Genomic DNA, 57,671 nt, shown 5'->3' with positions numbered 1-57,671 from the left:
TAGAAAATCTCTCTTCTTCTCTTTGTTTTTTATACTCTAATTGTTCATTATATGTTTTATCATATAAAGTACATGAACCACATGTACCAAAATATTCGCAATTCATCGTTTATCCTCTTTTATTTAATACGATATTATATACAATCTACTATAATACGCACATGAAAGAAAATTGGCAAGAACAACTACACTCACTATTAAATTGTGATTTAAAAGAGCTTTATCCCCTAGCAAGAAGTTTAAACAGAAAATTAGAGTTTTACGTAGGACCTACAAACTCAGGAAAAACTTATAATGCTATGAAACAGTTAAAGCAAGGAAATTCAGGTTTATATCTAGCACCATTAAGACTATTGGCTCTTGAAGGTTATGAGGATTTAAAAGCATCAAATATTGATGCAAGTTTAGTTACAGGAGAAGAGCAAATCTTTGATGAAGAGGCAGCTCATGTTTGTTCAACTATTGAAATGCTTGATTTTGATTTAGATGTTGATGTTGCTGTAATTGATGAAGTTCAAATGCTTGATGATATAGATAGAGGATGGGCTTGGGTAAATGCAATTATAGGAGTTCCTGCAAAAAAAGTAATTATGACAGGAAGTGTAAATGCCTTAGAAGCAGTTAAAAAAATTGCAGATTATTTAGGCGAAGAATTAGAAATTGTAAAACATAAAAGAAAAACACCTTTAGAATTAATGCAAAGACATACCTCTTTGGATAACTTAAGTAGTGGTACTGCACTTATAGCATTTTCAAGAGCAGATGTTTTAAAACTTAAACAAAAACTTCAAAAAAAGTATAGAGTTTCTGTAATTTATGGAAACTTATCTCCTGAAGTAAGACGTGATGAAGCAAGAAGATTTAGAGAAGGGGAAAGTGATGTTCTTATTGCAACAGATGCGATTGCAATGGGTCTTAATTTGCCAATTCATACAATTTTATTTACAACGGATACAAAATTTGATGGTATTAGCCGAAGAAAACTAACAGTTAATGAAATAGTTCAAATTGCTGGAAGAGCAGGAAGATATGGTCACTTTGAAGCAGGTTTATTGGGTGCAACAAGAAGAGATGTTTTAAAGCATATTCAAGTTGAATTTAAAAAACCAATAAAAACTATTAAACCTCCTTTTAAAGTAAAAATTAATGCTGCACAATTAGAAGGTTTAGCTAGTCATATAAAAACAAAGTCTTTAACAAAGACTTTAATGTATTTTGCAAAAAATATGTATTTTAGTGGTCCTTTTGTAGCTTCAAATATTTCTTCAATGCTTGAAGCTTCAAAAATTGTTGATTCAAGACATAATTTAAAGCTTGAAGAAAAATATTTATTAGCACAAGCGCCAATAACAACAAAATCAGCGATAATTCTACAAGCATATGAAGCCTATATTGCCGCAGTAATTAAAAAAAGAGTTTGTAGATATAAGCCTTCAATTACTCTTCCTAAAAAAAGTGAAATCACGCAAAGAGATTTACTTTTAGTAGAAGATGAAGTGAAAAAAATATCTTTATATTTATGGCTTTCTTACAAGTTACCAGAGATTTTTCCAGACCATGATAAAGCTTATATTTTAAGAAACTCTTTTAATTCTTTTATTGAGCAAACATTAAAGTCAAATTTATCTCATGAGAAATCAAATAATTTTAAAAAGCCCAAAAGAAATAATTTTTCAAATGAAAATAATAAAAAAAGAGTCTACCCAAGAAGAAGAAATAAAAACAGTTTTAAGTAGAAAAAATACGAGAATTAGATAAAATATACACTAAAAGAATAGACTACTTGTATAAAAGGAAAATATGCCATGATAAAGTTGTTTAAAGGTAGTGATTACGATACTTTTCTAAAAGAACTACTAAAAAGCAATATTGATGCTAGCAAAATACAAAAGCTAATAGATGATGGCATAGATATAAACAAAGTAGATGAAAAAGGTAGAACAATTCTTTTTTCCCTTGTGGCAAAAAGAAAAATTGATGCTATAAAAATACTTCTTCAAAATAATATTGATATTTCAATAGAAGATGAATATGGCAAAACTGTTTTAGCTGAAGCTGTTTCAAGAGGCGATGGAATGATGATTCGATTTCTTCTTGATAATGGTTGCAATGTAAATGACAAAAACTCTTCAAATAGAACTATTTTACAAGATGTTGCTTTAGAAGGCGACTATAAAACTTTCAGAGTTCTGATGAATTACAATCCTGAATATAATTTAAAAGACAATTATAATAAAACTGTTTTATATGATGCTGTTGAAGGTGGAAATGTAAATATTGTAAAAGATGTTATTAACAATATTGATGATATCAATCTTTTAGACGAAAATGAACAAACAGTTTTATATACAGCAGTTTTAAAAGAAGATAGTGAAATCGCTAAAACTTTAATCTTAAATGGTATAGACATTAACAAAAAAGATATTGACGGTCAAACAGTTTTATTTAATACTGTTCTTCAAGGTGAGAAAAGTTTAGATTTAATAATGCTATTAGTAAAAAAAGGAATAAATCTAAATACGGTTGATAAAAATCATAGAACAATTTTAGATGAGATTTTGCATATATTAGAGTTGCAAAAATTAAAACCAGCAGAGCTTGAAGGTAAGTATGTAACTATCAAAGGTGATAAAAACTATTTAGCTTTAGCTTCACTTTTAATTAAAAATGGATTACTTGTAGATAGATTTGATGATGAAGGTAATACTACTTTATGGAAAGAAATCCAAAAGCAAAATTATGAAAATATAGAGTTTTTACTTAAAAGTGGAGCTAATATTAATACTAGAAATGAAATGGGTCAAACTATATTCTTCAAAGAAGTTTTAAAAGGTTACCCTAATTTTAAAATGATTAGTTATCTAGTAAAACATGGTGTTGATATAAATATTAGAGATCATGAAGAGAAAAGTGCTTTTGATTATTTAATTGAAAAGGTTTACAAAACAGAAAATTTAATTCAAGCAGAAGAAGCAGAACCAAAAGGTTACATGATTTTATTGAAAAAGTTATTGCCTTTAAAACCAAAACTTGATGAAGTAAGAAGTGATGGTAGAAATGTTTTATTTGATGTGGTAAAGTATAATCATTTTGAATTAATTAAAACTCTTTTAAATTATGGTATGGATGCCAACATAAAAGATAAAGAAGGAAATACTCCTTTATCAATAATGATTGAAGCAGGTACAAAACTTAAGATTAAAGAAGCTAGAGAAAGATTCTTAGAGAGACTTGTGTTCTTTTTAAAATTTAGAGTAAATTTAGAAGCTCAAGATAAAGATGGAAGAACAGTTTATCATAAGGCTGTAATAGCTGATGATTTGGAACTTGTAGAAAAACTTTTAACAAAAAAAGTAAATTTAGATATAAAAGATAAACAAGGAAGAACAGCACTTCATCATACTCAATGGACTGGAAACTACAAAATTGCAAGATGGTTAATAGCAGCAGGTGCTAATATGAATGAACCTGATAATGCAGGGTTTACTCTTTTAAACTATGCAGCGATTTTTGGACATGTAAAACTTGTAATTGCACTTGTAGCTTCAGGTGTTTTAATGTATAACAGAAATCCTAAAAGTAAAAAAGTTGCACAATTTTTCAAAGATAAGGAAAAAAATCTTCTGAAATTATTAAAAAGTAATATTAGTGATGATAAAATGCGATATTCATTAAAAGAAGTTGCTGAGAATTTAATAAAAGAAGTAAATGAAGTTTTAGAAGGATAAAAATGAACAATAAGTCAATCATTATATTAGCTGCAGGTGCTGGTACAAGAATGAAATCTCAAAAACCAAAGGTTTTACATGAGATTTCAGGTAAACCAATGTTATATTACTCAATCAAAGAAGCATTAGAATTAAGTGATGATGTAACTGTTGTTTTATATCACCAAGCCTCTAGAGTTCAAAGTGAAATGGAAAAATACTTTGACAATATCAATTATGTAATACAAGACCATGAAAACTATCCAGGAACTGGTGGGGCTGTTATGGGAATAACTCCTAAATATGAGCAAACATTAGTTTTAAATGGTGATATGCCTTTAATTCAAGCAGAAGAGTTAAAAAAGTTTGATATTGACGCAACTATTGTAATGTCAGTATTAGAACTTGATAGTGCTGATGGATATGGAAGAGTTATTGTTGAAAATGGAAATGTAAAAAAAATAGTTGAACAAAAAGATGCATCTTTAGAAGAATTAGCAGTAACAACTGCAAATGCAGGGATTTATCAGTTTGAGACTAAGTTTTTATTACATAATCTTCCAAAACTTTCAAATGATAATGCTCAAAAAGAGTATTATATAACTGATTTAATTGAGATGGCTATAAACGAAGGTAAAACATTAAAACCTTTAGCTGTAAATGAAGAAAACTTCAAAGGAGTTAATTCGAAAGTTGAATTAGCTGATGCAGAAGTTATTCATCAAAATAGAATAAAAAAAGAGTTTTTAAAAGCTGGTGTTATTATGAGACTGCCTGATACTATATATATAGAAGAGGGTGTTCAAATAGAGGGTGAGTCTATTTTAGAAAATGGAGTTACACTTTTAGGAAATACAAAAATTGTTAATTCTCATATTAAGACAAACACAGTGGTTGAAGACTCTATTTTAATTGATAGTGATGCAGGACCAATGGCAAGAATTAGACCAGGAAGTGAACTAAACTCTACTCATATTGGTAACTTTGTAGAAACTAAAAAAGCAAAACTAAATGGTGTAAAAGCAGGGCATTTAACATACCTTGGAGATTGTGAGATTGATGAGGGAACAAATATTGGTTGTGGTACGATTACTTGTAATTATGATGGTATTTCTAAATACAAAACAATTATTGGTAAAAATGTATTTGTAGGTTCAGATACACAACTAATAGCACCCGTAACACTTGAAGATGATACGATGATTGGTGCAGGTTCAACTGTAACACAAGATGTAAAAAGTGGTCAACTTTATACAACAAGAGCTAAGAAAAGAGCGGTAGAGGGCTACTTTTATAAACATTTTGAAAACAAAAAGTAAAAGAAGATAGATGTTATTAAAAGATAAAAAAATTTTAGTTGCAGTAACAGGTTCTATTGCAATTTATAAAACACTTGATTTAATAAGACTTTATATAAAAGCTGGTGCAAAAGTTAGAGTTATTATGACGCAGAGTGCAAAAAAGTTTATTTCACCTATAACTTTTGAGGCTATTTCACAAAATAAAGTTTTAGAAGAGTCAAACGAGAGTTGGGATAAAAATCAAGACTATAATCATATTGATATAGGAAAGTGGTCTGATATTTTTGTAATAGCTCCTTGTAGTGCAAATACTATAAATAAGCTTTCAAATGGGCTTGCAGATAATTTACTAACACAAGTTGCTCTTGCATATCCAAGAATGAAGCTTTTAGCACCTGCTGCTAATACAAATATGTTAAGAAATCCAATAACTCAAGCAAGTATCAAAATGCTTAAACTTTGTAATTTTGAAATAGTTCAAACACAAACAAAAGAGCTTGTTTGTAAAGATGTTGGTGATGGGGCTATGGCAGATCCTGAAACAATATTTTGGGCAACTGCAAAAGAGCTTTTAAAAGATGAGTATTGGGTAAATAGAAAAGTTGTGCTAAGTGGTGGTGGAACTGTAGAGAAGATTGATGATGTAAGATATTTATCAAATTTCTCTTCTGGGAAAATGGCTTCTTCTTTAGCAATGGCACTTTATTTAAAAGGTGCGGAGGTTTGTTTAGTTAGTTCAAGAGGTCATGAGAATTTACCTAGTGATATTCATATTATTCCTGTGCAAAGTTCACAAGAGATGTATGAGTATTTAGTTGATTCTATTAGAGTAGCTAAAAAAGGCGTTTTAACAAAAACTACTTTAATGGATGATTCAAGGCCTGAACTTATTCAAAAAACTCCATTTTTATTTATGGTAGCAGCTGTTAGTGATTATGTTCCTAAGTTTCCACAAGAAGGGAAAATGAAAAAAGAGATGATTGGTGATTCTTGGAACTTAGAGCTTAAAAAAAATATTGATATTTTAAGTTCCCTTGACAAAAGTGAAATGATTAGCATTGGTTTTAAAGCTGAAATGGATGAAGTTACAGCTTTAAATTCAGCTTCTTCAATGCTTCAAAATAAAAATCTTGATGCAGTTTGTTTAAATATTTTAAATGATGAAAATAGTTTTGGCTCTAATACAAATGAAATCGAACTTATTCTAAAAAATAATTCATACTCATTTAAAGGTGAAAAACTTGATGTATCAATGGGTATTTTAAATAGACTACAAAATGAGTTCATAGATAATGAGTAGTGAGCATAGAGTACCTATTCATATAGCCATGATAATGGATGGCAATGGAAGATGGGCTAAAGAGAGAGGTTTAAAAAGAACAGCAGGACATGAAGAGGGTGCTAAAGTAGTAAGAAATATTACTAAATACTGTATGAGTATAGGAGTTAAATATCTTACTTTATACGCCTTTTCAACTGAAAACTGGAAAAGACCTAAACTTGAAGTTGAGTTTTTAATGAAGCTTTTAGATAAGCACTTAAAGGTAGAATTGGAAATATATCTAAAAAATAATGTTAGATTTAAAGCTATTGGCGATTTAAGTAAATTTTCTAAAAAGCTTCAAGAAACTATTAAAAATACAGAAGAAAAAACATCAAAATGTGATGGCTTGACACAAGTTTTAGCACTAAATTATGGTTCTAAAGATGAAATTGTAAGAGCAGTAAAAAAGCTAAATGACAAAGGTTTAGAAGTTACTGAAGAAAACTTAGAGTCTTGTTTAGATACAGCAGGAATTCCTGCTGTTGATATTATGATTAGAACAAGTGGAGAGGTTAGACTTTCAAACTATTTATTATGGCAAAATGCCTATGCTGAAATGTTTTTCACTCAAACATATTGGCCTGATTTTAACACTCATGAATTAGATGATATTATAAGTGATTTTAACTCTAGAGAGAGAAGATTTGGAGCTGTTTAGTTTTATATTTGGGGCAGTTATTGGTTCATTTTTAAATGTACTAATTTCAAGATTGCCTCAAGGTCTTTCAATAGTAACTCCTAGAAGTTTTTGTCCTTCATGCAAAAAAACAATCCCTTGGTATTATAATATTCCTTTAATCTCTTATATTTTTTTAAAAGCAAAGTGTGGTTTCTGTAAAGAAAAAATACCAGCAAGCTATTTTATAGTTGAATTATTAAGTGCTTGTTTGACTTTAGTTTTTTTTATAAAGTTTTCACTGTCTTATGAATTTTTTATCTCAATCACTCTTTTTTATATATTATTAACACTATCTTTTATTGATTTTAAGTACAAAGCTGTTCCTGATTATCTTTTACTTATGGTTTTGGTTCTATCTTTTTTTGTAACAACTCAATCTTTATTTGAGGCATTTAAAAGTGCATTTATATTTTCAGGAGCTTTTGTTTTATTAAATTTTGTATTAACTTTTTACGTTCAAAATATAAAATCAAGAATTACAAAAAATGAGAGTCTAAAAACTCAAGAAGCCCTAGGTGAGGGAGATATACCGATTTTAGCGATGATGGCAGTAGTCCTTGGAGTAAAAGCAGCTATTATAGCTGTATTTTTAGCCTCTATTTTTGCTATAATACCATCAATTTATTCAAGTTTTATAAAAAAAGATGTTCAAACTCCATTTATTCCATATTTAGTTTTAGGTTTTTATGTTGAATATTTTTTTGTATTAGAAGATTTTTTAAAGGTTAGTATTTGAAATTAAAACACTATTTATATTCTCAATTAGCAATTACATTTTTCCCAATATTTTTTGGTTTATATTTTATTACTTCGGTTGTTTTTTTAGTAAAAATTGCTTCATTAACATCAATTATTACAATAAACTTTTTTGAGTTATTTCAACTATATTCATATGTAATACCTCAAATCATATTTTATACAGTTCCTATTTCTTTTTTCATTTCATTGGTGATAACTTTATCTAAATTAGCAAGTGAATATGAGCTTACAGTTATTACTTCTTTTGGATTAAATCCTTTAAAGGTTATGAAAGTATTTTTGCCTTTAACACTTCTTTTATCAATTGCTTTAGTAGTAGTTTCTATTGGTCTTATACCAAAAACAAAGTTTTTAACTAAGCAGTTTTTAGATGTGAAAAAGAAAGAAGCCAATTTTAATATTAAAGCTTCAGAGTTTGGACAAAAGTTTGGTGACTGGTTAATATACATCCAAGATAAAGATGATAAAACTTATAATAATATCAAGCTTTTTAAAACACAAAATGAGAAAGATCAATTTATCATTAGTGATTCAGCAGTTCTAAATAATGATAAAGGAGATTTAACATTTAAGTTAGATTCTGGAAAAGCATTTTTTATAGATGAAAATGAGATAAATCAAATCAATTTTAAATCAATGCTTATAAATGATTCTATTGCAAATAGTAGAATGGGTGAGTTTACTACTACTTATGATTATTGGCAGGAGAAAATAAAAAAAGGTCACGATATTGATGATTTTACTTTCTTTATTTTAACATCAATGTTTCCTGTATTTTCTCTTTTCTTAGTAGTTTCTTTTGGTTATTTTAATCCTAGATATGAAAAAAATAGAGCAGTTATGTATTCTATTTTAGCCGCAGTAATTTATTATGTAGTTGCAAAATCTTTAGGAAAAAATTTAGAACTTCATAGTTTATATGTATTACCAACAATTTGGCTTTTAGGTAGTTACTTTATTTTTAGTAAAACTGTAAAAAAAGAGTATTAATATGAATATTAAGTTTAATATCTCATATGATGGGTCTATTTATAAAGGTTCTCAAAGACAACCTGAGGGTGGAACTGTTGAAGATGAACTTTTAAAAGTTTTTAAAAGAATCAATATTGATACAAAAATTGTATTAAGTGGAAGAACAGATAAAGAAGTGCATGCAACAGGACAAGTTTTTAACTGTCAAATTCCAGAGTATTGGAGTAATTTATCTAAGTTAAAAGAGGTTTTAAATAGACAATTACCAAGCTCAATTAAAGTAAATAGTGCTATAAAAGTTCATAATGAGTTTCACTCACGTTTTCATGGAAAAAAAAGAGTTTATCGATATTTAGTTACTACAAAACCTACAACGCCTTTTAATGACAAGTTTGTTAGCTATGAACCTTATATAAATGAAAAGCTAATTAGCGAAGCTATAAAAGAGTTTATAGGTGAGCATGATTTTAGATATTTCCACAAGATGGGAAGTGATAAGGATATTACTGTAAGAGAAGTGTTTAATGCTTCATTTTATAAATATAAAGATATCTATGTTTTTAGATTTGAAGCAAACTCATATCTTAGATCTCAAATTAGATTAATGGTTGGTTTTTTACTTCAAATTTCAAGGGGAAATTTAACAAAGAAGGATTTAGTAGAACAGCTAAATCTAAAAAAACATATCTATAAAGTACCTGCCTTACCAAATGGTTTGTATCTAGCAAAAATTAAATATTAGAAAGGAAAAATATGGTTTTTAAAAAAAAGAAGTTTTATTCTCTCTCTGATATTAAAAACCAAGTTGTTTATACTCCTTTAATTTTTGTAATAATTCTTGCTGTATTCTCATCTTTAGTTGTTTACTTTTTTTATAAACATCAAGAAGCAAATAAAGTAAAGCTTTTAGAACAGAGTGAAAACTTTTATAATCAAAATATTTTAAGTGAATATATTAGTTTAATAAATATAAAAAGAAGTGAAAAGATTGATTCTCAAGAAAACAATTTGATAAAACTTGTTTATGAATTAAAAGGTTATACAAGATCATTTCTTTTAAGTAATAAAGCTATTGATTATGAAGTATTAGAAAATTATATTTATAATTTAGAACAGACTCAAAATGTTGAGTTTATTCTTTTTGATGCCATCAGATATAAAGTAATTCATGGAGATAATATCTTAGAGTATTTACGAAAGCAAACAAATTCTAAAATAGTCTCTAAAAAATTCAACCATTTTATGCTTAAAAATATTCAATATAATAGTAATGATAATATGACTTATTGGATAGATAGTCATAAAAAAGATGTTAGATTATCTTACTTTAATTTTATTAATCCAAATGGTTTAATGTTAGGTGTTTTTTCAAAGGTTGATGATTTAAAAGCACTTACTAAACAATCTATTTTAAATACAATTGAAAACTCAAGTAAACTTGAAGATAAGGCTCACTTTGTATTTTATGATATAAATGAAAAAGTCGTTTATAACTATAATGGAAAGAATAAAAAGATATTAGTAAAAGATATAAATAGATTTGATTTACTTGATAATAATAGTTTTGTATATACTTTCCCAAAGTATAACTATAAGATTATTGTAAAAAACAATTTTGTTGAAAAAAGAAAAAAACAGATTAAACTTGACCAAGAAAATAGAATGTTAATTGGTATTTTCTTAGTTTTATTTGTAGCTCTTTTACTTATAACTACTGCAAATATTTTTGGAAGATTTATTAATACTATTTTCAATAGATACAACACAAGACTTGAAAGAAAAAATCTTTTACTTACAAAATGGAAAGATAGATATGAGCTTGCAATTATTGCTTCAAATGATGGATTATGGGATATAAATCTTAAAACAAATAAAATCTTTTTCTCAAATAAATGGCTGAATATGTTTGGTTATAAAAGAGATGAAATTCAAAACTTTAAAGAGTGGTTAACTTTAGTTCATGAAGAAGATAAAGCAGAAGTTCTAAAGAAATTTAGTGAACATGTAGAAGGGAAAAGTGAACATTTTATCTGTGAATATAGACTAAAAGATAAAAGAGGTGATTTCAAATGGGTTTTAGTAAGAGGAAAAGCTTTTATTGATGAAAATACTAGTCGTATGCTTATGATGTCTATGGACATCGATGATAGGATGACTTTAACTAAAGAGTTAAGAGATGTAGAACTTCTAACAGAGTTTGGAAGAATCGTAATTTTTAGATGGCATAATAATGAAGATTTAACAGTTAAATTTGTTTCAAAAAGTATTGAGACTTATGGATATTCTCCTTTAGAGTTTATAGAAACAAATAATGCCTTCTTTAGTTTTGTATATGAAAAAGATATTGTTAAATTAAAAAATAGAATTACAAAAGCTATTAATAATGATGAATCTTCATTTACTAGTATTCATAGAGTTATTGATAAGCAAAAAAATATTAAGTGGGTATATAACAGAACTATTTTAGTTAAAGATGATTATGGTCAGGTAACTTCTTTATATGGTTACTTAAATGATATTACAAAAATAAAAATGAATGAAGAGGATTTAAAAGTAAGAGTAAAAGAAGAGGTTGAGAAAAACATTGAAAAAGATAGAATGTTAATTCAGCAAAATAAGATGGCTTCAATGGGAGAAATGCTTGGTAATATCGCCCATCAATGGAGACAGCCTTTAAATAATATAAATCTTTTACTTCATTTTATTAGAGATAATTTCAAAAATTTCACAAAAGAAGATTTACATGAATCAGTTGCTAGTGCGAAACTTCAAATTGATTATATGAGTCAAACTATTGATGATTTTAGAAACTTCTATCAGCCAACAAAAGATAAAAAACTATTTGATATTAAGCAGTCTTTAGTACAAAGTTCAAAGATTGTTGCTACATCTTTTGAACAAAATGGTGTGGACTTAGAAATTCTTGGGGATAGTGTAGAAATAGAAAGTTATGAAAATGAGTTTGAGCAAGTTATTGTTAATATTTTAAATAATGCAGTTGATGCTGCTATCATAAAAAAGAAAGAAGAGAAGTTCTCTCCTAAAGTATTAATTAATATAAAAAAGGCTGAAGATATAATTATTTCTATTTCTAATAATTGTGGAAATGTGGAAAAAGAAGTACTTGATAGAATGTTTGAACCTTATTTTACTACAAAGTTTGAGAATCAAGGTACAGGAATTGGTCTTTATATGGCAAAAATAATTATTGAAAAGAATATGAAAGGCAAAATTGAAGCATTCAATAAAGATGAGGGTGTTGAGTTTATAATAAAACTATGCGCTTAATAAAAAATTTGTTATAATGCTAGTTATTTATAACATAAGATAGGTAGAAAGAAAAGATATGAGTGAGTATAAAACAAGAGTATTATTAGTTGAAGATGAAGATGTAGCAAGAAAAACTCTTGCTTTTTATCTGAATACTATATTTGATGAAGTAGTTGTTGCAACTGACGGAGATGAAGGTTTTAATACAATAAAAGAGAATCTTCAAAGTAATAAAGAGTTTGATTTAGTATTAACAGATCTTAAAATGCCAAATAAAAATGGTATGGATATGATTGAAGAGATTTTAAAACTTGTTCCAGAACAAAGATTTATTATAGTAAGTGCCCATAAAAATGAAGAGGATTTACTAAAATTAATCAACTTAAGAGTTTTAGGTTATTTTGTTAAACCATTAAATATTGATAATATGATGGAAATGCTTCAAAAAGCAAAAAAAGAAGTATTAGAAGATAAAAAAGATAGCTCTAAAAATAGTGATTTAATTGAACTTAATAAAACTTATACATACAATTTAGCAAATGATAAATTATATAATCAAGAAAATATTGTAAAGCTTTCAAAAAAAGAGTCTGATATTTTAACTGTATTAATCAAAAATCTAGGAGAAGTAGTATCTGTTGAAACTTTTAAAGAACAAGTTTGGGGTGATATTGATACGAATGATTCTGCATTTAGAACAGTAATGAAAAGGTTAAAAGATAAAATTATTGAAGATGATTTCGTAATTTCTCATAAGGGTTATGGATATATTATTGAGAAACCATTTGTAAAATAGATTTATTTTATTTAGCTATTAAAAAAGGGGAAAGAGTTTAAGTCTTTCCCCTTTTTTTTGCTTTAAAGTTCAGCTTCGTGAACTGAAACTTTTGAAGCTTTATCTTTTGCTTTTTGCAATACATAAAGTACTGCAAAAATACCAATACCTATAGCATAAGAGATATAGTGAGTTGGTAAGTTTAAGAATGACTCTACAATCTTAGGTAAGAACATAAATGGAACTATACTTAAGAATATAAATCTTTCAATTACATTTGCTTTTGTAATGAAGTATCCTTGTGAGAAACAAGAGAATGCTAACATTCCAACAAGTGCTGTTGCAAATATTACAACAATATCAACTGGGTTTGTTATCCATACCCATCCTGCTGGATTAGAAGGATTAAGTTCATCAACACTAGCAATTAATAATAACTCGGGGTTAAAGAAGAACATAAACGGTAAAATAGCCGTTCTAATATCATATTTAAACCCTTGGATACCTGTTTTAATTGGGTCTGCTTTTGCAATACCCGCTGCTGCATAGGCGGCAAGTCCTACTGGTGGGGTATCATCTGCTAAAATACCAAAGTAGAATACAAATAAGTGAGCCGCAATTGCAGGAATTAAGAATCCATTATCTTGTGCTAATACTAAAATAACTGGCGCAGTTAATGAAGCCATTACGATATAGTTAGCAGTAGTTGGTAATCCCATACCTAAAATAAGTGAGATAACAGCTGCTAAGATAAGAATTAAGAAGATGTTTCCACCTGATAATGTCTCAATAACTTCTAATAATACTTGACCAAGTCCTGTTAATGTAATAGAACCAACTACAATACCAGCTAAGGCTGTAGCAATTGCAATAGGAACCATGTTTTTAGCACCACTAATCATACCCGCTAAGATATCAACAAATCCAGATAACCAAATCTCTCTAGTTAATTTTTGTCCTGTAATAATAGCTTTAAGTGGGTGTTGAACAACCATTAACATCATAAGTAACATAATTGCATTAAATGCAGCACTTGCAGCTGATTCTCTTAAAATCATAAGTGTATATAATAAGAAGAAAATAGGAACTAAATAGTGAATACCTTGAGCAAATGTTTTCCATTTTGGAGGTAAATCCTCATCATCCATACCTTTAAGACCTAATTTTAATGCCTCTAAGTGAACAATATAAAATAGTGCAAAGTATGAAACAAATGCAGGAATAAACGCAGCAAAAATTACATCTGTATATGCCATACCTAAGAACTCTGCAATAATAAATGCAGCAGCACCCATAACAGGAGGCATTAATTGACCATTTGTAGATGAGGCAACTTCAACCGCTCCTGCTTGTTCTGGCCTAAATCCAGTTTTTTTCATTAATGGAATTGTAAATGTACCAGTTGTAACAGTATTTGCAATAGAAGATCCAGACATAATACCTGTAAATCCAGATGCAACAACAGAAGCTTTTGCAGGACCACCTCTATATTTTCCAAGCATAGCAAATGCTAAGTTAATGAAATATTCACCAGCCCCAGCTTTATCTAAAAGTGAACCAAATAGTACAAAAAGAAAAACAAATCCAGCAGATACTCCAAGAGGAACACCAAAAATACCTTCAGTTGTTAAGTACATATGTCCAGCTAGTTTATTTAAACTTGCACCCTTGTGAATAATAAGCTCAGGCATATAAGGACCAAGTAAATCATATGCAATAAAGACAATAGCAATTAAACTTAAGGCAAAACCTAAAACTCTTCTACCTGCTTCAATTAAAATAACAATTGCAAATAAAGCAATAAATATATCAAGTGCTGTATAGTCACCTGGTCTTAAAGCAAGTTCATCATACATAAAAGCTATATATCCAGCACTTATTAATCCAAGTGTTGCAAACATATAACCAAACCATCTAATTTTTCTTAAAAAGTACTCTTTTTTAAACATTGGATAGATTAAAAAAGCTAAAATCATGGCAAAACTTAAGTGAACAGATCTAGTAATTGTTGAATTAACAGGTTCAATTACTATATAAAGCTGAAATAAAGACCAAGCTAATGCAATTGATGAAATCAGCCAAAACTCATAGTGTTCTCTTCCGAAAACTCTTTGACCTTCTAGTTCATTAACAACAGCTTCAGTTTCATTAGCTTGTTCTTCTTCTAATTCACTAAGTTTATGAGGTTTTTCTTCATAAATAGCCATAGTAAATCCTTTGTGTGAGATTTTTTAGATAAGCATTTAAAAATGCTTATCTAAATGTGGAGTTTCTAAGGGAAAATCCCTTAAGAAAGAAACAATTATTTTAAAATTCCTGCTTCTTTGAAGTATTTTTTTGCACCTTCATGCATAGGAGCAGAAAGACCGTCTAATAAAGACTCTTTTGTAATGTTAGCGTATGCTGGGTGTAGTTTTTTGAATGCATCAAAGTTTTCTAAGATTGCTTTAACTACAGTGTACACTGCTTTGTCGCTTACATCTGTACTAGTAACAAGTACTGCTTTAACACCAAATGTTGGAGTTCCTTCAGCATTTCCTTTATAGATTCCACCTGGAACATCAGATTGTGCAAAGTAAGGGTTAGCTTTAACTAATGCATCAACTTTATCACCTTTAATTGGAGTGATTTTCACGTCAACAGAGTTTGAAGCATCTTTAATATTTGCAGTTGGGTGTCCTACCATGTAGAAGTAACCATCAATCTTGTTATCTCTTAATGCATCTGGCATTTCTGCTGCTTTTAAAGCACCTGCAAATGCTAAATCATCTTTTTTAATTCCTACTGCTTTAAATAATGCTAAAGCTGTAGCTTCGTTACCTGAACCTGGGTTTCCTAAGTTAATTCTTTTACCCTTAACATCCATGATATCATTAATGTTAGCATCTTTTCTAGTAACTAATGTAAATAACTCTGGGTAAATAGCCATTACAGATCTTAATTTTTTAACAGGCTCTCCGTCAAACTTTTTTGTTCCTTGTGCTGCTTGGTAAACAACATCAGATTGAGCAATACCAAAGTCTAACTCACCATTTTTGATAGTATTAATATTGTAAACAGAACCACCAGTTGATTCAACAGAACATCTGATTTTAGTCTCTTTTTTATACTTATTAACTAATCTACAAACAGCACCACCTGTTGGATAGTAAGTTCCTGTAACACCACCAGTACCAATAGTAATAAATTCAGCAGCGAATGCTGGAATCGTAAGTGCTCCTAATAAAGCAGCTGTAGCAATTTTCTTCATTTCTTCTCCTTTGATTTTTTATGTAAATTAGATGTATCATATGTACACTCAATAATTATATCACATATAATAAAATATTCAAGTAGTAGCAATTACAAATAATTTCATAAAAATTGCATAAAAATTACAATTAATCATAAATTTATCATATTAAAATTGAAATTTTTCTTAAAAGTGGTTACTAATGTGTATAAAAAGTGTCCTATTTTAAAATTTATACAAGTTCAAATTAGAAATTAAAATTTTAAAAATTTTTATAAATTCGTTTCAATATTACTTGACAAAGATACACTCAATAAGTTATAATTCTTTAGCAGTTTGAGAGAACGAGTGCTAAAAAATTGAAAAATGGTAAAGAAATATGATTGATAAAAAAGAGTTTTTATTACAGTCTATTATAAAAGCATATATTGAGCATTTAGAGCCAATTGGTTCTACACAGCTAAAATCAATGTATGATATTACATACTCTCCTGCAACGATTAGAGGATACTTTAAAAAGTTAGGAGATGAAGGTTTTTTAGCTCAAGAGCATATTAGTAGTGGAAGAACTCCAACTATTGAAGCTTTAAAACAATATTGGAAAAGTAAGTTAGATTTCAAATTAAATGAGATTAACTTAAAAGCTTTACAATATTATGCATCTCAAGTGGGAGTTACAGTATTCTTAAAAAAAGAGGACTCTGATTTACTGCAAAATATTATAAATGTTGAAGATAAATATATGATATTAGAGTTTACTTCATTTGCAATAAATGTTAAGTATTCTAGTGCACTTTATAGATTTTTAGGTGATATGATTAGTTTGTCATTAAAAGATATACTGAAAATCTCAAAAGATGTAGGCGCTTATGAAGTATATAATGCAATTATTTATACATTGCAAAACTCTAATTTTGAAGTTTTTAATTACAAAGAGTTTTTAAATTTAGCATTAAGCTATAACTTTGATGAAATGACGATTGATAGTTTTTTAAAAGGTGAAGTATTGAATAGAGTTGAAGAAGGTTTATATTTTGAAAATCTTTTACCTCAAAACTATATTGGTATTTGCCACTCTTGTCAGGTTGAAGGAAATGATGTAAAAATGCTTGTAATTGGTGAACTAGCAAAAGATTATGAGTTCTTTTATAAAAAAATTAGAAGCTTTTAATAATAGGAGAAAAAATTGAGTGAAGAAAAAAAAGACGAAGTTTTAAACGAAGAAGTTGCACAAGAAAAAGAAACACAAGAGACTTGTGAAGAGTCATGTGAAGAAAAAGAGTTAAGTGCAGAAGAGCAAATAGCTCAATTAGAAGATAAGTTAAAAGAAGCTGAAGATAAGTACTTAAGAGTACACGCAGATTTCGAAAATATTAAGAAAAGACTTGAGAGAGAAAAGTATGCAGCTATCGACTATGCAAGTGAAAAGTTTGCAAAAGATTTATTAGCTCCAATTGATACTTTAGAAATGGCTTTAGCTGCAGAAGAAGCAGCTAAAGATATGCCAGCAGAAGAGTTATTAGGTAAATTAAAAGAAGGTGTTGAATTAACAATTAAAAACTTCTATACTGCATTTGAAAAACATGATATTTCAGTTGTAGAAACAGATGGTGAGTTTGATCCAAACTTCCACGATGCAGTAATGCAAATAGATAGCCCAGATCATGAAGATGGACAAATAGTTGCACAGCTTCAAAAGGGTTATAAATTAAAAGAGAGATTACTAAGACCAGCAATGGTAAGTATCTGTAAGAAATAGATAAAAGTCCTCTTTTGGAATATTTCGGCGTTGGTCTGCAAAATTTAAGAGACTCACTTACTGAAAGTAAGCTCCTCCCTTAAATTTTTTGCCCGCCTTGAACTATCCTCAAAATAGAACTTTTATATTTTGAGGATTGACCGGAATGTCATAAAACTAATAGATTTTAAAATGTATATTTGAAAATAAAAATAAAAATTTGATAAGGAAAAAAAATGAGCAAAGTAATTGGAATTGACTTAGGTACAACAAACTCTTGTATGGCAGTTTACGAAGGTGGAGAAGCTAAAGTAATCCCTAATAAAGAAGGTAAAAACACTACTCCTTCAATTGTAGCATTTACTGATAAAGGTGAAGTTTTAGTTGGTGATCCAGCAAAAAGACAAGCTATTACAAACCCTGAAAAGACTATTTACTCTATTAAGAGAATTATGGGTCTTATGATGGACGAAAAAAATGCACAAGAAGCACAAGATAAAGTAGGATACAAAATCGTTGATAGAAGCGGTGCAGCTGCTGTTGAGATTGCTGATAAAGTATATACTCCTCAAGAAATTTCTGCAAAAATTTTAGGAAAATTAAAAGCTGATGCAGAAGAGTTTTTAGGTGCTCCTGTAACTGATGCAGTTATTACAGTTCCTGCATACTTCAATGATGCACAAAGAAAAGCTACTCAAGAAGCTGGAACAATTGCAGGTTTAAATGTATTAAGAATTATCAATGAGCCAACAGCTGCTTCATTAGCATATGGTTTAGATAAAAAAGGTGAAGAAAAAGTATTAGTATATGATTTAGGTGGTGGTACTTTTGACGTTACTGTATTAGAAATTGGTGATGGAACTTTTGAAGTATTATCTACTGATGGTAATGCATTCTTAGGTGGAGATGACTTTGATAACGCTATTATTGATTGGTTAGCAAAAGAGTTCGAATCTGAAAATGGTTTTGATATCAAAAATGACAAAATGGCATTACAAAGATTAAAAGATGCTGCTGAAAATGCAAAGAAAGAGTTATCTTCTGCTGATTCAACAGAAATCAACTTACCATTTATTTCTATGGGTAACGCTGGACCAGTTCACTTAGTTAAATCTTTAACTAGAGCTAAATTTGAGTCTATGACTGAGCACTTAATTAACGAAACTTTAGATCACATCAAAGTTGCTTTAGATGATGCTGGATTAGATAAAGGTGAAATTGAAGAAGTAATCATGGTTGGTGGATCAACTAGATTACCAAAAGCTAACTCTGTAGTTAAAGAGTACTTTGGAAAAGACTTAAATAAAGGTGTTAACCCTGATGAAGTTGTTGCTGCTGGTGCTGCTGTTCAAGCTGGTGTATTAAAAGGTGATGTAAAAGACGTATTATTATTAGACGTAACTCCTTTATCATTAGGTATTGAAACTTTAGGTGGAGTATTAACTAAGTTAATTGAGAAAGGTACTACTATTCCTGTTAAAAAATCTCAAGTATTCTCTACTGCTGAAGATAATCAACCAGCTGTATCTATTCACGTTGCTCAAGGTGAAAGAGAGTTTGCTAAAGATAATAAATCTTTAGGTATGTTCGAATTATCTGATATTCCTGCAGCTCCAAGAGGTGTACCTCAAATTGAAGTAACATTTGATATTGATGCAAATGGTGTTTTAAATGTATCTGCTAAAGACAAAGGTACTGGAAAAGAGAATAAAATTACTATTTCTGGTTCATCTGGATTATCTGATGAAGAAATCGAAAAAATGGTAAATGAAGCTGAAGCAAACAAAGAAGCTGATGCAAAAAGAAAAGAAGTAATTGAAGTTAGAAACCAAGCTGATGCATTACTTCACTCAACAAGAAAAACTTTAGAAGAGAATGAAAATGCTGTTTCTGAAGAAGAGAAAAAAGCTATTATTGATGCAGCAGCTGAATTAGAAGAGATTCTAAAAGATGAAAATGCAACAAAAGAGCAAATTGAAGAGAAAGTTAAAGCATTAACTGAAAAATCTCACAAGTTAGCTGAAGCTATGTATGCTAAAGAGCAACAAGCAGGTGGTGCACAAGGTGCTCAACCAAACCAAAAAGCTAAAAAAGACGATGACGATGTTATCGATGCAGAAGTAGAGTAATCTCTACTTCATGCAAACACTAATTTTTTTACTATTAGTTTTTTTAATAGTAATATTCTCAGTTTTATTATACTTCAAAAACAAACACTCTCGTGTTGATAAATTAAACAAAGGTATTTGCCCAGATTGTGGGGAAACTACTAGAACTTTTTATGATGAAAATACAAAAACTACATTTAAATCAGAAGCTATAAGTGCAAGAATGCTTAAAAGTGGAGGTTGCTCTGGAGTAAATGATATAGAGTATAGATGTAAACACTGTGGATTAAAAGAGGTTTATTCTCAAGTTTAAAATATCTTTTACGAATCATTAACCTTTTATGTTTATAATCACAAAAACTAAAGATTATAAAATGAAATTATTAATTAAATCTATTTTAATTCTATTTACAATTTTTACTAGTATGTTACTAATTATTAAATTTAGTGGTGTATTAAGTATTGATGATATTAAGCAGACTTTTACTACTTTAAAAGAACAACCTTCTTATATCATTGGTTCACTTGTTATTTTACTTTTATTTATTGATTTATTTATTGCTATTCCTACGATGACTGTTATTCTTTTAGCTGGATATTTTTTAGGTTTGCAAGGGGCAATATTTTATACTTTAATAGGTTTATTATGTGCTTCTTTAACAGGTTATTTTTTATCGAAAAGATATGGAGAAAAGGTTTTAAATAAACTTTCATCAAATGAACCACAAAAACAAGAAATGAAAGATATTTTTAATAACCATGGTTTCTTAGTTATTATTTTATCAAGGGCAGTACCTTTACTTCCTGAGATATCTTCTTGTTTATCAGGAACTTGTAAAATGCCATTAAAAAAATATTTGTTAGCATGGAGTTTAGGAACTATTCCTTATGTAAGTGCAATCTCTTATGCAGGTTCAATTAGTAACTTTGATAATCCAATGCCAGCATTAATCGCTGCACTTGGTATAACAGTTTTATTTTGGTTTTTATGGTTGGTTTTTACAAAAGTTAATAAGATAAAAACTCAAAAATGTTAGAATTTATAATCACTATATCACAAGGCTAATCATGAAGTATATTTTATTTCCAATTATTGCTATTTTTTTATTTACTGCATGTTCTACAAAACAAGAGTCACATACTCCTACTTTAAAACAATCTACTTATGATTATATGCATGGATTTTTTGATGATGATTTAGATGAAGCCTTAGTGGCATTTAAAAAAGCATGTGTTAATGCATCTAAAAAAGAGATGTTTAAAAATGTTTGTGAAAACTCATTATATTATGAAAATGGAGAAGAGTTTTTTACTAAATATTTTACACCAAGGGTATTAGTTTCAAATAAGGGTGATTTAGGTTTAATCACTGGCTATTATGAGCCATTGTTAAATGGGAGTTTGACAAAAACTGATAAATATAAATATCCAATTTATAAAACGCCAAAAGATTTAGTAAATCTAAGAGATAAAAATAAATATCAAAATTTTAAAAGATTTAAATATAAAGCAAAAGAGTTAAATGGATATTTATATCCTTATGATACAAGAGAAGAGATTGAAAAAAGAGATGATTTAGAAGTAATTGTTTATGTGGATAATAAAGTAGATTTATTTTTCCTACATATTCAAGGTTCAGGTAGAGTAAAACTTGAGAATGGAGAGATTTTAAATATTGGATATGCAAACCAAAATGGAAGAAAATATGTTGCTATTGGAAAAACAATGCTTGATAAAGGTTATTTACAAAAAGAGAATATCTCTTTACAAACAATTAAAAAGTTTTTAGATGAAAATCCAAGTAAAGTTGATGAAATTTTAAATTCAAATCCAAGTTATATCTTTTTTACAAAAAAAGAACAAACAGCAACAGGAAGTTTAGGTGTTCCTTTATTAGCAAAAAGAAATATAGCAGTTGATAAAAGACATATTCCTTTAGGTATGCCTGTATTTATACAAACAAAAAACCCTAAAACAAAAGAGCCTATAAATAGATTAGTGGTTGCAGCTGATACAGGTGGTGCTATAAAAGGTGAAATTAGAGCTGATTTTTTCTTTGGTTATGGAAATAGTGCTGAAGAGTTAGCTGGTCTTATGAAAGAGAAAGGAAGACTTTTTATTTTAGTCCCTAAGATATAGATGTTGTTCTTAAGAACAACATCCATTACCACAGCAATTATCTCTAGCATCACTGTAAAATGAGATTACAAAATTGTTGTACATCTCTTGAACTTCAAATTCATGTTTATTACAGAACTCTTTATTCATATGATTTTTCATTTCTATTGCTTTTAAAAGAGCGTCATCTTTAGATTGAAATGTTAAGTTGTTTTTTAAATCGCTTCTTTTAAAGCAACCACATTGATTGGCTACTATAATTTTATACATTAATATAATCCTTAATATTTATTAAATGAAATGAAACTCTATCAAAACTTTTCAAAGAAAAAGTTTATCTAATAATAGTTTCATTAACTAATTATACTTAATTAAAGCAGTTTAAGAAGTAAATCTTGATAAAATTCGCCTATTAATTTACAAAAGGAAAACCATGCACATTACAAATGTAATTTCTCAATATTTTGGAAAGTTTGCAAAAACTCAATTCCCTTCACCTATTCAAAGTATTATTAATAGAGGATATGTGAAGTTTTTAGGCTTAAATATGAGTGAGTTTAAACATCCAAAACATTATAAATCTTTAAATGCTTTATTTACAAGAGAGCTTGAGATAGATAGAGAAGTTAAAAGTGCTGATGATGAGTTCATTTCTCCAACAGATAGTTTAATTACTCAATGTGGTAAAATTCAAGGTGACTTAGCTTTACAAATAAAAGGAATGGAATACTCTTATGAAGATTTATTAACTTTCTATTGTAAAGATAATTTTGAAAAGTTAAAAGATGGAGATTTTATGAATTTTTATTTATCTCCAAAAGATTACCACAGATATCACTCGCCTTGTGATTTTGAATTAAAAAAATTAATTCATGTTCCAGGTAAACTTTATCCAGTTAACTTAAAATACCTAAATAAAGAAATTGAATTATTTGTTCAAAATGAAAGAGTAATTTTAGAGTGTGTTGCTAATGGAAAAGTTTTCTATATGGTATTTGTAGGAGCACTTAACGTTGGTCAAATGGTATTTGAATTTGAGCCAAGGGTTGAAACAAATCTTGACACATCAGAAATCAAAGTTTATGAGTATGAAAACATCAAAATAAACAAAGCAGATTGTTTAGGATATTTTAAAATGGGTTCTACAGTTGTAATGCTTTGGGAAAAAGATTTTGTAGAGTTAGAAAATTTATTAAACAAAGATATTAAATTTACTGATAAAATAGCAAGTAATAAATAAGCTTATTTTTTATTTTAATGTAAAACTTTTACGATATAATTTCCCTAAAATTATAAATAATTAGGGAAATTATGGCAAATCGAATATTTTTTAAAGTAGCATGGATGCTAATACTGCTACTTCTTGCATATTTATTTTTCGTAGTATTTTTTCTTTCACCAAAAATAAATGAGTATATTGCGAATACTCAAAAAACTCAAATTGAAGATAAATTTGAAAAAATTGTATCAACTATAAATCAAAAATCTAAGAATTTTAAAAATTTTGAAGAATTTTCTCAAGATATAAATTTTTTATTAAAAAGTATTAATCTTGGAAAAAGTGGATATGTTTATATTTTTGATAAAACTGGAAAAATCATTGTAAATCCATCATCAGAGTTTAGTAAAAAAAATATCAAAGATGTGATTATTTTTAATGAAGATATCTCTATGTATGATAAGGTTATTAATTCATATAAAACAACTAGAAACTTTACTTATAAATGGAATAGAGTTTATGATCCAAACAATTTTACTTATGAAAAACTATCTTGGATTAGTTATAACAAAAAACTTGATTGGTATATTGTCTCATCTATATATACAGAAGAGTTTTCTATCTTTTTAGCAGGTATAAACTCTTTACTTTTAAATATATCTTTACTTCTTTTTTCTGTTCTTACAATAATAGGTGTTTTTATTACTATAAAGGTTATTGTTCCTTTAAATAGAATGTTAAATGAATTTAAAGATGTAAAACTAAAAGAGTTATATACAAATAAAAAGGCAAATGATGAAATTGGTTTTCTTGCAAATCAATTTAATAGTATGTTAAGTCAAATAGAAAATAACAAACAAGAAATGGAAGTACAAGTTAAAGCTAAAACAAAAGAGATTCAAGAAAAACTATATTTTGATGAATTGACAAATTTAGAGAATAGATATGCTCTTGAAGAGAGTATCAAAAATCAAGAATTTGTTTCTTTAATTGTAATAGATATTGACTCTTTTAATGATATAAATGAACTTTATGGTTTTAATACAGGAAATCAAGTTTTAGTTCAAACAGCTATAAAACTAAATGAATTGGCTTTAAAGTATGAATCAAAAGCATATAGAATTTATGGTAATGAATTTGCAATTGTTAAAAATAATATGATTGATACAATTAGTTTTCAAAACTTTATTGAAGAGTTAACTTCTTTATTTAAAGACAATCCTATTTATATTGAAAATACTGATTTAGAAATATTTATTGATATTACTATAGGAATTTCTTTAGGACAAGAAGAACCATTGAAGACAGCAGGTATTGCTCTTAAAAAAGCAAAAAGAAATAATCTTAAATCTGTATCATATACAAATGAGTTTGATACTAAAGAGCTTATTCAAAAAGCAATTTATTGGAGAGATAAAATTAAAGAAGCAATTGATACTGACAATATTGTTCCTTTTTATCAACCAATTTGTAATGATAAAAAAGAAGTTATTAAGTATGAAACCTTAATGAGAATAAAAGATATAAATAATAAAAATGAAGAAGAGTATATCTTGCCTTATAAATTTTTAGAAGTTGCAGTAAAAACAAAACAGTATACAAATTTAGCATATCAGCTTTTTGGGAAGGCTTTTGAAACATTACAAAGTTGTGATAAACAAATTAGTATTAATCTTAGTTTCAAAGATATACAAGATAAAAATTTTGTTGAGATGTTAGATGGTTATTTAAATCATATTGATACTATTCATAAGCAAAGAGTAGTTTTTGAACTATTGGAAAGTGATTTTATTTCGGATTATAATTTATTAGAAAAATTTATTAAGAAATATAGAGAACAAGGAATTAAAATTGCCATTGATGATTTTGGTACAGGTTATTCCAATTTTGCACATATTCTAGAAACGAGACCTGATTATATAAAGATTGATGGCTCATTAATTAAGAGTATTAATGAAGATAAAAACTCTTATGAAATTGTAAAATCAATAGTAGAATTTTCAAAAGCTTTAAATATAAAAGTAATTGCAGAATATATTCATAGTGAAGAAGTGTTTAATACTGTTTTAGAAATGGGCGTAAATGAATTCCAAGGTTATTATTTAGGAGAACCTTGTGCAAATGTTGCATAGTTTTAATTAAACAAAAGTTTATTTATGTAAAATAAATTAAAGATAAATTTAAACACTAAGGATTAAAAATGTCAACTATTACACAGCTAGGTTCACTTCCTTTAGCAGGAACAAAAAAAGGTCAAATTTCTATTTCAAATGTAACTGAGCCATATGGAAAAGATACTGCTGATATCGTTAGTATTGGTATTTCTTTAAATGGTCAAGATGTTCAATGGAAAGCTCATATTCCATATGAAAACTTAGATGAGGTAATTGAAATATTACAAAAAGCAAGTGCTGATAGAAAAGCTTCTGAAGCTTAATAAAATAACTATTAAGCTTCATGCTTAATAGTTTCTCTTAATTCTTGTTGCCATAAGGCCATACCACCAAATAAGTGTGCAGTATTTTTATACCCTTGATCGATTAAAAAGTTTCCAATAGTTCTTGTTCTATTTGCATGTGCACAAATAAGAACAATAGTTGTATTTTTAGTTGGAACAATTTTTTTAAACTCTTCCATCCATTTTTCTACATTGTGGTTACCATACATATCAAAAAAAGTCATTTTATGAGCATTTCTTATTACGCCTGTTCTTAGCCACTCATCTTCTCTTCTTACATCAATCATTACAACACTAGAATCATCTATCATTTTTTCTACAGTTTTAGGTTGTAAATCAACTAATTCATCCATTTAAAAAAGTTCCTTTTATATAATAAAAAATTATAATAAAAAATAAATATAATATAAGTTAAACAAATTAACAAACACTTTATAAAGATTATATATAATATTGTTATAATTACAAGGATTTATTTAAAGGTTGATTAAAATGAAAAAAATATTGATAATGTTTCTTTTTAGTGTTGCTTCACTTTTTGCATTTGAAGAATTAACGACTGAAAATTTTGAAACAAAGATAAAAGATAAAAATGCTATTATCGATTTTTATGCTGTATGGTGTCCTCCTTGTAAGGTTTTAAATATAAAACTTCAAGAGTTTGAAATAGTAAAACCTGATAACGTAGAGATTTTTAAAGTAAATATAGATGAGCAGTTAGCTCTTGCAAAAAAATACAAAATTACAAAACTTCCTTCATTGGTTTATTTTAAAAATGGAAAGCCATTAAAAACTATAGTTGGAATACAATCAGCAGATGAACTTTTAAAAAGTTCAAGAAAAATATTTGAATTAGAATAGGAGTTTATAAAAGTGTTTATTATTAGAAGTATCGTTTTATTAGCATTACTTTTTCAATCGATTTTTGCTATTGAAAGAGTAGTTTTAGAGCCAGAAGAAGCTTTTAAAACTAAGTTTAATAAAACTCAAGAGAGTATAAACTTCAAGTTAGAGTTAGGTCAAGATATTTATCTTTATGATGATAAATTAAAGTTTTTTATTACAAAACCATCTAAAATAGAAATTACAAAAGATTTAGAACTTCCTAAACCAGAAACTTATGAAGAATGGGTTGTTCAATTTAAAAATATTGATGTAAATATTCCAATATCTCTTTTAAAATCAAAAGTTGATTCAAAGTTTTATGAACTTGAAGTTCAATTTCAAGGGTGTTCAAAAGCAGGACTTTGTTATGCACCAATGACTGAGAAATATACTTTAGATTTAGTAGGGTTTGGAGAATCAAGTGTAAATACTAGTTCAAATGAAATTCAAGAGGAAAAAGCAACTCAAAAAGAAGATGTGGAAGCTTTAAATGAAACAGATAAAATAGCAAGTTTAATCAAAGGTGAAAGCTTTTTTGTAGTACTTGGATTTTTCTTTTTAGCTGGACTTGGGCTTTCATTAACTCCTTGTATATTCCCAATGATTCCTATTTTATCTTCAATTATTGTAAAAGCAGGAAATGAGGGTGAAATAACACCTGCAAGAGGTTTCTTTATGTCTTTTGTTTATGTTGTAGCAATGTCTTTAGCTTATACAATAGCAGGAGTAATAGCAGGTTTATTTGGTGCAAACTTACAAGTAGCCCTTCAAAATCCTTATGTACTTATCGTATTTGCAGGTATTTTTGTTGCACTTGCCTTCTCAATGTTTGGATATTATAAATTAGAATTACCACAAAGTATTCAAAATAAAATCACAAAAACAACAGATGGAAAAGAGAAACAAGGTGTTTTAGGAATTGCTATTATGGGATTCTTATCAGCGCTTATAGTAGGACCTTGTGTTGCAGCACCACTAGCAGGAGCTTTAGTATATATAGGACAAACTGGTGATGCTGTACTTGGTGGAGCTGCACTATTTGTTATGAGTATGGGTATGGGTGTGCCTTTACTTTTAATAGGTTTAGGTGCTGGAAAATATATGCCAAAACCAGGTGGCTGGATGGATTCTGTATCAAAAATCTTTGGTATTGTAATGTTAGCTGTTGCAGTTTGGATGTTAGATAGAGTTTTAGAGCCTATTTATGTGATGTGGTTATGGGCTTTATTATTCTTAGCTACAGGAATATACTTAAGAATTTATAAGCATATTTTAGCTCAACTAATTACAGTTGTAATCTTTATTTATGGGGCTTCTTTAATGGTAGGAGCTTTAAGTGGTGCTACAAATCCACTAGAGCCTTTTTCTAAGTTTACATCTGCACAGGGTGTAGCTGTAAATAAAAATGAACTTCAGTTTAAATATGTAAAGAATTTAGCCCAATTAGATGAAGCAATAAAAGCTTCATCTAAACCTGTAATGTTAGACTTTTACGCTGATTGGTGTGTTTCTTGTAAAGAGTTAGAAGGAATTACATTTAAAGACCCAGCAGTAATTGCGAAGTTAAATGAGTTTACTTTATTAAAAGCAGATGTTACAAAAAACACAGATGAAGATAAAGCATTACAAGCAAAATTTGGAGTTGTAGGTCCTCCTGCACTTATCTTTTGGGATGAAAACAACAAAGAAATCAAAGCTTCACAAATTGTAGGCTACAAAAATCCAAAAGATTTCTTAGAAATAGTAAATAAGCATTTCTAAGAAAAAGCACTTTAAAACTAATATTTGTTATACTTCCTAAAAATATAAATAAAGGTTTTTTATGAACTTTAATACAATTTTAGGAAGTGTAGACTTTCTTGAATCTCTTAGGGGAAAAACAGCTTCTTTTTTATTAAATACAAGCGTTACTAAAACATGTGAAATTCCAAATATTTCACAAGCTGGAATCCCAGGAAAACTATATCTAACACCAACACTTGATAGTGAATTTTTATGTGTAAAACAAGTTAGGTCTCTAGAAGATATAGCCCAAACGCCAAAAGGTGTTCCAACACCTGCACTTATTACAAGAGCAGTTCATGAGTTAAAACCTTATAGAAATGTAGAGATAGTAAATTTAGGATTACAAACTTTACCAAAAATAGACTATTTTAAAGTTCATAATTTTGATTTAAATCCAAGTGAAGCTATAAATAAAGATGCAAATATAAACGCTATGGATGTTTTCCAAAAGGGTGTTGAGTTTGCTCAAAATCTAGAACTTCAAAGTGATTATGTGATTTTAGGTGAGTCAGTTCCAAGTGGAACTACAACAGCTTATGCAACAGCTAAGGCATTAGGATATAAAGCAGATGAACTATTTTCTAGTTCATTTAAAAACTCACCAGATGATATAAGAACAAAAACTATAAATGAAGCTATGGCTTTTATAAATGAAGAGGATGATGTTTTTGCTAGATTGTCAAAAGTATCTGATAATATGTTGATTTTTACAGCAGGGTTTATACTAGGTTCAACTGGAAGAGATGATTTAAAAGTAGTTCTTGCAGGTGGTACACAAATGGCTAGTGCTTTACTTATTGCTAATTCAATTGTTGAAGTGATGGGTGGAGTTGTAGATGCAAAGAATATTGCTTTATGTACAACAAAGTGGATATATGAAGATGAAAACTCTGATATAAAAGCTTTATTAGAACAGTTAAATTTTTCTATAAATGCTTATGCAAGTGATTTTGACTTTAGTTTATCTTCACATCCTGCCTTAAAACTTTATGATGAAGGTGAAGCAAAAGAGGGTGTTGGTTGTGGAGGTGCTCTTTGTTATGCTTCTATAAATGGAGTTGATAAACAAGCCTTAACAAATAAAATTGAAAGTTTCTTAGGATAAGATAGTGGAAGTATTTATTTCAACATTTTTAAAAATGTTCTTTATTATGACACCATTTTTTGTGTTGTCAGTATTTTTAACAGTAACAAATGAAGCAACAGTTAGAGAAAAAAAAGCTTTAGCTATAAAAGTTACTATTTCAGTTGTAATTATCAGTTTAGTTCTTGTGTTTTTTGGGAAACATATTTTTGAAGTTTTTGGAATTACTTTAGATGCCTTCAGAATTGGTGCAGGTGCTTTACTATTTTTATCAGCCGTTGATTTAATCAAAGGAAATAAAGAGGGTAGTAAAAAAAGCGTTGATAATGTAAGTGATTTAGCCGTAGTACCTTTAGCTATTCCTATTACAATAGGCCCTGGAACAATTGGTATTTTACTTGTAATGGGTGCTACTTTTGATAATACTTCTTCTATGTTTATGGGAAGTTTAGCTTTAGTTTGTGCTGTTGTAGTAATAGGTCTTATGCTTTATATGTCAAATATAATTGAAAAAGTAGTTGGGAAACAAGGACTTCTTGTAATCTCAAAAATTACAGGTCTATTTTTAGCTGCTTTATCAGCTCAGATTGTATTTACAGGTATTAAAAACTTTTTAGGATTATAATGAAAATATTTTACTTTGGCGGTCAAAAGTCAGGAAAAACATCAAAAGCTAGTGCTAAAGCTTTAGAGTTATCAAAAGATAAAAAGCCATATTATGTGGCAACTTATGATAACTCATATAATGATGAGGCTATGGCTGAGAGAATTTCAAGACATATTGAAGAGAGAAAAGATGACTTTTTATCTATTGAAGAGCCAAAGGATTTAGTAAAAGTTGTAAAAGAGGGTGAAACTTACTTGATTGATTGTATGACAATGTTTATATTAAATAATATGGACAATGGTTTAAATCATATGAAAATACAACTAAATAAGATTTTTGAACTTGATTGTAATGTGATTTTTATTTTAAATGATATTGGAAATGGTGTAATTCCTATGGAAAAATATAGTAGAGATTTTGTGGATATGTCTGGGCTTTTAGGACAATATTTAGCTCAAAAATGTGATGAGGTTTATGAAGTGAAGTATAGCTTGGAGAAAAGACTAAAATGAAAACAGTTTTAAATGCCTTTTATTTTGCACTTTCATATTTCTCAACTATTCCAGTTTTTGTAAAAAACATGGAAATAAACAATGAAACTTACAAATACACTTTAGCTCTTTTACCTTTAGTTGGAGCTATTATCTCAACACTTGTAATAGTTTTAAATTTAGGATTAAATGAGCTATTCAATCCTTTATATGCCTCTTTCATAAGTGCTGTTGTATATCTTGCTTTATATGGTTTTTTACACCTTGAAGCTGTTTGTGATGTGGTTGATGCTTGGTTTGCTTCACATGGTGGGAAAGATGCTTATAAAATCATGAAAGAGCCAACTATTGGAGCTATTGGGGCTTTATATACTTTTAGTTTTGTTTTACTAAAAGTTGCAGCTACTACATATTTACTTTTTGAAGAACAGTATGTTCTGTTTTTTATAATCTGTATATTTTCAAGGCTAAATTTTATTTATTTACTTGGCTACTTTAAATTTGCTAAAGATAGTTTTTTATCTCTTGCCTTTCAAGATGCAGGAGTAGGAAAAGTTAAACTTTTTAGTCTTTTATATATAGTTTTTGCTTTGTTTCTTGGCTCATATGTTTTAGTTCTTTTGCTAGCTTCATTGCTTAGCTTTTATTTGATTTTAAAGAAATTAGATAAGCAGTTTGGCTTTGTAAATGGGGATTGTTTAGGCTTTACTTTAGAGCATGTAGAACTAATCTTACTTAATGTGGCATTGGCTTTAGTAGTATGAATACTTTTGAGCATGGTGGTCAAGTAGAAGCTTTTGCAAAAGAGCTTGGGTGTGAAGTAAAAGATATAATAGACTTATCTTCAAATATCAATTTTATAAAACCAAATATCAATTTAGATTTTAACTCACTTGATATTTCAGCCTATCCAACTTATGATAGTTTATATGAAAAGATAGCTTTAAACTACAGTGTAAAGCCGAGTCAAATTGAGCTTTTCAATGGTGGAAGTAGTGCTATTTTTACTTTGTTTAGGCATCTTGATTTAACACACTGTACTATTTATAGTCCTGCATATTTAGAGTATAAAAAAGCTTCTATAAATTTTGGCTATGAACTTCGAACTATAAATAGATTTGAAAATATTTTTTTACCAGTAAAAGAGGGAAGTTTAGTAGTTTTTGTAAATCCTTCAACTCCTGATGGAACTTATTATGATATTGATAAACTACTTGAGTATTGGATAAAAAGAAACTGTACTATTTTGATAGATGAGAGTTTTTTAGATTTTTGTGATGGAAAATCAGCTACAAAATATATCAAAAAATACGATAAACTTTATATCTTAAAATCAATGACAAAGTTCTATTCGAGTGCAGGTATTAGAGTAGGAACTATTGTTTCAAATGAGCAGAATATAGATAGTTTAAGAAGGTTTGAGCCAATGTGGAAACTATCGCAGTTTGATTCAAACTATTTACAAGCTGCACTTGAAGATTATACTTTTAAAAGAGTTGCAAAAGCTATAAATGTAAAAAATAGAATCCAATTAGAAAAGATACTTCAATCTTGTAATCTAATAGAGCATATCTATCAAAGTAGTGCAAACTATGTACTTGTAAAACTTAAAAACATAACAGCAAAACAGTTTCAGCAGAAACTAAAACCTTATAAAATCATGATAAGAGACTGTAGTAATTTTGATTTTTTAGATGGTACTTATGCAAGAATAGCTGTAAAGTCTTCACATAGTAATGAAGTGTTAAAAGAGGCACTAAATAAGATATGCTAATAGACAATAAGTTTTTAAAATACTTCTCTTTTTTACTATCTTTTGTATTTATAGCTTATGTGATTTATATGATAATCACTTCATTTTTTATTGTTAAAAATCAGTTTATAGATATAGGTGATAGCACTTATGTAAATCAAGTAAGAGTTGATGATTATACAAAAAGATTAGCTTCATACTTAACAAAAGATTGTATCAAAGGTGATGAAAAGTGTGAAGTTCAAGCAATGCTTGATTTCACAACAGCAATACCATATAAGATAAATGAATCAGTTGCAAGAAGTGCAAAACAAGTTGTAAAACAAAACTTTGGTGACTGTGATGATAAATCAAATCTTTTAATCTCTCTTCTTAAAGTAAGTGGTTATGAAGCTTATTTTGTACTAGTTCCAAAACATATTTTTGTAATAGTAAATCTAAAAGAAAAAATATCAAATAAAAAAGCTTTATATGTAAATGACAAGAGATTTTATATCTTAGAAAGCACAGCAACTGGTTCTAAAATAGGTTTTAGATTAAAGTATACGTTTGGTGAAATAGAAGCAATAATTAATCCTTTTGAGAATAAAAAGTTAGTAATTGAAAAGTTGGAGTATAAATGATAGCAGTAATTCAAAGAGTTAGTTCTTCAAGTGTTACAGTTGAAGGAAAAGTAGTTGGAAAAATAGGGCAGGGGTTAAATATCTTACTTGGTGTAAAAAAAGGTGATAAACAAGAAGATATAAGTAAACTAGTAACTAAGATAGTAAACCTTAGAATCTTTTCTGATAGTGAAGAAAAGATGAACTTATCTCTTTTAGATGTAAAAGGTGAAGCTTTGATTATCTCTCAATTCACTCTTGCAGGAAATGTGAAAAAAGGAAGACGACCTAGTTTTGATAGCAGTGAAAAACCTGATATTGCAAAGGCTATGTATGAACAGTTTGTAAAAGAGTTTGAGTCTTTAGGAGTTCATACTCAAACAGGAAAGTTTGGAGCTCATATGGATGTGGATATTCACAACGATGGCCCAGTAACTTTTATAATAGATAGCAATGAATTAAATTAACTATGAACTTTAGGTAGAACTATTTTAAAACATACACCATCTTCTAAATTTTTTGCGTGAATAGTTCCTTTAAAGTATTTAGTTACTATTTCATGGCATAAAAATAGGCCAAGTCCTGTTCCTTGGGCTTGGTGTTTTGTAGTAAAATAAATATCAAATATTTTATCTATTATATTTTCATCTATTTTTTTTCCATTATTTTTTACTTGAATCACAATAGCTTTATTTTTTTGCTTGATAGATATTTTGATATATTTATCTTTTATATTAGATTCTAATAGGGAGTCTTTTGCGTTGTTTAAAATATTTAAAATGACTTGTCTAAATTTTATATTATTTCCTTCGATTCTAATATCCTCTTCAAAAAACTCTTTTTCAATTTTTATATTTTCATGATCGAAGGAAGCACTTAAAAGATTTGTAGTTAGATTAATAGATTTAACAATATTAAAATATACTAAATCCTCAGCTGTTTCTTGTGTGTAAAGACTAAAATCATCAAGAATATTTGATAGTTTTTGTGTTTGATTTACAATTGAGTCAAGATTTTCAGTTAGTTTATTTTCATCAAGAATATTCATCTCTTTTTCAAGTTTCATACAACTTGCTAAACTTGAAATAATAGACAGAGGTTGTCTCCAGTGATGAGCGATATTTTTTACCATTTCTCCCATTTGAGCAAGTCTAAATTGATGTTTTAGGATATTATCTCTTTCATTATTCTCTTTAACTGCTTTTTCTACTTTTCTTTCTAAATTTATATTTAACTCTTTTAACTCTTTTTCTCTTTTTTCTGTTAGCCTAATAGAAGGAATTACTATTAATATAGCTTCAAGTAGTAAAGTAACTAATGTACCAATTAGTATAAAAATCTCTCTTGCGAGTAAATCTTTTGTCATTTGGTCACTCTCTTTTTCAAACTGATAAACAGCATCATTTAAAATAGGCAGTAAAGAAAAAGAGTAATTTTGTATTTGTTCAAGTTTTGATGATTCATTTTTTTCATAAAACTCTTTTAACATAGATAGATATAGCTTTACTTTCTTGTCTAAATCTTTAGGATTTTCAAAATAAATCTTCTTACTTTCACTTGATGTAAGATTTTTTATAATAAAAGTATGTTCTTTTTCCATCAGGAGAATAAGTTCGTTTAGATGTTTCTTTAAATTATAATCATTAGATTCAAAATATCTTTTGGCTATTAAAGTAGTTTTTTGTGATAACATTCTTTGTTTACCACTTAGGTTTATGATTTTTGCATAGACCTTTTGCTTTTCAATTAGAGTACTCATAGTAAAATAAGCAAAAAAAGACCAAGAAGCTAAGGTAATAAAAACAATAGTATATATAACTTTTATATCAAATAGTTTTTTTACTTTTTTATACATGGTAAAATCCTTGCACTTATGCTTTATTCTAGCAAATATTTTTAAAATATAATAGTTTTGTGTGTATAAAAGATAGTTAATTTCTATTTTTTAATATTTTAGTGTGTTTTTTACTATCTTTAGATAGAGTATAAAAAATTAAAATAGAGTAAAAAATGTCAAATCAGGAAAAACTAAAAAACTATTTATTAGGCGATAAAAGTAAAGATGGCTATTTAAAAAGAGAAATTTCAAATGGTAAAGTTATTATGCTTTCAGGAAAGTGGGGAAGTGGAAAGACTCATTTTTGGCAAAAAGAAATAATTCCTAATCTAAATAATAAAGAAGAAAAAATTCCAAACCATTATATAAGTTTATATGGTAAAACTTCAATTGAAGAGATAAAAAGTGAAATATTTCTAAAATTATTTGAAAGTGTAGACTCTTTTAAATCAGAAGAAAAAACAAAAAATATAGTCAAAAATTCTATTGATACAGCATTAAGTTTAGCAAATTCTATTAGTGTATTTGGAATTAGTTTAGATTTATCTAAAATATCTGATAAATCATTTGAGAAAATAGATGATTTATTAGAAAATGAAAAGTTAAAAAGAACAGAAGAGTATTTAAATAGTGGAGCTATTATATGTTTCGATGATTTTGAAAGAAAATCAAAAGATATAGACTTGAATGATTTGTTTGGTTTCATAACTCAATTAACTCTAAATTTTAAATGTAAAGTCGTGATTATTTTAAATGATGATGTATTTGAAGGTGAAGAAAAAGATATTTTTTCAAAGGTAAAGGAAAAGACTGTATCTAAGTATTTGAAATACGAACCTAGTATAGAAGAACTATTTAATTTGATATTTGATAATAATTATGAGGTACTAAAAAATTATAGTGATATGATTTTAAAAACTTTTGAAGAATCAGAAGTACTAAATGCAAGAATATATATGCAGGTATTAGACAATCTTAAAGAATGGATAGAAGATAATAAAGCTGATAAAAATAATGTAAGTATAAAATACTTTATAATTACAAATATTAATTTTATTGAGAGACACAAAGTATTTATAATAAAAGAGCATGGTAAAGGAATAGTAGAATTAAAGGGTTTTTATAATCCATACTCTGATTATATATCTTTTAATATAAGAAACATTGATATAAATTTTGATATTTTTTTAACATCAATAAAAAATGAAATTTATTTAAGACAAGAAAATACTAATGAAAGAGTTGCTAATCGTAGAAAAACTTTTTCAGAAAAAGAAATTAATGAAATGATTAACTTTATAGATATGAATACAATTCATTTAACAAGTTTATATTTTGGTAAAAAGTTTTTACAAGATAGTTACATAGAAGAAAAACAGGTAGAAAAAATAAACACCTTCATAGAAACAGGAATATTAGAAGATTAAAAAACTATTTATTATACAAACTGCGTAACCAAAATGTTCTTCTGTTTTGATATACTTCATTTACTTTTTATAACAAAGGCTTAGGATGAACTTTCAAAATGAGTTAAAAAAATTTGATTTAAAAGAAGTGTTTAGTCATGATGACTATGTGAAATATTTAGAGTCTAAGACAGTTAGAAGTCCTAAAACAGGAACTATTTTGGATTATATCTCAAAAGAAGAAGAGTTGGAGCTTCGAGCTCAAAAAGTGATTGACTTAAAAGCTTATGACCCAACACCACAGCATATAAAAGAGCATATGAACTTTGCTTTTAAGGTTTTTCATGAAGTATGTGAAAACAACAGAAAAGATGAACTTTTAGAGTTTTTAGAGAAAAATGAGCTTGGTCAAAAGGCTTTACTTTCTACAAACTGGTATGAAAAATACAATTATAAATACAATATCGCTTCATAAATAAAAACTTTTATTTTATTCCTCGATTACTCTAATTTTATTTTTACTATAATGTCACAAAATATAATCGCAGGAATAAAATGAAAAACATCTCTATCTTTGGAACTAGCTCAGACGCTGGTAAATCAACTATCACTTTTGTAATAGCAAAAATACTTCAAGACTTAGGTTATAGTGTTGCTCCTTTTAAGGCTCAAAATGTCTCAAACAACTCACATGTATGTGATGATGGAAGTGAAATAGCAATAGCTCAATACTTTCAAAGTGAAGTTTTAGGAGTTGAGACTTCATATCACTTAAATCCAGTTCTATTAAAATCAGGTAGGGGAAACTCTGCTTCACTTATAGTAGAAGGGCAAGTAGTTACAAACAAAGATGTAAGAGAGTATTATAGAGATTTAGACCTTTTAAAACCTGCTGTTAAGAGATGTTATGAGTATTTAGATGAAAGGTATGATGTTGTTGTAAGTGAAGGTGCTGGAAGTCCTGTAGAGCTAAACCTTATGGATAAAGACTTATCAAATATTTTTATTGCTGACGAATACGATACAAAGATTATACTTGTAGCTGATATAGAAAAGGGTGGTGTGTTTGCTTCTATTTATGGGGTATATCACTTACTACCTGAGAAACTAAGAGAGAATGTAATAGGTGTTATAGTAAACAAATTTAGAGGGGATTTAACTTTATTTGATGAGGGTGTTAGAATCATCAATGAAGAGTTTGGTATTCCAGTGCTTGGGGTATTGCCTTATATTCCATTTAACTTAGGATTTGAAGATAGTGCTTCTTTACAAAACTTTATTCAAAAGCCTCAAAATAAAAAACTAGACATTGCAGTTATATCATATCCGTATATGAGTAACTATAATGACATAGAGCCTTTAATAGCAGATGATGAAGTATTTGTAGAGTTTGTAAATCACAATATCTCTTTAGAAAAGTTTGACTTAGTAATCCTTCCTGGTTCAAAGCTTGTAATCAAAGATTTAAAATGGTTAAAAGATATGGGCTTATATGAGCAGATTAAAAACTATAAAGGTCATATTTGTGCTATTTGTGGTGGATATGAAATGATGTTTGAAACACTTGATGATAAATATGCTTTAGAAAATAGTGAGAGTTTATGTGAGCAAGGTTTTGGAGTAATTCCTTCAAATATAGTTTTTGAAAAGAAGAAAGTTTTAAAGAAACAATCATACGATTTATTTGGACATAATATCAAAGGTTTTGAGATACATCATGGTATGAGTGATGAATATCCTTTATCATACGAAAAAGAGAAGTTTAAAGGTACTTTTGTTCATGGTCTTTTTGATAATGACTCTTTTAGAACTACATATTTTAAGTCAATAAAAAGTGAATATGTAGGATATTTGTTTGAAGAGTATAAGAAAAAAACAGTTGATGAGTTTATAGATGAGATGAAAAGTAGACTTGATGTAAAGAGGATAGAACAAAGTGTTTTATAGTATCGCTTTAATAGCTTTCTTAATAGACTTTTTTTTCGGAGAGTTTGAAAAACTAAAGTTCTTAAAACATCCTATTATTTTTATGGGAGATTATATCAAGTGGTTTGAAAAGAGATTTTATAAAGACTCTGTTTTAAGAGGAGGGCTTTTAACTATCTCTTTAATTGCAGTAGTTTTTATAATCACTTCTTTTTTATCAATGATTGATAATATCTTTATTCAAGGTTTTTTAGCCTCTTTTACTCTAGCTTCTAAAATGTTATATGATAGTGTAAAAGATATAGTAAGTTCAGATGACCTTGACGTAAAAAAGCAAAAGATTTCATATTTAGTTAGTCGTGATACAAGTAGTATGAATAATAGTGATGTGAATAAAGCAGCTATTGAAACATATGGCGAGAACTTAAGTGATGGAGTAATCGCACCACTTTTTTATCTTCTTTGTTTTGGAATAGTTGGGGCTTTTGTATATAAGGCTATAAATACTCTTGATTCTATGGTTGGATATAGAAATGAAAAGTATGAGAAGTTTGGAAAAGTAAGTGCAATAGTAGATGATATAGCAAACTATATTCCTTCTCGAATCACAGCTATCTTAATAGCACTATTTTTCTTCTCAAAAGAAGCACTATTTGAGTTTGGGAAATATGGTAAAAAACATGATAGTTTAAACGCTGGGCTTCCTATCTCAGCTATTGCTTTAGGTTTAGGTGTTAAACTTGGTGGTCCTACTTCTTATTTTGGAAAGATAAAAGATAAACCATTTTTTGGAAGAGGTAGAGAACAAATAGAAAATAGTGATGTTATAAAAGCTATTTCAATAAAAAATAGATTAGATATATTAGTAATAAGTGTATTAATTTTAGGAGTAATATGATGACTTATGAAGAGTGGTTTAACCAACAAGGTAAGCTACACGCAAATGTTATGAAAAAACTTACGGATAAATCAATTGATGAGGTAATAGAGTACTTTAGATTTGATAACATGGTAAAAAACGAACCAGATTTCTGTCCTTTATATAAAGACAATAAAAAATGCCATGATTATGAAGATCTAAACTGTTATTTATGTGCCTGTCCAAACTTTAGATTTAAAATGGATGGTTTTGAAAAAGTTGATGGAAAGACACTTTTTTCAAAATGTGGTATCAACTCAAAAGATGGTGCGCAGTACATAGGTGAAGATTATATTCATCAAAACTGTTCAGGATGTATAGTGCCTCACAGGGAAAAGTATATCAAAAACAAGTTTTCAAGAGACTGGTTTGAAGTAATGAAAGATGTAAGAGAAGAGTCTTAACTCTTCTCTTTTTTCATATTTATTACAAAGTGATTTTTTTCATCTTTGTAGAAATACTCTAATTTATATCCGTGTAAATTTACAATTGTTTTAACTATATAAAGACCTAATCCAAAGCCATCACTTCTTTTTTCTTCTTGACAGAAAGCTTCTGTATAGTACTCTAATTCATGTTTTAAAGGTTCACCTTTTGAGCTTATAATAATCTCTTCTTTTGTGGCATTTATTATGGCTTTTTTATTTGGTGAAAACTTGATTGCATTATCTATTAGGTTTTTTAAAACTATTGAGAACATATAAATATCAACTTCAAATTTAAAATCTCTAATTTTAGAAGCAATATTTTCAGGGTTTATCATCATAATCTCTAAAGTTTTATTGTAGATATTAAAAAATGATGTAAGCTCTTTATATACAACTCTATTTTGAGAAGTGATTTTCTCAACAGTTGCAAGCTCTTTGATAATATCATCCATTCTTTTAAAAGCTTTTTGTAGATTTTCTCTTGCTTTATCATCTTCAAGTGTTTCAGCAATAAACATAGCTTTTGTAATAGGTGTTTTAAGCTCATGCATCATATTTCTCATAAATAAATCTTTTGATTTTGTCTGATTACTTATGATTGTTACGGCTTCATTAAAACTTTTTGCGATTGTTCCAACTTCATCATTACTCACACTTTTTATTTTTACATCTCGTTTTCCATTTGAGAACTCAATAATTTGCTTGTTTAGGCGCTTTAAAGGGAAAAGTTTTCTTTTCAATGTGATATATAAAAATAGTAAAGTAATTAAAGATAAAACCATTGCAAGAACAATAATAGCCATGCTATAGTTGTGGTTTCTAATATCTTTAAGCATGATATTATAACCATACTGTTGAACATAGATATAGTAGTGATTATCGTATTTATAAACCCTATAAGTTCCTAAATAGTTTTGAGTAATAGTTAATTCTTGAGCTTGTTTGATAATCTCAAGTTTTTCATCTCTTTCTTTGATAGGTTCAACTTTAAACTTTTTAAAAAGATTTTCAAGAGTTTCAACTGTTGGTTGATTTTGAAAAGCACTTAAAAAGTTCTCTGCAATTAGTTCGTATCTATTTTGTAATGTAATTTCATGTCTTTGCTGATCAAATCTAATAAACAAAGCAAATGTAATCATAATAGCGATAAATGCTAATGAAAAAATGATATTAATAAATGCAGAAATAGAGATGTTTTTTGTCATATTAGTTTATATCCAATACCTCTTACAGATTTGATATATGTCTGACTGTCATCAATTTTTGCTAATTTTGTTCTAATTCTTGAGATGATTACATCAATGTTTTTTAATGAAGAATCATCTTCAATATGGTCACTTGCATAGATAAAGTCTTCTCTTGAAACAACACCACCATTTCTTTGAATAAGAAGTTTTAGAATATCATATTCTGCAAGTGTTAAAGTAAGTCCATTACCTTTAAAATTGATTTGCATATCATCTTCTCTTATTTCAAAAATAGAGTTTGTTTGTTTTGTATCAGCTTTTACATCAACTACACTTGTGTCAACTCTTTTTAAAATAGTTTTGATTCTAGCTTGTAATTCTCTTGGATTATATGGTTTTGGAAGATAATCATCAGCACCTCTTTCTAATCCCATAACTTTGTCCAAAATATCATCCCTTGCACTTGAAATGATAATAGGTATATCACTCTTTTCTCTAATTTTTGGGATTAACTCTAGCCCATCTATTTCAGGAAGTGTCAAGTCTAAGATAAGAAGTTTATACTCTTTATCCACACTAAGCATAGATAGCCCTGTGTATGGACTATCTGTGTTTACTACTTCTATATCAAATGAGGCTAGGTAATCTGTGATGATTTGAGCTAGTTCTAAATCATCCTCTATCATTAATACTTTAATTATGACGAATCCTTTTTATTTTATTACAAATAGAATTGTTTGACCGTATCTATTTACATAAACTCTTTTATGTGTTTTATTATACTTGCTTAAAGCTTTTTCAACATCACCAAAATCTTTGATTTCAATATCTTCTATTTGGATAATAATATCTCCTGGTTGGAAACCAGTCTTTTCAGCTTTAGATTTAGGCTCTACATCAGAGATTAGAATACCTTGAGCACTAAGTGGAAGTCTATATTGCTTTCTGATATTCATGTCAATATTTGTAAGTCTAAGACCACCTAAAACTTTATTATTTGAAGAGATCTTAACTAATGTTTCTCTATTTCCAAGAACAATATCTAGTTCAAGGTTTTTTCTGTCTCTTTCTAATGCAATCGTAACTTTTTGATTTGGTTTAAATGATGCAACAACATTTTGAAGAGATGTTCTGTCAGTAATTTTTTTACCATTGATTGAATAGATTAGGTCACCTCTTTTAATTCCATACTTTTCAGCAGGAGTTCCTGGAGATACATCTAAAACTAAAGCACCTTTTTTGTTATTGTAAACTTTTGCAAGGTCATTATCTAAATCACCAATAGCAACACCTAGGTAACCTCTTGTTACTTTCCCATCAGCTACAAGTTTTGTAACTACATCTTTTACCATGTTTACAGGAATTGCAAAACCAATACCATTATTACCACCACTTTTTGATAAGATAGCTGTATTAATACCAATTAAAGCACCTCTTGAGTCAATCAATGCACCACCAGAGTTACCAGGGTTTATAGAAGCATCAGTTTGAATATAGTTCTCGTATCTGTTGATACCAACTTTGTTTTTATTTAGTGCTGAGATAATACCTTGAGTTACAGTACTTCCTATACCAAATGGATTACCCATAGCAAAGATTACATCACCAACTTTTAAAGAAGTTGAATCACCTAATTTCATAGGTTCTAAATCTTTACCTTCGATTTTAATAACAGCTAAGTCACTATCTGCATCTCTTCCAATAAGTTTTGCATTGTATTCAGTTGTATCATCACCGATTGTTACTGTAATCTCTTCTGCATTTTCAATAACATGATTATTTGTAACTATATATCCATCTTTTGAGACAATTACACCAGAACCAAGAGATCTTTGAACTCTGTTTTGTCTAAATTGATTTCCAAATTGCTCCCCAAAGAACCTTTTGAAAAATGGGTCATTAAACATTTCTAATGGTAAATTACTTACATTTGTACTTACATGTCTTTTAGCAGAGATATTTACTACTGAATGCATAGAGTCTTCAATATTTTTGTTAAATGATAATATTTCAGTAGTAGAGTTTGGAACCACTCTTTGAGGGTTTTTATTCATCATTTCAAAATCAATTGATTGTGCAAATAATTGACTTGCAATCATAGCTGAAGCGAATAAAAGTTTTTTCTTCACAATTCATCCTTTTCGAATTTTTGATAATACAATTGTAGAGTAGGTTTGTAAACTATTTTTCAATAAATAGTTAATAAATAGTTAATACTTAAAACTAAGGCAAAGCCCTAGTTTTAGTCATTATAAGTCAGTTTTTAATACTGCTCCAGAGCTTGCATTTGTAACAAGTGCTCTATATTGTCCTAACCAAGAAGAGTTAAGAGGTTTTTTTAGTGGTTTAAATTCTGCTTTTCTTTTTGCAATTTCTTCATCTGTTAAGTTTACAGATAAAATATATTGGTCAACATCAATGTGAATTTCATCACCATCTTTTAATAGTCCAATCATTCCACCCTCAGCAGCTTCAGGAGATACGTGACCTATACTTGCACCTCTAGTAGCTCCAGAGAATCTACCATCAGTAATTAATGCAACTTTATCACCAAGTCCCATACCCATAATAAGTGAAGTTGGTGCTAACATCTCTTGCATACCAGGACCACCTTTAGGACCTTCATATCTAATAACAACAACGTCACCAGCTTTTACTTTTCCACCAACAATTCCAGCAATTGCTTCTGGTTGACCATCAAAACATACAGCTTTTCCTGTAAATACTCTATCTCCAGTAATACCTGCAGTTTTAATAACAGCACCTTGTTCTGCAAGGTTACCGTATAAAATAGCTAATCCACCAACTTCTGAATATGGATTGTCAATAGTGTGAATGATATTTGTATCTTTGATTTCAGAGTCTTTGATTTTTTCTAAAGTTGAAATTCCACCAATAGTTGGATTGTCAATTAGAATATCATCACCTCTTTTTGACATTTCTTTCATTACTGCATTTACACCACCAGCTTTGTTGATGTCTTCCATATGTACAGTAGATAATGATGGAGAAATTTTAGCAATATGAGAAACTCTTTTTGAAATAGAGTTAATATCTTCTAAGTTGAAGTTAACACCAGCTTCTTTTGCAATTGCTAACATATGTAATACTGTATTTGAAGATCCACCCATTGCCATATCAACAGCAAAAGCATTTCTTACGGCATTTTCATTTAAAATATTTTTTAATTTGTACTCTTCTCTTGCTTTTTCATCTTTCGCAATTTCACAAATTCTTCTTGCTGCTTGTCTATATAACTCTTCTCTTTCAGGAGTTAAAGCTAAAATAGTTCCATTTCCTGGAAGTGCAATTCCCATAGCTTCCATAAGTGTATTCATAGAGTTTGCTGTAAACATACCAGAACATGAACCACCACTTGGACATGCATTACATTCGATGTCTTTTAACTCTTCATCACTCATCTCACCTGATTCGTGTTTACCTACAGCTTCAAAAGCAGTTGCTAAGTCAATTGGTGTACCATCTTTTGTATGACCTTTTTGCATTGGTCCACCTGATACAAATACTGTTGGAACATCAACTCTTAATGCACCCATAATCATACCTGGTACAATTTTGTCACAGTTAGGAATAGCAATCATTGCATCTAACTTATGAGCATTCATTACAGTTTCAATAGAGTTTGCAATTAATTCTCTTGAAGGTAATGAGAATAACATACCATCATGACCCATAGCAATACCATCATCTACACCAATTGTATTAAATTCAAATGGAACACAACCATTTGCTCTAATCTCTTCTTTTATAATCTCACCAACTTTATTTAAAAAGAAGTGACCTGGGATAAGTTCAATAAATGAGTTTGCTACACCAATAAATGGTTTATCAAAATCCTCATCTTGTAATCCAGTAGCTCTTAATAAAGACCTATGTGGAGTTCTATCATATCCTTTTTTTATCTCATTACTTCTCAATTATAATCCTTTAAATTCTTCTTATATTTATGGTAGATATTATACATTTATTGATTTTCAATTTTTATTAAAATCACTAAATTTTGAAAATTTTTGAAATTCTTTTGAAAAACCCTTGACAAAGAAAAAAAAATCTATTATAATTCCAGTCCAATTTAAGAAGAACGGCTTCAAAAACCGAAGAAAACTTAAATTTAAAAGTGCGAGTGTGGCGGAATAGGTAGACGCGTGGGACTTAAAATCCCATTCCGGTTTCGGAGTGTGAGTTCGATTCTCACCATTCGCACCACTTTTTTAGAATTGTAGAGAGTTGACTGAGTTGGTCGAAAGTACCGGTTTTGAAAACCGGCGTGCTTAACGGCACCGGGGGTTCGAATCCCCCACTCTCTGCCACTTCTTTTTTAATCAAGAAAAATCATATAACTTTAATCACTGTTAATGATTTTCTAACATTTGGAGCTATAGCAAAGCTGGTAATGCCCCGGATTGCAAATCCGGTATGCGTTGGTTCGAGTCCGACTAGCTCCTCCATTTTTAATCTAAACTTATCTTACTAATATGTAAAGCAAATAGAATAAGCAAACTTAGTTTATAATATTAATTGTCAAATTATTTAATATTAATGACAAAGGTTAAACTATGAGAATAGCATTTAAATATAAAATTATAATTGGAATTTTTATAGTTGAGCTTTTTTTTCTTAGTTTTATAATACTGTACAATTATACTTCAATTCAAACTTTCACAAAAGAACTTGTTAATAAAAATATAAAAACCAATGAATTTTTATTAAAAGAAATGATAAAAACACCTATTATAATGTATGACCTTGCAACTTTAGATAATATTTTGGAGAAATTTGCTGATTTACAAAATGTTAATAATGTAAAAATATATGATGCAAACAATAAATTAATCTCTAAATTTAAAGAACAAATAAATCCAAATATAGAATTTTATAAACATGTCCAGTTTAATATTGTAGAAGATGATATAAAAGTTGGCTTTGCTGAAGTTACATTTGATTTAAGCGAAATTTATTCTCAAATTGATGAACATACAAAAGATATAATTTTAATTGCATTAATTGAAATTATATTAAGTATTTTAATTTCATATTTAGTTGGAAGAAAACTTTCTGAACATTTAACTACATTAGATAATGCTGTTAAAAATATTACTATTTCAAATACAGATATCAAAAAATTGGATATTAATTCAAAAGATGAGTTTGAAGATTTAGCAAATAGTTTTAATATTATGCAAACTAGAATTCAAGCAGAGGTTGAAAAGAATACAAAGCAGCATTTATTGTTGCTTGAACAATCAAGACTCGCATCTATGGGAGAAATGATAGGAAATATTGCTCATCAATGGAGACAGCCTTTATCAATAATATCTTCAGGAGCTACAGCAATTAAATTACAAAAAGAGTTTGAAACTTTAAGTGATGAAGAACTTTTACGAACTTGTGAAATGATAAATATTAATGCACAATATTTATCAAGTACGATTGATGATTTTAAAGAGTTTGTGAAAAATGACAGAATAAAAGTGAATTTCAAACTAGAAGATGCTTTTAATAGTTTTTTTAAACTTATTGAGGGAACAGTTGTTCACTATGAAATCAATTTAATTAAACAGATTGATAGTAGTATTGAAATGGAAGGCTACCCAAATGAGTTAATACAATGTTTTATGAATATTTTTAATAATTCAAAAGATGCTTTTAAAGAAATATCTGTGATAGATAAATTTGTTTTTGTTGAAACTTTTATTAAAAATGATAAAGTACATATTATTTTCAAAGACAATGCAGGTGGTATTCCTAAAGATATCTTACCTCATGTTTTTGAACCTTATTTTACTACAAAACATAAAAGTCAAGGAACAGGAATTGGATTATCAATGTCATATAATTTAATCACTGTAGGTATGAATGGCTCAATAAGTGTTGAAAATACTGAATATATATATGACAAGATAGAGTGTAGAGGTGCTTGTTTTGAAATTATTGTAGATTTTTAAAGAAAAAGATTAAAAGATTTTATCTTTTCCTTTATTTTGATTATAAGATTTTACTTTTACTCATATAATAAATTGAACAAACTAATACAGAACCTAAAACAACAACTGAACCTAACATTATATATAAAGTTGAAATCCCCATAATAAACTCCTCATTTGTTATTATAAATTATAACATGAAGAATAAAGGCTAATAAAAGATAGTAGTATTAAAAACTATACAATTTTATTTAAACTCAATTTTAAAAACAGCACCTTTTTGTTTTTTACCATTGTATTCAAACTCTTCATTTTGTACTTTAATTCTTGCTTTATGGTGTTTTATAAGAATATCATTTGCTAAGGATAAACCAATACCTGTACCTACACTTTGATGCTTTGTAGTAAAATATGGCTCAAATATTCTTGGTAGAATATCTTGAGGAATACCTTTTGCATTATCTTTTATTGATATAACTAGTTTATTGTTCTCTTTTTTTGTTTCAATAAATACTAACTTATCTTCTTCATCTTCGATGTTCTCTTTTAGAGCATCTTTTGAGTTATTGATGATATTTATAAATGCTTGTACTAATTGGTTTTCATAACCAACTATTGTTAAATCATCTTCAAGTTTAGTAATAAGTGTAATGTAGTTATTTTTTAAACTAGGACTTACTAGTGAAATAGTTTTGTTAAGTGCTTTTACTAAACTTAGGTTTTCTTTTGTTTGTGAGTCTTTTATAAATGTTCTAAAGTCATCAATAGTATGTGATAAGTATCTAGTTTGTTCAACAATAGCTTCTGAACTATTTTTAATATCATCATCTTCTAGTATTCCACACTCTTTTTTTACTAATAATGAACTAGCAATTGTTGATATCACAGTTAATGGCTGTCTCCATTGATGAGATATGTTTCCTATCATTTCTCCCATTGAAATTAGTTTAGATTGTGTTTCAATTAATTTTTGTTTACTTATATCTCTCATACTAATTAAAAGTCTTTTTTTATCAGGCATCAAAGTTATACTCATATTTACAGTAATTAATGATTCATCTTTAACTATACAGCTTTTTTCAAGATTTTCTATATGACCTTTTTTCATTACAATATTTAGAGCTTTTCTTACTTTTTCTTTTTCTTCTTCAATTGTAAGTTCATAACATGATTTTTGAAGAAGTTCTTCTTTTGTAAAGTTTGTGATTTTTAAATAAGCATCATTAAAGTTTAAAAACTTTGTATCTAAATCTAAAATAGCTATACCATCCATAGAGTTTTCAAATATAGCTTTAAACTCTTCTTTTTGTTCTTCTATTTTCTTTTCAATACTTTTTTGAGTCGTTAAGTCTGTATGAAAGCCAATAACTCTAGTAGGATTATCATCTTTATCAAATATAGCTTTCCCTCTATCATATATCCAAACCCAATGACCATCTTTATGCTGTACCCTATGAATATTTTCATATACACTAGTTTTATGTTCTAAGTGATTCTTTACATCTTCAAAAGCTTTTTCTTTATCATCTGGGTGAATTCTTTTTTCCCATTCTTCAACTGAACCTTTTATTTCATGGTCTTCATATCCAAGCATCTTTTTCCAAGTTGATGAAAAATATACTTCATTTGTTTTTGGATTCCAATCCCATAAACCATCTTTACTACTATTCATTGCAAGTTCAAATCTTTCGTTTAACTCTTTTAGTTCTTTATTTGTCTTAATCATTTGCTTATTAAGAGAATCTCTTTGTTTTAGAAGATAAATCAAAAAAGCAATACCTAAAGAGAATATTATAGTTGATATTGTAAAAATAGTAGTGATATTATTTTTACTTTTTTCTAGCTCTTTTGTTTGTACTTTTACTTGTTCTTCTAGTCTTTCATTAAACTCTTTTATTGTTTTAGATTGTGACTGTTTATGAATAATTGATAAAAGAAGTTTTTTATCTTTGAACTTAATTGGATATGAATGAACTACTACTTTAACTATTTGCTCATTTGCTAATTTATGATTGAAGATGAAGAAGTTTCTATTTTCAGTTTTGGCTAAGTGCATCTCTTTTGAGACTTGATCTTTTGTAAAGGTATTAATATCTTTGATATTCATATTCTCAAGTTCTGATATGCTAAAGCCATAAAAATTACTTGCACTTTTATTTGCTTTTTCAATAGTCCCATTGGAAGGATTGATTAAAAGCATTGAATCTGGATTATTGTCAAAAAAATTTATTAAATCTGTTGTTTTAGCAAAAAGACTTAAGGTAAAAAAAATAAGTATTAGAAAAAGTTTTTTCATTTTAGACTCTTTATTTAGTATCTAAAATTCATTGTAATAAAAACAATATAAAACATGTATTAAATTTTTATTCTAAATATTAAGTTTGTAGCCAACCCCAGATATATTAGAAACTGATTCTTTTCCAATTTTTTTTCTTAGTTTATTTAGTAAATTCTTTAAAGCAGAGTCTGTTGCTTCGTATAAGTCATCCCAGATATTTGCTTTTAGTTCATCTTGAGATATAATTCTTGAACTGTTTTTTATTAAATAATCTAGTAATAAAAGTTCTTTAGATGTAAGTTTAATTTCATTTTTATTTATATCTTCAAGCTTTTTATTTAAAACATTATATTCAATACCGTTATTAAAGTTGATTATAAACATTCCATTTTCATAGATATCCTCTACACATTTAAGCAAAGCAGTATTTAGTGTTTCAAAATCTACAGGTTTTGTTAAATAGTCTATCAATCTAAGTTTAGTAGCTTTTAAAAGATAATCTGTTTCTGTATAGGCACTAAGTAATATAACTGGAATCTTTTTATTTATTTGTCTAATCCCTTCAACAAAACAAAGACCATTTTGACCAGGTAAATTTATATCAGAAATAATAATATCAACTCTTTTTTCTTGAATTATTTCATTTGCTTCAGTTATATTTTGTACATCATATACATTTTCACATAATAAAAGAAGAACTTTTTTCATATTGTTTCTAATATTTTCTTCATCTTCTATGTATAAAATACATAATTTTTTTAAAATTTCATGATATAACTTGATATTATCTTCTGTCATTGGGTGCCTTAATTAGGTAATTGAATAAATTATAACTTTAATAAATTAAATTATAGATTATTTTTTTCTGATTTTTTATAAAAAAATGGAAAAAAAAATTATAATACAAGCTTTTTTAATGTATAATTAAGCGTTATGCGATTAAAATAACCAAAAAATTATTTATTTAGGGCCATCATATGCAAATTTTAAAAATAGTAAGATATTCAGTTATTTCAATAATAGCAAGTACTTCTTTGTTAAATGCTTATACTTTAAAAGAAGGTGTTCAAAGAGTATTAACTCAAAACCCAGAAGTTATTGCTGAGAAAAAAAATCAAGAAGCATTCAAAAAATATGTTGATGAAAGAGAGGGTAATTATTATCCTAGAATTGATATAGATGGAAGACTTGAAAAAGTAAATACTGACAAAAAATATGATCAACCAAATCCTAATAATAATGAAAATGGTTCAGACCAAGAAGATGGTTATAACTTTGGAATAGCTTTAAATCAAATGTTATATGATGGAGATTTAACGCCAAGTAGAGTAAGAGAAGCAAAGCATAACGATTTAGCAAATAAATATAGAACAGATAGAAATATAAATAATATTGTTTTAGAAACAATAAATGCATATACAGGTTTTGTACAATATACTGAGTTCTTAGCCTTAACAAAAGATATGATTGCAACAAACGAAGAGAATCTTGAAATTGCAAAGCAAAAAGAAGACATTAGTGGAGAAGTTCTTGAAACATATCAAGTAGATTCAAAGCTTAGTTTTGTAAAAGAAAAATATTTAGAAGAACAAGATTTAAAAACATCTAGAATAAATACTTTTAAAAGATATATAGGCGAAAAACCTCAAGGAACTGAGTGTAGACCTACTATTGATGATACTCTTTTCCCTCAATCTTTACAAAAACTTGTAGAAAAAGCTGTTTTAAATAATTATGAAATTTTAGAACAAATTGAAAGAGTAAAAGCACAAAGAGAAAAAATCGCACAAGCTGATTCAACTTTTTTACCAAATTTAAATTTAGAACTAAAAGCCATTACAGATAGTGATTTAAGTTTAAATGAAGAGGGTATTGAAAATCAAGTTTTTGGAAGAATCAATCTAGCATGGAATTTATATAATGGTGGTTCTGACAAAGCTATATCAAGTCAAGAAGAGCTATTTTTAGCAGAACAAAAACAAAGATTAGATGCTATTACAAAAAAAGTTGTTGAGAGTGTAAAAGTTACGTATCAAAGATATCTAAAAAATAAAGAAAGAATTCAAGTACTAAAAAAATATGTAGTAGCTAATGAAAATATTGTAGAAGTGTACAAAAGTGAATTCGAAGCAGGAACTAGAACTTTTGTAGATATTTTAAATGCTCAAACTGATTTATATGAAGCTAAAAAGAGTTTAGTTAGTAGAGAATATGAATTATATTCAAACTATTTTGATTTATTAAATAGTTTATCAATTCTAATTCCAACAGTTTTAAACTCAAATATTAGTCAATGTGCAAACAGTGTGAAAAAGCAAAATGAAGTGAATACAACTTTAGATAACAAAACTACAAATGTATCTGAAGAGTTAACAGCTTTATTAGGTGATGAAGAAGCACAAAATAAATTAGTAGAAGAAGAAACACAAAAAGTTGAGCCAACTGAAATTAGCTCTTCTGAGGAATTAACAGAAGATTTATTATCAGAAGAAGAGAGTGTTTCTACAGCAGTTGCTCAACAAGGTTCAATTGATGAGCTTTTAAATGCTTCTGAAAAAACTTATACTATAAATATTACAACTACAAATGGAATTGATGCAGCTAATAATTTTGTTGAAATAAATGAACTTGATTCATCAAAAGCTTATACATATGAATTTGGCCCTTCAATGAAGAGTGCAAAGGTAATTTATGGTATATTTAATTCTGTAAAAGAAGCAAAAACAGCATTATCTGCATTACCAAAATCTGTTCTAAAAGGTAATCCATACATAGATAATGTTAGTAAACACCAAAAATTATATAAAAAGTACCATTAATTGATTAAAAGGTAAATATGGAAAATAATGATTCAAATGAAATCAGAAGTGAAACATTATCAAATTTAAAAGATAGAAGAAAAGTAGATGACCTATTAGGTTGTCTACTTTTTTTATCTAAATATCATAAAAGAGAAACATCTGAAGCCTCTTTAACTTATGGATTACCAATTCATAAGACTTCTATGAATATCTCAATGTTCCATCAAGCAGCAAAAAGAATTGGTTTAGTTCCAAAAACTGTAAAAAGAGAGAACTTATCAGATATTACTAAATTAGCACTTCCTTCAGTACTTATTTTAAATAAAAATAGAGCTTGTGTATTACTAGATTATGACTTAGATCAAAGAGTTGCAAATGTGATTATTCCAGGTTTAAGCACGGGTGAAACACAAATAACTATTGAAAAATTAGAATCTGAATTCACAGGTGATGTAATTATTATAAAGCCTGAATATAACTTCAATAATAGAATAGAAAAAGAAGTTGTTGTTGAAGACCCTAAAGAGTGGTTCTGGGGTACAATGTTTAGAAATAAAGGTATTTATAAACAAGTTATTTTAATTTCGCTATTTATTAATATTTTTATTTTGGCTACACCTTTATTTACAATGAATGTATATGACAGAGTTTTGCCAAATAATGCAATAGAAACTCTTTGGGCTTTATTTATTGGTATCTCCTTTGTAATGGTTTTTGATTTACTTTTAAAAGTACTACGTTCACATTTTTTAGGAATAGCAAGTAAAAGAGCAGATACAATAATGTCTAATAAGATATTCAATCATTTGATGAATATCAAAATGGATGCAAAGCCTTCTTCAACAGGGCAGTTTGTAAGTAGACTTCAATCTTTTGAAAGTGTTAGAGAATTTTTTACAAGTGCAACAATTGCAGCCATAGTTGATTTACCTTTTGTAATTATTTTCATATTAGTAATAATGTTTATAGCAGGTCCTTTAGCATATATAACAATTGCTACAGTAGTTATATCAATTGCTTTATCTTGGTATTTACAAAGACCTTTAAAGACATTGATTGAAAAATCAGTAAAAGAAGAACAAATAAAACAAACTACTTTAATAGAAGCAGTAGCTGGTTTAGAAATTATTAAAAGTGTTAAAGCCCAAAATAGAATGAAAACACATTGGGATCAGTCAATTAATAAAACAGTACATTATGCGGATAAAGGTCATTTTTTATCTCAAAGTATTACTTATTTTACAGCATTTATTTCTCAGTTTTCTAATATTGCAATTGTTGCAGGAGGAGTTTATTTAGCTCAAGATGGGCAAATAACAATGGGTGCTATTATTGCTGCGATGATTTTAAATGGAAGAGTAATTGCTCCTGTTTCTCAACTTGTTGGAATGATAATAAAGTTTGATAAGACAATGCTTTCATTAAATAATCTTGATGAGATTATGAAAATGCCTGTTGAAAAAGAGAATAAAACTTATATTAGTAGACCCAATTTAAGAGGTGATATTCAGTTAAAAGATGTTCAGTTTGCATATAAAGAGCAAAATCATCAAACGCTAAAAGATATTAATCTTACAATTAAAGAGGGTGAGAAAGTAGCTATCTTAGGAAAAATAGGTTCAGGAAAATCAACTCTATTAAAACTTATTATGAATTTATATGAGCCAACTAAAGGTTCAGTTTTAATTGATGGCTTAGATACAAGACAAATTGACCCTACAGATTTAAGACATGCAATTGGTTGTGTACCGCAAGAGCCATTTTTATTTATGGGAACAATAAAAGATAATCTTACTATTGGTGAACAATATGTATCAGATGAAGAACTTTTAAGAGTTTCTAAAATTGCAGGACTTGATGAGTTTTTAGGTAAACATGAAGCAGGTTATGATTTACTTGTTGGGGAAAGAGGAGAAGGTTTAAGTGGAGGTGAAAGACAATCTGTTACTCTTGCGAGAGCATTAATCTCTGATCCTAGTATTGTTATGTTAGATGAACCTACAAACTCAATGGATAGACAAACTGAAAAAGCATTTATTAGAAAATTAAAAGGTATTATTGAAGATAAAACTTTAGTTGTAGTTACTCATAAAACATCTTTATTAGAGTTAGTAGATAGAGTTATTATTGTAGAAAATGGACAAGTTGTAGTAGATGGTCCTAAAAATGAAGTATTTACTACAAAAAGTAGGTAGATTATGGAAAAAGATGAATTAGTTAAAAACTCCCAAGAGAATGAAAATTTAGAGCATTTAACTATACTTGGTAATGATAAACCAGAACCTACAATCCCTTTAGATGAGCCAAAAGAGAAAAATATTTATCAAGAAAAAGCTAAACCAAAAAAGAAAAGAAAAGGTTTGTTTTCTGGAATAAAAAAACTTTATGGTTTAGATGATGAAGAGGAGGATTTAGAATTTGTATATTCTACTTACTCTTTAGCAAACGAAAAACCTTCTTTAAGAGCAAATATAATTGCTTTTACAATAATAGGTATATTTTCTATTTTCTTACTTTGGGCATCACTAGCAGAAATAGATGAACTTGCAAGGGGAAATGGAAAAGTTATTCCTACTGATAAGATTCAAACTGTACAATCTCTAGATGGAGGTATTATCTCTGAAATTCTTGTAAAAGAAGGAGAGTCTGTAAAAAGAGGTGACCCTTTAATGAGAATTGATACTACTAGATTTCAAGCCTCATTTGAAGAGAGTAAGCAAGAGTATCTTTCTTTACTTGCATTAAAAGCAAGATTAGAGATTGAGTCTACTTTGGATATTGATAAAAACATTCCTAAATTAGATTTTGATGAAAAAGTATTAAAAGACTCTTCACGATATGACAAAACAGAGAAATTACTACTTGAAAATAGAGTAAATGAATTAAAATCCTCATTAAGAGTACTTGAAACACAAGTAAAACAAAAAAAACAAGAACAATTGGAAATAGAAAGTACAATTAGAAAATTAACAAAAAGTTTAGAGTTTATTGAACAACAAAGAAAAACAATTAAAAAACTTGTTGCGAGAGGTGTTAAATCAAAGTTTGATTTATTAGATATTGAAAAAGAGTTTAACCAAACAAAAGGTGATTTAGAAACAGCTAGATTATCAATATCAAGATCAAACTATGCTATTTCTGAAGCAAAAAATAGAATATCAGAAAAAATAAATACTTTTAAAGCAGAAGCTTCAAAAGGACTTCAAGAAGCTATAAGTAAAATCAATAGATTTGAAGCTAAACTTATAGGAGATAAAGATAAGGTTGAAAAAACAATTATTTCTTCTCCTGTTGATGGGATTATTAAACAATTAAATTTAAACACTATTGGTGGAGTAGTTCAATCAGGTATGGATTTAGTTGAAATTGTACCTTTAAGTGATGCTTTAGTTGTTGAAGCAAAGATAGATCCAAAAGATATTGCTTTTATTAATCCTAGTCAAAAAGCTATTATTAAAATAACAGCTTATGACTTCTCTATTTATGGTGGATTAGATGGAAAGATAATAGAAATCTCTGCTGATACAATACAAGATAAAGAATCAAAAGATGATAAAAGTTACTATAGAGTATTAGTAAAAACTGATAAAAATTACCTAGAAAGAAAAGGTAAAAAACTTCCAATTATCCCTGGTATGATAGCTTCTGTAGATATTGTAACTGGTAAAAAAACTATTCTTGATTTTATTTTAAAACCTATTTTAAAAGTAAAACAAGACTCCTTACATGAGAGATAATATATCTCTCTTTATTATAATTTCATAATTTTTTCAAAAATAACTATTAAAAAAACTTTTTAGAGACTTTTTTATTATAGTATATTACTATTAGTATGGAAAAGGGTCTGAAATGAACTATGATTTATATTTAGAAGATATTTTAATTTCTGATGAATCTTTAGATGGTTTAGATTCCAAATGGATTCAGGAAAATTCACAAGTAGTTGATAGTAATACATACAATGTATTTCAGGGTACTGGAGAAAACTCTTTAGTAAAAATATTTATTAATGAAGAAATAGTAGTAGATTTATAAAAGTTAAAAGTAGAGGATTAAAGAATGAAACTTACAATAAAAACTGGAACACAATTAAAAGAAATTGATTTAAATAAAAATTTATCATTTAATGTAAATAAAGGAGAACAATACGTATTCTCAAATGGATTTACAAACTATGTATTAAATTTTAAAGATGATCAAGAATCAATTCTTTTAATATTTAATGTTGAGGGAAAAACTTTTCAAGTTGAGTTAAATGGAATAGTTCCATTATTACAAGATAATACAAACACAGAAAATCCAACAGCAATTATTATTAATAAAAATGTTAATAATAAGGATATTGAAGATACCTTAGATAGTACAGCATTTAATGGAAGTGAAATTTTAGATAGATTAGAACAATTAGCTTCTTTAGGTGTAGATGCTGAACCTTCAAATAACTTAGCTTTAATTTCAGACTTCCAAACATTAATCGAATCTCTTGATGCTGCCGCTGCTGGAGCAGATGCAGGTGAAACTACATCTGATGGTTCTACTTTTAATTCAATCTTAAATCCAACAAATGATTCTTTACCAGGTATTGCTGAGACAGATAGATGGGAAAATTTATCTGAATCAATCTCTTCTACTCCAGTTGACACTGCTAATGACCCACTTTTACCAGATGTATCTATTTCTGATGCAACAGTTAATGAAAATGAAGGTTCTATTACTTTTGTAATTACTTTAAGTGAAGCTTCTAATAGCCCAGTAAGAGTTACTTTAGAAACACAAGAAGGTACAGCAAAGGAAGTAAGCGATTTCATTGCTACTTCTGGTGATATTGTATTTTTACCAGGAGAAACTACATTAACTTTTTCTATACCAGTTGTAAATGATAATATTTACGAAGTATCTGAAAACTTATTTTTAAATATTACAAATGCAACAAATGCGAATATTATAGATTCTCAAGGGGAAGGTACTATTTTGGATAGTGATATCCCTACAGTAAGTATTACGGGAAGTGAAGTAATTGAAGGTGAATATGCTATATTTGATATTAGTTTAACTTCTGCAAGTTTAGAAGATATTATATTAAATATTGAAACACAAGAGGGTACAGCAACTGAAGCAGACTATATACCTACTACAGAAGTACTTATCAATGGTCAATGGGTTCCATCATCAAATGTAACTATTCCAGCAGGTGAAGATAATATTCAGGTTAGAGTAAAAACTAATGATGATGTATATAAAGAACCAACAGAAACATTCTCTTTAAAAGGAACAGTTATTTCTGGTGCAACTACAAATACAACAGCTTCTGGATTGTCTTATATTGCTGATGAATTAAATGAAAAAGATAATGTAAATGTTAAATTAGAAGCGGTAGATACAGAAGTAATTGAAGGTGAAACAGCAACATATAAAGTAACATTAACAGACGATGCTGGACAACAAGTAGTAACAGCAGAAGATTTAACAGTAGACTTTACATATACATATAAAACTGCAGATGGTGATGATATCACAGAAACTGTAAGTGTAACAATTCCAAAAGGTTCAAGTGAAGCACCAGTAGAAGTTGTAACAGTAGATGATAACTTAGCAGAAGGAAGTGAAACATTTGATATCTCACTAAAATCAGTAACGGCAGGTGAAGATCAATTTGAAAAAGTAACTATAAATCAAGATGCAGTTGAAACAACAATTACAGATGAGAGTGTACCAACTAACCCAGATGATCAAACAGCATTAGTAAGTATAGAAGGACCATCAAATGTAACTGAGGGTGATGTAACAACTCCATATACAGTAAGTATTACACAAGCTCCAGAGACTGATTTAGAAGTATTCTTTACATACACAGGTGTAGCAGAAGATGGAACAGACTTCACAGGAGTATCAAGTGTAATTATTAAAGCAGGTGATACATCAGCAACATTTACAATTGCAACACTGGATGATAACTTAGCAGAAGGAAGTGAGAACTTTACAGTATCAATTGACTCTACAAAACTAGGAGCAGTTGGTGGATTAGAAGATGTAAGAGTAGACACTACAAAAGATGCAGTTGAAACAACAATTACAGA

Annotated in this window: 51 protein-coding genes and 3 tRNA genes (1 of these 54 running past the window's edge); 42 read left to right on the top strand and 12 right to left on the bottom strand. The window is 28.2% G+C overall.

Going from position 1 to position 57,671, the window contains the following annotated elements; genetic code table 11:
- Window positions 1-106, bottom strand: partial view of a tRNA (uridine(54)-C5)-methyltransferase TrmA gene (gene trmA, locus ACH5BF_RS13140; RefSeq protein WP_423274710.1) — the start only. The gene continues 1,016 nt to the left of window position 1, outside the view; the window shows 106 of its 1,122 coding nt (coding positions 1-106); the start codon lies at window positions 104-106; its stop codon lies beyond the left edge, outside the window.
- A gap of 55 nt (window positions 107-161) precedes the next feature.
- Here trmA and ACH5BF_RS13135 point away from each other — a divergent pair, with 55 nt between their 5' ends.
- From ACH5BF_RS13135 to ACH5BF_RS13090, 10 genes are all read left to right on the top strand, one after another.
- Entirely contained in the window at window positions 162-1,736 is a 1,575-nt protein-coding gene (locus ACH5BF_RS13135) for a helicase-related protein (protein WP_423274709.1), read from the top strand.
- Between the two features lie 69 nt (window positions 1,737-1,805).
- A complete protein-coding gene (locus tag ACH5BF_RS13130; protein WP_423274708.1) occupies window positions 1,806-3,728 on the top strand; it encodes an ankyrin repeat domain-containing protein in 1,923 nt (640 codons plus the stop codon).
- Between the two features lie 2 nt (window positions 3,729-3,730).
- Complete coding sequence (gene glmU / locus ACH5BF_RS13125; protein ID WP_423274707.1) at window positions 3,731-5,026, top strand: bifunctional UDP-N-acetylglucosamine diphosphorylase/glucosamine-1-phosphate N-acetyltransferase GlmU; 1,296 nt, start codon at window positions 3,731-3,733, stop codon at window positions 5,024-5,026.
- A 10-nt stretch (window positions 5,027-5,036) separates the two neighbouring features.
- A complete protein-coding gene (gene coaBC / locus ACH5BF_RS13120; protein WP_423274706.1) occupies window positions 5,037-6,308 on the top strand; it encodes a bifunctional phosphopantothenoylcysteine decarboxylase/phosphopantothenate--cysteine ligase CoaBC in 1,272 nt (423 codons plus the stop codon).
- A complete protein-coding gene (locus tag ACH5BF_RS13115) occupies window positions 6,301-6,990 on the top strand; it encodes a di-trans,poly-cis-decaprenylcistransferase (protein WP_423274705.1) in 690 nt (229 codons plus the stop codon). Before coaBC ends, ACH5BF_RS13115 begins: the two co-directional genes overlap by 8 nt.
- Window positions 6,950-7,747 (top strand): prepilin peptidase, encoded by a 798-nt coding sequence (locus ACH5BF_RS13110; RefSeq protein WP_423274704.1) that lies wholly within the window; start codon window positions 6,950-6,952, stop codon window positions 7,745-7,747. Before ACH5BF_RS13115 ends, ACH5BF_RS13110 begins: the two co-directional genes overlap by 41 nt.
- Complete coding sequence (locus ACH5BF_RS13105; protein ID WP_423274703.1) at window positions 7,744-8,760, top strand: LptF/LptG family permease; 1,017 nt, start codon at window positions 7,744-7,746, stop codon at window positions 8,758-8,760. Before ACH5BF_RS13110 ends, ACH5BF_RS13105 begins: the two co-directional genes overlap by 4 nt.
- Window position 8,761: 1 nt before the next feature.
- Complete coding sequence (truA, locus tag ACH5BF_RS13100) at window positions 8,762-9,484, top strand: tRNA pseudouridine(38-40) synthase TruA (protein WP_423274702.1); 723 nt, start codon at window positions 8,762-8,764, stop codon at window positions 9,482-9,484.
- 11 nt (window positions 9,485-9,495) lie between these two features.
- The gene (locus tag ACH5BF_RS13095; RefSeq protein WP_423274701.1) at window positions 9,496-12,030 is read left to right on the top strand and encodes a sensor histidine kinase; all 2,535 of its coding nucleotides are present in this window, start codon (window positions 9,496-9,498) and stop codon (window positions 12,028-12,030) included.
- Window positions 12,031-12,088: 58 nt separating this feature from the next.
- Window positions 12,089-12,808 carry a response regulator transcription factor gene (locus tag ACH5BF_RS13090; RefSeq protein ID WP_423274700.1) on the top strand — a complete coding sequence of 240 codons (720 nt, stop codon included), beginning with the start codon at window positions 12,089-12,091 and terminating at the stop codon, window positions 12,806-12,808.
- 62 nt (window positions 12,809-12,870) lie between these two features.
- Here the strand turns inward: ACH5BF_RS13090 and ACH5BF_RS13085 are convergent, their stop codons facing one another.
- Together ACH5BF_RS13085 and ACH5BF_RS13080 are read right to left on the bottom strand one after the other, a co-directional pair.
- Window positions 12,871-14,994, bottom strand: a complete 2,124-nt coding sequence (locus tag ACH5BF_RS13085) for a TRAP transporter permease (RefSeq protein WP_423274699.1) — start codon at window positions 14,992-14,994, stop codon at window positions 12,871-12,873.
- Window positions 14,995-15,089: 95 nt separating this feature from the next.
- A complete protein-coding gene (locus ACH5BF_RS13080) occupies window positions 15,090-16,037 on the bottom strand; it encodes a TAXI family TRAP transporter solute-binding subunit (protein WP_423274698.1) in 948 nt (315 codons plus the stop codon).
- A gap of 361 nt (window positions 16,038-16,398) precedes the next feature.
- Here ACH5BF_RS13080 and ACH5BF_RS13075 point away from each other — a divergent pair, with 361 nt between their 5' ends.
- From ACH5BF_RS13075 to mltA, 6 genes are all read left to right on the top strand, one after another.
- Window positions 16,399-17,190 carry a heat-shock protein gene (locus tag ACH5BF_RS13075; RefSeq protein WP_423274697.1) on the top strand — a complete coding sequence of 264 codons (792 nt, stop codon included), beginning with the start codon at window positions 16,399-16,401 and terminating at the stop codon, window positions 17,188-17,190.
- A gap of 15 nt (window positions 17,191-17,205) precedes the next feature.
- Window positions 17,206-17,778, top strand: coding sequence for a nucleotide exchange factor GrpE (grpE, locus tag ACH5BF_RS13070; protein ID WP_423274696.1), 573 nt, complete (start codon window positions 17,206-17,208; stop codon window positions 17,776-17,778).
- 215 nt (window positions 17,779-17,993) lie between these two features.
- The gene (gene dnaK / locus ACH5BF_RS13065) at window positions 17,994-19,886 is read left to right on the top strand and encodes a molecular chaperone DnaK (protein ID WP_423274695.1); all 1,893 of its coding nucleotides are present in this window, start codon (window positions 17,994-17,996) and stop codon (window positions 19,884-19,886) included.
- Between the two features lie 10 nt (window positions 19,887-19,896).
- Complete coding sequence (locus ACH5BF_RS13060) at window positions 19,897-20,178, top strand: hypothetical protein (protein WP_423274694.1); 282 nt, start codon at window positions 19,897-19,899, stop codon at window positions 20,176-20,178.
- 61 nt (window positions 20,179-20,239) lie between these two features.
- Window positions 20,240-20,902 (top strand): TVP38/TMEM64 family protein, encoded by a 663-nt coding sequence (locus tag ACH5BF_RS13055; protein WP_423274693.1) that lies wholly within the window; start codon window positions 20,240-20,242, stop codon window positions 20,900-20,902.
- Between the two features lie 31 nt (window positions 20,903-20,933).
- A complete protein-coding gene (gene mltA / locus ACH5BF_RS13050) occupies window positions 20,934-22,004 on the top strand; it encodes a murein transglycosylase A (protein WP_423274692.1) in 1,071 nt (356 codons plus the stop codon).
- A gap of 9 nt (window positions 22,005-22,013) precedes the next feature.
- On the opposite strand, the gene ACH5BF_RS13045 is transcribed toward mltA, so the two are convergent.
- Complete coding sequence (locus tag ACH5BF_RS13045) at window positions 22,014-22,253, bottom strand: hypothetical protein (RefSeq protein ID WP_423274691.1); 240 nt, start codon at window positions 22,251-22,253, stop codon at window positions 22,014-22,016.
- Between the two features lie 163 nt (window positions 22,254-22,416).
- On the opposite strand from ACH5BF_RS13045, the gene ACH5BF_RS13040 reads away from it, so the two are divergent.
- From ACH5BF_RS13040 to ACH5BF_RS13030, 3 genes are all read left to right on the top strand, one after another.
- Window positions 22,417-23,223, top strand: coding sequence for a phosphatidylserine decarboxylase (locus ACH5BF_RS13040; RefSeq protein WP_423274690.1), 807 nt, complete (start codon window positions 22,417-22,419; stop codon window positions 23,221-23,223).
- Window positions 23,224-23,294: 71 nt separating this feature from the next.
- Complete coding sequence (locus tag ACH5BF_RS13035) at window positions 23,295-25,334, top strand: EAL domain-containing protein (RefSeq protein ID WP_423274689.1); 2,040 nt, start codon at window positions 23,295-23,297, stop codon at window positions 25,332-25,334.
- Window positions 25,335-25,402: 68 nt separating this feature from the next.
- The gene (locus tag ACH5BF_RS13030; protein ID WP_423274687.1) at window positions 25,403-25,639 is read left to right on the top strand and encodes a hypothetical protein; all 237 of its coding nucleotides are present in this window, start codon (window positions 25,403-25,405) and stop codon (window positions 25,637-25,639) included.
- 11 nt (window positions 25,640-25,650) lie between these two features.
- On the opposite strand, the gene ACH5BF_RS13025 is transcribed toward ACH5BF_RS13030, so the two are convergent.
- Window positions 25,651-26,013, bottom strand: coding sequence for a rhodanese-like domain-containing protein (locus tag ACH5BF_RS13025; protein ID WP_423274686.1), 363 nt, complete (start codon window positions 26,011-26,013; stop codon window positions 25,651-25,653).
- Between the two features lie 139 nt (window positions 26,014-26,152).
- Between ACH5BF_RS13025 and ACH5BF_RS13020 the strand changes: the two genes are divergently transcribed.
- The 9 genes from ACH5BF_RS13020 to dtd all read left to right on the top strand — a co-directional run bounded on the left by ACH5BF_RS13020 (window position 26,153) and on the right by dtd (window position 33,334).
- Window positions 26,153-26,521, top strand: a complete 369-nt coding sequence (locus ACH5BF_RS13020; protein WP_423274685.1) for a thioredoxin family protein — start codon at window positions 26,153-26,155, stop codon at window positions 26,519-26,521.
- 12 nt (window positions 26,522-26,533) lie between these two features.
- The gene (gene dsbD / locus ACH5BF_RS13015; RefSeq protein WP_423274684.1) at window positions 26,534-28,306 is read left to right on the top strand and encodes a protein-disulfide reductase DsbD; all 1,773 of its coding nucleotides are present in this window, start codon (window positions 26,534-26,536) and stop codon (window positions 28,304-28,306) included.
- 61 nt (window positions 28,307-28,367) lie between these two features.
- Window positions 28,368-29,435 (top strand): nicotinate-nucleotide--dimethylbenzimidazole phosphoribosyltransferase, encoded by a 1,068-nt coding sequence (locus tag ACH5BF_RS13010; protein WP_423274683.1) that lies wholly within the window; start codon window positions 28,368-28,370, stop codon window positions 29,433-29,435.
- Between the two features lie 4 nt (window positions 29,436-29,439).
- Window positions 29,440-30,039, top strand: a complete 600-nt coding sequence (locus ACH5BF_RS13005) for a MarC family protein (protein WP_423274682.1) — start codon at window positions 29,440-29,442, stop codon at window positions 30,037-30,039.
- On the top strand, window positions 30,039-30,533 hold the full coding sequence (locus tag ACH5BF_RS13000) for a bifunctional adenosylcobinamide kinase/adenosylcobinamide-phosphate guanylyltransferase (protein WP_423274681.1): 495 nt from the start codon (window positions 30,039-30,041) through the stop codon (window positions 30,531-30,533). Before ACH5BF_RS13005 ends, ACH5BF_RS13000 begins: the two co-directional genes overlap by 1 nt.
- Window positions 30,530-31,276 (top strand): adenosylcobinamide-GDP ribazoletransferase, encoded by a 747-nt coding sequence (locus tag ACH5BF_RS12995; protein WP_423274680.1) that lies wholly within the window; start codon window positions 30,530-30,532, stop codon window positions 31,274-31,276. Before ACH5BF_RS13000 ends, ACH5BF_RS12995 begins: the two co-directional genes overlap by 4 nt.
- A complete protein-coding gene (locus tag ACH5BF_RS12990; protein WP_423274679.1) occupies window positions 31,273-32,286 on the top strand; it encodes an aminotransferase class I/II-fold pyridoxal phosphate-dependent enzyme in 1,014 nt (337 codons plus the stop codon). The genes ACH5BF_RS12995 and ACH5BF_RS12990 overlap by 4 nt, the downstream gene beginning before the upstream one ends.
- The gene (locus ACH5BF_RS12985) at window positions 32,280-32,888 is read left to right on the top strand and encodes a transglutaminase-like domain-containing protein (protein ID WP_423274678.1); all 609 of its coding nucleotides are present in this window, start codon (window positions 32,280-32,282) and stop codon (window positions 32,886-32,888) included. The genes ACH5BF_RS12990 and ACH5BF_RS12985 overlap by 7 nt, the downstream gene beginning before the upstream one ends.
- Window positions 32,885-33,334 carry a D-aminoacyl-tRNA deacylase gene (gene dtd, locus ACH5BF_RS12980; RefSeq protein WP_423274677.1) on the top strand — a complete coding sequence of 150 codons (450 nt, stop codon included), beginning with the start codon at window positions 32,885-32,887 and terminating at the stop codon, window positions 33,332-33,334. Before ACH5BF_RS12985 ends, dtd begins: the two co-directional genes overlap by 4 nt.
- Here the strand turns inward: dtd and ACH5BF_RS12975 are convergent.
- Window positions 33,331-34,722: a sensor histidine kinase gene (locus ACH5BF_RS12975; protein ID WP_423274676.1), complete on the bottom strand. Its 1,392-nt coding sequence runs from the start codon at window positions 34,720-34,722 to the stop codon at window positions 33,331-33,333. The two genes, dtd and ACH5BF_RS12975, sit on opposite strands and share 4 nt — an antisense overlap.
- A gap of 155 nt (window positions 34,723-34,877) precedes the next feature.
- Here ACH5BF_RS12975 and ACH5BF_RS12970 point away from each other — a divergent pair, with 155 nt between their 5' ends.
- The 5 genes from ACH5BF_RS12970 (at window position 34,878) to ACH5BF_RS12950 (ending at window position 39,359) form a co-directional block, all read left to right on the top strand.
- Window positions 34,878-36,131 (top strand): P-loop NTPase fold protein, encoded by a 1,254-nt coding sequence (locus ACH5BF_RS12970; RefSeq protein ID WP_423274675.1) that lies wholly within the window; start codon window positions 34,878-34,880, stop codon window positions 36,129-36,131.
- Between the two features lie 85 nt (window positions 36,132-36,216).
- Window positions 36,217-36,585 carry a hypothetical protein gene (locus ACH5BF_RS12965; protein WP_423274674.1) on the top strand — a complete coding sequence of 123 codons (369 nt, stop codon included), beginning with the start codon at window positions 36,217-36,219 and terminating at the stop codon, window positions 36,583-36,585.
- Between the two features lie 80 nt (window positions 36,586-36,665).
- Entirely contained in the window at window positions 36,666-38,057 is a 1,392-nt protein-coding gene (locus ACH5BF_RS12960; RefSeq protein ID WP_423274673.1) for a cobyric acid synthase, read from the top strand.
- A complete protein-coding gene (cbiB, locus tag ACH5BF_RS12955; RefSeq protein ID WP_423274672.1) occupies window positions 38,047-38,934 on the top strand; it encodes an adenosylcobinamide-phosphate synthase CbiB in 888 nt (295 codons plus the stop codon). The genes ACH5BF_RS12960 and cbiB overlap by 11 nt, the downstream gene beginning before the upstream one ends.
- On the top strand, window positions 38,934-39,359 hold the full coding sequence (locus tag ACH5BF_RS12950; RefSeq protein WP_423274715.1) for a hypothetical protein: 426 nt from the start codon (window positions 38,934-38,936) through the stop codon (window positions 39,357-39,359). Before cbiB ends, ACH5BF_RS12950 begins: the two co-directional genes overlap by 1 nt.
- Here the strand turns inward: ACH5BF_RS12950 and ACH5BF_RS12945 are convergent.
- From ACH5BF_RS12945 to ilvD, 4 genes are all read right to left on the bottom strand, one after another.
- Window positions 39,356-40,588, bottom strand: coding sequence for an ArsS family sensor histidine kinase (locus ACH5BF_RS12945; protein ID WP_423274671.1), 1,233 nt, complete (start codon window positions 40,586-40,588; stop codon window positions 39,356-39,358). The two genes, ACH5BF_RS12950 and ACH5BF_RS12945, sit on opposite strands and share 4 nt — an antisense overlap.
- Window positions 40,585-41,271: a response regulator transcription factor gene (locus tag ACH5BF_RS12940; RefSeq protein ID WP_423274714.1), complete on the bottom strand. Its 687-nt coding sequence runs from the start codon at window positions 41,269-41,271 to the stop codon at window positions 40,585-40,587. Before ACH5BF_RS12940 ends, ACH5BF_RS12945 begins: the two co-directional genes overlap by 4 nt.
- Before the next feature lie 12 nt (window positions 41,272-41,283).
- Window positions 41,284-42,699 carry a Do family serine endopeptidase gene (locus ACH5BF_RS12935; protein ID WP_423274670.1) on the bottom strand — a complete coding sequence of 472 codons (1,416 nt, stop codon included), beginning with the start codon at window positions 42,697-42,699 and terminating at the stop codon, window positions 41,284-41,286.
- A 120-nt stretch (window positions 42,700-42,819) separates the two neighbouring features.
- Window positions 42,820-44,508, bottom strand: coding sequence for a dihydroxy-acid dehydratase (gene ilvD / locus ACH5BF_RS12930; protein WP_423274669.1), 1,689 nt, complete (start codon window positions 44,506-44,508; stop codon window positions 42,820-42,822).
- 202 nt (window positions 44,509-44,710) lie between these two features.
- Here ilvD and ACH5BF_RS12925 point away from each other — a divergent pair.
- From ACH5BF_RS12925 to ACH5BF_RS12910, 4 genes are all read left to right on the top strand, one after another.
- Window positions 44,711-44,797, top strand: a tRNA-Leu gene (locus ACH5BF_RS12925).
- 15 nt (window positions 44,798-44,812) lie between these two features.
- A tRNA-Ser gene (locus tag ACH5BF_RS12920) sits at window positions 44,813-44,901 on the top strand.
- Window positions 44,902-44,963: 62 nt separating this feature from the next.
- A tRNA-Cys gene (locus ACH5BF_RS12915) sits at window positions 44,964-45,039 on the top strand.
- A 108-nt stretch (window positions 45,040-45,147) separates the two neighbouring features.
- The gene (locus ACH5BF_RS12910) at window positions 45,148-46,536 is read left to right on the top strand and encodes an ATP-binding protein (protein WP_423274668.1); all 1,389 of its coding nucleotides are present in this window, start codon (window positions 45,148-45,150) and stop codon (window positions 46,534-46,536) included.
- A 226-nt stretch (window positions 46,537-46,762) separates the two neighbouring features.
- Here the strand turns inward: ACH5BF_RS12910 and ACH5BF_RS12905 are convergent, their stop codons facing one another.
- Together ACH5BF_RS12905 and ACH5BF_RS12900 are read right to left on the bottom strand one after the other, a co-directional pair.
- Complete coding sequence (locus ACH5BF_RS12905; protein ID WP_423274667.1) at window positions 46,763-48,811, bottom strand: PAS domain S-box protein; 2,049 nt, start codon at window positions 48,809-48,811, stop codon at window positions 46,763-46,765.
- Window positions 48,812-48,883: 72 nt separating this feature from the next.
- Window positions 48,884-49,591 carry a response regulator transcription factor gene (locus ACH5BF_RS12900; RefSeq protein ID WP_423274666.1) on the bottom strand — a complete coding sequence of 236 codons (708 nt, stop codon included), beginning with the start codon at window positions 49,589-49,591 and terminating at the stop codon, window positions 48,884-48,886.
- A gap of 179 nt (window positions 49,592-49,770) precedes the next feature.
- Here ACH5BF_RS12900 and ACH5BF_RS12895 point away from each other — a divergent pair, with 179 nt between their 5' ends.
- The 5 genes from ACH5BF_RS12895 to ACH5BF_RS12875 form a co-directional block, all read left to right on the top strand.
- Window positions 49,771-51,612, top strand: coding sequence for a TolC family protein (locus ACH5BF_RS12895; RefSeq protein WP_423274665.1), 1,842 nt, complete (start codon window positions 49,771-49,773; stop codon window positions 51,610-51,612).
- Window positions 51,613-51,629: 17 nt separating this feature from the next.
- Window positions 51,630-53,789 carry a type I secretion system permease/ATPase gene (locus tag ACH5BF_RS12890; RefSeq protein WP_423274663.1) on the top strand — a complete coding sequence of 720 codons (2,160 nt, stop codon included), beginning with the start codon at window positions 51,630-51,632 and terminating at the stop codon, window positions 53,787-53,789.
- A gap of 3 nt (window positions 53,790-53,792) precedes the next feature.
- On the top strand, window positions 53,793-55,331 hold the full coding sequence (locus tag ACH5BF_RS12885; RefSeq protein WP_423274662.1) for an HlyD family type I secretion periplasmic adaptor subunit: 1,539 nt from the start codon (window positions 53,793-53,795) through the stop codon (window positions 55,329-55,331).
- Window positions 55,332-55,443: 112 nt separating this feature from the next.
- The gene (locus ACH5BF_RS12880) at window positions 55,444-55,629 is read left to right on the top strand and encodes a hypothetical protein (RefSeq protein WP_423274661.1); all 186 of its coding nucleotides are present in this window, start codon (window positions 55,444-55,446) and stop codon (window positions 55,627-55,629) included.
- A 24-nt stretch (window positions 55,630-55,653) separates the two neighbouring features.
- On the top strand, window positions 55,654-57,671 hold a 2,018-nt coding region (locus ACH5BF_RS12875; protein WP_423274659.1), incomplete at its 3' end, for a Calx-beta domain-containing protein.

Source organism: Arcobacter pernae (assembly GCF_049472135.1).
In the GTDB taxonomy this organism is placed as follows: Bacteria; Campylobacterota; Campylobacteria; order Campylobacterales; family Arcobacteraceae; genus Arcobacter_B.
The sequence above is the reverse complement of the archived record's forward strand: the minus strand, read 5'-3'. Positions and strand labels throughout refer to the sequence as shown.

Excerpts from the sequence above, each read along its gene's own strand:
- glmU (WP_423274707.1), top strand. The coding sequence starts at position 3,731 with ATGAACAATAAGTCAATCATTATATTAGCTGCAGGTGCTGGTACAAGA.
- ACH5BF_RS12945 (WP_423274671.1), bottom strand. The coding sequence starts at position 40,588 with ATGACAAAAAACATCTCTATTTCTGCATTTATTAATATCATTTTTTCA.
- ACH5BF_RS12890 (WP_423274663.1), top strand. The coding sequence starts at position 51,630 with ATGGAAAATAATGATTCAAATGAAATCAGAAGTGAAACATTATCAAAT.
- ACH5BF_RS13045 (WP_423274691.1), bottom strand. The coding sequence starts at position 22,253 with ATGTATAAAATTATAGTAGCCAATCAATGTGGTTGCTTTAAAAGAAGC.
- ACH5BF_RS13030 (WP_423274687.1), top strand. The coding sequence starts at position 25,403 with ATGTCAACTATTACACAGCTAGGTTCACTTCCTTTAGCAGGAACAAAA.
- ACH5BF_RS13055 (WP_423274693.1), top strand. The coding sequence starts at position 20,240 with ATGAAATTATTAATTAAATCTATTTTAATTCTATTTACAATTTTTACT.
- ACH5BF_RS12995 (WP_423274680.1), top strand. The coding sequence starts at position 30,530 with ATGAAAACAGTTTTAAATGCCTTTTATTTTGCACTTTCATATTTCTCA.
- ACH5BF_RS13135 (WP_423274709.1), top strand. The coding sequence starts at position 162 with ATGAAAGAAAATTGGCAAGAACAACTACACTCACTATTAAATTGTGAT.
- coaBC (WP_423274706.1), top strand. The coding sequence starts at position 5,037 with ATGTTATTAAAAGATAAAAAAATTTTAGTTGCAGTAACAGGTTCTATT.
- ACH5BF_RS13130 (WP_423274708.1), top strand. The coding sequence starts at position 1,806 with ATGATAAAGTTGTTTAAAGGTAGTGATTACGATACTTTTCTAAAAGAA.
- ACH5BF_RS12885 (WP_423274662.1), top strand. The coding sequence starts at position 53,793 with ATGGAAAAAGATGAATTAGTTAAAAACTCCCAAGAGAATGAAAATTTA.
- ACH5BF_RS12880 (WP_423274661.1), top strand. The coding sequence starts at position 55,444 with ATGAACTATGATTTATATTTAGAAGATATTTTAATTTCTGATGAATCT.
- ACH5BF_RS12960 (WP_423274673.1), top strand. The coding sequence starts at position 36,666 with ATGAAAAACATCTCTATCTTTGGAACTAGCTCAGACGCTGGTAAATCA.
- dnaK (WP_423274695.1), top strand. The coding sequence starts at position 17,994 with ATGAGCAAAGTAATTGGAATTGACTTAGGTACAACAAACTCTTGTATG.
- mltA (WP_423274692.1), top strand. The coding sequence starts at position 20,934 with ATGAAGTATATTTTATTTCCAATTATTGCTATTTTTTTATTTACTGCA.
- ACH5BF_RS13010 (WP_423274683.1), top strand. The coding sequence starts at position 28,368 with ATGAACTTTAATACAATTTTAGGAAGTGTAGACTTTCTTGAATCTCTT.
- ACH5BF_RS13040 (WP_423274690.1), top strand. The coding sequence starts at position 22,417 with ATGCACATTACAAATGTAATTTCTCAATATTTTGGAAAGTTTGCAAAA.
- ACH5BF_RS12950 (WP_423274715.1), top strand. The coding sequence starts at position 38,934 with ATGACTTATGAAGAGTGGTTTAACCAACAAGGTAAGCTACACGCAAAT.
- ACH5BF_RS13000 (WP_423274681.1), top strand. The coding sequence starts at position 30,039 with ATGAAAATATTTTACTTTGGCGGTCAAAAGTCAGGAAAAACATCAAAA.
- ACH5BF_RS12895 (WP_423274665.1), top strand. The coding sequence starts at position 49,771 with ATGCAAATTTTAAAAATAGTAAGATATTCAGTTATTTCAATAATAGCA.
- ACH5BF_RS12970 (WP_423274675.1), top strand. The coding sequence starts at position 34,878 with ATGTCAAATCAGGAAAAACTAAAAAACTATTTATTAGGCGATAAAAGT.
- ACH5BF_RS13115 (WP_423274705.1), top strand. The coding sequence starts at position 6,301 with ATGAGTAGTGAGCATAGAGTACCTATTCATATAGCCATGATAATGGAT.
- ACH5BF_RS12990 (WP_423274679.1), top strand. The coding sequence starts at position 31,273 with ATGAATACTTTTGAGCATGGTGGTCAAGTAGAAGCTTTTGCAAAAGAG.
- ACH5BF_RS13035 (WP_423274689.1), top strand. The coding sequence starts at position 23,295 with ATGGCAAATCGAATATTTTTTAAAGTAGCATGGATGCTAATACTGCTA.
- ACH5BF_RS13080 (WP_423274698.1), bottom strand. The coding sequence starts at position 16,037 with ATGAAGAAAATTGCTACAGCTGCTTTATTAGGAGCACTTACGATTCCA.
- ACH5BF_RS12965 (WP_423274674.1), top strand. The coding sequence starts at position 36,217 with ATGAACTTTCAAAATGAGTTAAAAAAATTTGATTTAAAAGAAGTGTTT.
- ACH5BF_RS12905 (WP_423274667.1), bottom strand. The coding sequence starts at position 48,811 with ATGAAAAAACTTTTTCTAATACTTATTTTTTTTACCTTAAGTCTTTTT.
- ACH5BF_RS13085 (WP_423274699.1), bottom strand. The coding sequence starts at position 14,994 with ATGGCTATTTATGAAGAAAAACCTCATAAACTTAGTGAATTAGAAGAA.
- ACH5BF_RS12900 (WP_423274666.1), bottom strand. The coding sequence starts at position 49,591 with ATGACAGAAGATAATATCAAGTTATATCATGAAATTTTAAAAAAATTA.
- ACH5BF_RS13025 (WP_423274686.1), bottom strand. The coding sequence starts at position 26,013 with ATGGATGAATTAGTTGATTTACAACCTAAAACTGTAGAAAAAATGATA.
- ACH5BF_RS13060 (WP_423274694.1), top strand. The coding sequence starts at position 19,897 with ATGCAAACACTAATTTTTTTACTATTAGTTTTTTTAATAGTAATATTC.
- ACH5BF_RS12975 (WP_423274676.1), bottom strand. The coding sequence starts at position 34,722 with ATGTATAAAAAAGTAAAAAAACTATTTGATATAAAAGTTATATATACT.
- truA (WP_423274702.1), top strand. The coding sequence starts at position 8,762 with ATGAATATTAAGTTTAATATCTCATATGATGGGTCTATTTATAAAGGT.
- dtd (WP_423274677.1), top strand. The coding sequence starts at position 32,885 with ATGATAGCAGTAATTCAAAGAGTTAGTTCTTCAAGTGTTACAGTTGAA.
- ACH5BF_RS13020 (WP_423274685.1), top strand. The coding sequence starts at position 26,153 with ATGAAAAAAATATTGATAATGTTTCTTTTTAGTGTTGCTTCACTTTTT.
- ACH5BF_RS12910 (WP_423274668.1), top strand. The coding sequence starts at position 45,148 with ATGAGAATAGCATTTAAATATAAAATTATAATTGGAATTTTTATAGTT.
- ACH5BF_RS12985 (WP_423274678.1), top strand. The coding sequence starts at position 32,280 with ATGCTAATAGACAATAAGTTTTTAAAATACTTCTCTTTTTTACTATCT.
- ACH5BF_RS13075 (WP_423274697.1), top strand. The coding sequence starts at position 16,399 with ATGATTGATAAAAAAGAGTTTTTATTACAGTCTATTATAAAAGCATAT.
- ACH5BF_RS13095 (WP_423274701.1), top strand. The coding sequence starts at position 9,496 with ATGGTTTTTAAAAAAAAGAAGTTTTATTCTCTCTCTGATATTAAAAAC.
- ACH5BF_RS13090 (WP_423274700.1), top strand. The coding sequence starts at position 12,089 with ATGAGTGAGTATAAAACAAGAGTATTATTAGTTGAAGATGAAGATGTA.